This is a genomic window from Nitrospirota bacterium (genome assembly GCA_026387665.1).
Classification (GTDB): Bacteria; Nitrospirota; Nitrospiria; order Nitrospirales; family Nitrospiraceae; genus Palsa-1315.
Genome location: JAPLLG010000004.1, coordinates 1 through 57671, shown reverse-complemented (window position 1 = coordinate 57671; position 57671 = coordinate 1). Strand labels below are relative to the sequence as shown.

The 57671-nt window shown below is 55.9% G+C and carries 54 protein-coding genes (1 of these 54 running past the window's edge); 8 read left to right on the top strand and 46 right to left on the bottom strand.

What is annotated here, in order from left to right:
* The 4 genes from holB to NT179_03060 all read left to right on the top strand — a co-directional run.
* Positions 1 to 132, top strand: the final stretch of a protein-coding gene (gene holB / locus NT179_03075; GenBank protein MCX5720997.1) for a DNA polymerase III subunit delta'. Its footprint begins 897 nt before the window's first position; only the last 132 of its 1029 coding nucleotides appear in the window; its start codon lies beyond the left edge, outside the window; it ends in the stop codon at positions 130 to 132.
* 224 nt (positions 133 to 356) lie between these two features.
* On the top strand, positions 357 to 2360 hold the full coding sequence (gene metG, locus NT179_03070) for a methionine--tRNA ligase (GenBank protein MCX5720996.1): 2004 nt from the start codon (positions 357 to 359) through the stop codon (positions 2358 to 2360).
* Positions 2361 to 2441: 81 nt separating this feature from the next.
* On the top strand, positions 2442 to 3386 hold the full coding sequence (locus NT179_03065) for a cation diffusion facilitator family transporter (protein ID MCX5720995.1): 945 nt from the start codon (positions 2442 to 2444) through the stop codon (positions 3384 to 3386).
* A gap of 57 nt (positions 3387 to 3443) precedes the next feature.
* A complete protein-coding gene (locus NT179_03060; GenBank protein ID MCX5720994.1) occupies positions 3444 to 4400 on the top strand; it encodes a GTP-binding protein in 957 nt (318 codons plus the stop codon).
* Between the two features lie 165 nt (positions 4401 to 4565).
* Here NT179_03060 and NT179_03055 read toward each other — a convergent pair whose 3' ends face one another.
* The 4 genes from NT179_03055 to NT179_03040 all read right to left on the bottom strand — a co-directional run bounded on the left by NT179_03055 (position 4566) and on the right by NT179_03040 (position 8488).
* Positions 4566 to 5096, bottom strand: a complete 531-nt coding sequence (locus NT179_03055) for a phosphatase PAP2 family protein (protein ID MCX5720993.1) — start codon at positions 5094 to 5096, stop codon at positions 4566 to 4568.
* A gap of 11 nt (positions 5097 to 5107) precedes the next feature.
* Positions 5108 to 5536, bottom strand: a complete 429-nt coding sequence (locus NT179_03050) for an energy transducer TonB (protein MCX5720992.1) — start codon at positions 5534 to 5536, stop codon at positions 5108 to 5110.
* 108 nt (positions 5537 to 5644) lie between these two features.
* Complete coding sequence (locus NT179_03045) at positions 5645 to 8005, bottom strand: TonB-dependent receptor (GenBank protein MCX5720991.1); 2361 nt, start codon at positions 8003 to 8005, stop codon at positions 5645 to 5647.
* A 159-nt stretch (positions 8006 to 8164) separates the two neighbouring features.
* Positions 8165 to 8488 (bottom strand): hypothetical protein, encoded by a 324-nt coding sequence (locus tag NT179_03040; GenBank protein ID MCX5720990.1) that lies wholly within the window; start codon positions 8486 to 8488, stop codon positions 8165 to 8167.
* A 265-nt stretch (positions 8489 to 8753) separates the two neighbouring features.
* Between NT179_03040 and NT179_03035 the strand changes: the two genes are divergently transcribed.
* Together NT179_03035 and NT179_03030 are read left to right on the top strand one after the other, a co-directional pair.
* Complete coding sequence (locus tag NT179_03035) at positions 8754 to 9812, top strand: 3-deoxy-7-phosphoheptulonate synthase (GenBank protein MCX5720989.1); 1059 nt, start codon at positions 8754 to 8756, stop codon at positions 9810 to 9812.
* A gap of 245 nt (positions 9813 to 10057) precedes the next feature.
* Positions 10058 to 10837 (top strand): TatD family hydrolase, encoded by a 780-nt coding sequence (locus tag NT179_03030; protein MCX5720988.1) that lies wholly within the window; start codon positions 10058 to 10060, stop codon positions 10835 to 10837.
* Here NT179_03030 and NT179_03025 read toward each other — a convergent pair.
* Positions 10824 to 11357 (bottom strand): NYN domain-containing protein, encoded by a 534-nt coding sequence (locus tag NT179_03025; protein ID MCX5720987.1) that lies wholly within the window; start codon positions 11355 to 11357, stop codon positions 10824 to 10826. The two genes, NT179_03030 and NT179_03025, sit on opposite strands and share 14 nt — an antisense overlap.
* A 335-nt stretch (positions 11358 to 11692) precedes the next feature.
* Here NT179_03025 and NT179_03020 point away from each other — a divergent pair, with 335 nt between their 5' ends.
* Together NT179_03020 and truA are read left to right on the top strand one after the other, a co-directional pair.
* Positions 11693 to 12976 carry an N-acetylmuramoyl-L-alanine amidase gene (locus NT179_03020; GenBank protein MCX5720986.1) on the top strand — a complete coding sequence of 428 codons (1284 nt, stop codon included), beginning with the start codon at positions 11693 to 11695 and terminating at the stop codon, positions 12974 to 12976.
* 28 nt (positions 12977 to 13004) lie between these two features.
* Positions 13005 to 13742 (top strand): tRNA pseudouridine(38-40) synthase TruA, encoded by a 738-nt coding sequence (truA, locus tag NT179_03015; GenBank protein ID MCX5720985.1) that lies wholly within the window; start codon positions 13005 to 13007, stop codon positions 13740 to 13742.
* A gap of 152 nt (positions 13743 to 13894) precedes the next feature.
* Here truA and cysE read toward each other — a convergent pair whose 3' ends face one another.
* The 41 genes from cysE to NT179_02810 all read right to left on the bottom strand — a co-directional run bounded on the left by cysE (position 13895) and on the right by NT179_02810 (position 57292).
* Entirely contained in the window at positions 13895 to 14548 is a 654-nt protein-coding gene (cysE, locus tag NT179_03010) for a serine O-acetyltransferase (protein ID MCX5720984.1), read from the bottom strand.
* Positions 14549 to 14558: 10 nt separating this feature from the next.
* Complete coding sequence (gene ispF / locus NT179_03005) at positions 14559 to 15041, bottom strand: 2-C-methyl-D-erythritol 2,4-cyclodiphosphate synthase (protein MCX5720983.1); 483 nt, start codon at positions 15039 to 15041, stop codon at positions 14559 to 14561.
* A gap of 39 nt (positions 15042 to 15080) precedes the next feature.
* Positions 15081 to 15803: a 2-C-methyl-D-erythritol 4-phosphate cytidylyltransferase gene (ispD, locus tag NT179_03000; GenBank protein ID MCX5720982.1), complete on the bottom strand. Its 723-nt coding sequence runs from the start codon at positions 15801 to 15803 to the stop codon at positions 15081 to 15083.
* 32 nt (positions 15804 to 15835) lie between these two features.
* On the bottom strand, positions 15836 to 17347 hold the full coding sequence (locus NT179_02995; protein MCX5720981.1) for a DegQ family serine endoprotease: 1512 nt from the start codon (positions 17345 to 17347) through the stop codon (positions 15836 to 15838).
* A 66-nt stretch (positions 17348 to 17413) separates the two neighbouring features.
* The gene (locus NT179_02990) at positions 17414 to 18337 is read right to left on the bottom strand and encodes a class I fructose-bisphosphate aldolase (GenBank protein ID MCX5720980.1); all 924 of its coding nucleotides are present in this window, start codon (positions 18335 to 18337) and stop codon (positions 17414 to 17416) included.
* Between the two features lie 28 nt (positions 18338 to 18365).
* Positions 18366 to 19370: a class 1 fructose-bisphosphatase gene (gene fbp, locus NT179_02985; protein MCX5720979.1), complete on the bottom strand. Its 1005-nt coding sequence runs from the start codon at positions 19368 to 19370 to the stop codon at positions 18366 to 18368.
* A gap of 105 nt (positions 19371 to 19475) precedes the next feature.
* Positions 19476 to 20213, bottom strand: a complete 738-nt coding sequence (locus NT179_02980; protein ID MCX5720978.1) for a DUF3108 domain-containing protein — start codon at positions 20211 to 20213, stop codon at positions 19476 to 19478.
* Positions 20214 to 20295: 82 nt separating this feature from the next.
* Positions 20296 to 21696: a phosphomannomutase/phosphoglucomutase gene (locus NT179_02975; protein ID MCX5720977.1), complete on the bottom strand. Its 1401-nt coding sequence runs from the start codon at positions 21694 to 21696 to the stop codon at positions 20296 to 20298.
* Between the two features lie 90 nt (positions 21697 to 21786).
* A complete protein-coding gene (locus NT179_02970) occupies positions 21787 to 23268 on the bottom strand; it encodes a mannose-1-phosphate guanylyltransferase/mannose-6-phosphate isomerase (protein ID MCX5720976.1) in 1482 nt (493 codons plus the stop codon).
* 11 nt (positions 23269 to 23279) lie between these two features.
* A complete protein-coding gene (locus NT179_02965; protein MCX5720975.1) occupies positions 23280 to 23792 on the bottom strand; it encodes an HAD hydrolase family protein in 513 nt (170 codons plus the stop codon).
* Between the two features lie 434 nt (positions 23793 to 24226).
* Positions 24227 to 24964 carry a VTT domain-containing protein gene (locus NT179_02960; GenBank protein ID MCX5720974.1) on the bottom strand — a complete coding sequence of 246 codons (738 nt, stop codon included), beginning with the start codon at positions 24962 to 24964 and terminating at the stop codon, positions 24227 to 24229.
* Between the two features lie 149 nt (positions 24965 to 25113).
* A complete protein-coding gene (locus tag NT179_02955) occupies positions 25114 to 26142 on the bottom strand; it encodes a radical SAM protein (protein MCX5720973.1) in 1029 nt (342 codons plus the stop codon).
* 34 nt (positions 26143 to 26176) lie between these two features.
* On the bottom strand, positions 26177 to 27112 hold the full coding sequence (locus tag NT179_02950) for a glycosyltransferase family 2 protein (protein MCX5720972.1): 936 nt from the start codon (positions 27110 to 27112) through the stop codon (positions 26177 to 26179).
* A 161-nt stretch (positions 27113 to 27273) separates the two neighbouring features.
* Positions 27274 to 28812 (bottom strand): hypothetical protein, encoded by a 1539-nt coding sequence (locus tag NT179_02945; protein ID MCX5720971.1) that lies wholly within the window; start codon positions 28810 to 28812, stop codon positions 27274 to 27276.
* A gap of 540 nt (positions 28813 to 29352) precedes the next feature.
* Positions 29353 to 30189 (bottom strand): dTDP-4-dehydrorhamnose reductase, encoded by an 837-nt coding sequence (rfbD, locus tag NT179_02940; protein MCX5720970.1) that lies wholly within the window; start codon positions 30187 to 30189, stop codon positions 29353 to 29355.
* Between the two features lie 93 nt (positions 30190 to 30282).
* Complete coding sequence (gene rfbB, locus NT179_02935) at positions 30283 to 31317, bottom strand: dTDP-glucose 4,6-dehydratase (protein MCX5720969.1); 1035 nt, start codon at positions 31315 to 31317, stop codon at positions 30283 to 30285.
* Between the two features lie 51 nt (positions 31318 to 31368).
* Positions 31369 to 32097: a sugar phosphate nucleotidyltransferase gene (locus NT179_02930; protein ID MCX5720968.1), complete on the bottom strand. Its 729-nt coding sequence runs from the start codon at positions 32095 to 32097 to the stop codon at positions 31369 to 31371.
* A gap of 136 nt (positions 32098 to 32233) precedes the next feature.
* Positions 32234 to 34141 carry a nucleoside-diphosphate sugar epimerase/dehydratase gene (locus NT179_02925; GenBank protein MCX5720967.1) on the bottom strand — a complete coding sequence of 636 codons (1908 nt, stop codon included), beginning with the start codon at positions 34139 to 34141 and terminating at the stop codon, positions 32234 to 32236.
* Between the two features lie 35 nt (positions 34142 to 34176).
* Positions 34177 to 35469, bottom strand: a complete 1293-nt coding sequence (locus NT179_02920; protein ID MCX5720966.1) for an O-antigen ligase family protein — start codon at positions 35467 to 35469, stop codon at positions 34177 to 34179.
* 10 nt (positions 35470 to 35479) lie between these two features.
* Positions 35480 to 36544, bottom strand: coding sequence for a glycosyltransferase family 4 protein (locus NT179_02915; protein ID MCX5720965.1), 1065 nt, complete (start codon positions 36542 to 36544; stop codon positions 35480 to 35482).
* Entirely contained in the window at positions 36541 to 37530 is a 990-nt protein-coding gene (locus NT179_02910) for an NAD-dependent epimerase/dehydratase family protein (GenBank protein MCX5720964.1), read from the bottom strand. Before NT179_02910 ends, NT179_02915 begins: the two co-directional genes overlap by 4 nt.
* Positions 37527 to 38696, bottom strand: a complete 1170-nt coding sequence (locus NT179_02905) for a glycosyltransferase family 4 protein (GenBank protein ID MCX5720963.1) — start codon at positions 38694 to 38696, stop codon at positions 37527 to 37529. The genes NT179_02910 and NT179_02905 overlap by 4 nt, the downstream gene beginning before the upstream one ends.
* A complete protein-coding gene (asnB, locus tag NT179_02900; protein ID MCX5720962.1) occupies positions 38693 to 40666 on the bottom strand; it encodes an asparagine synthase (glutamine-hydrolyzing) in 1974 nt (657 codons plus the stop codon). Before asnB ends, NT179_02905 begins: the two co-directional genes overlap by 4 nt.
* Before the next feature lie 33 nt (positions 40667 to 40699).
* Positions 40700 to 41602, bottom strand: a complete 903-nt coding sequence (locus NT179_02895) for a glycosyltransferase (GenBank protein MCX5720961.1) — start codon at positions 41600 to 41602, stop codon at positions 40700 to 40702.
* A gap of 2 nt (positions 41603 to 41604) precedes the next feature.
* Complete coding sequence (locus NT179_02890; protein ID MCX5720960.1) at positions 41605 to 42810, bottom strand: glycosyltransferase; 1206 nt, start codon at positions 42808 to 42810, stop codon at positions 41605 to 41607.
* Positions 42807 to 43562, bottom strand: coding sequence for a class I SAM-dependent methyltransferase (locus NT179_02885; GenBank protein ID MCX5720959.1), 756 nt, complete (start codon positions 43560 to 43562; stop codon positions 42807 to 42809). The genes NT179_02890 and NT179_02885 overlap by 4 nt, the downstream gene beginning before the upstream one ends.
* The gene (locus NT179_02880) at positions 43555 to 44292 is read right to left on the bottom strand and encodes a DUF268 domain-containing protein (protein MCX5720958.1); all 738 of its coding nucleotides are present in this window, start codon (positions 44290 to 44292) and stop codon (positions 43555 to 43557) included. Before NT179_02880 ends, NT179_02885 begins: the two co-directional genes overlap by 8 nt.
* Positions 44293 to 44395: 103 nt before the next feature.
* Positions 44396 to 45334 (bottom strand): SDR family oxidoreductase, encoded by a 939-nt coding sequence (locus tag NT179_02875; GenBank protein ID MCX5720957.1) that lies wholly within the window; start codon positions 45332 to 45334, stop codon positions 44396 to 44398.
* Between the two features lie 179 nt (positions 45335 to 45513).
* Positions 45514 to 46224 carry a sugar phosphate nucleotidyltransferase gene (locus NT179_02870; GenBank protein MCX5720956.1) on the bottom strand — a complete coding sequence of 237 codons (711 nt, stop codon included), beginning with the start codon at positions 46222 to 46224 and terminating at the stop codon, positions 45514 to 45516.
* Between the two features lies 1 nt (position 46225).
* Entirely contained in the window at positions 46226 to 47395 is a 1170-nt protein-coding gene (locus NT179_02865) for a DegT/DnrJ/EryC1/StrS aminotransferase family protein (protein MCX5720955.1), read from the bottom strand.
* Positions 47396 to 47502: 107 nt separating this feature from the next.
* Positions 47503 to 48039, bottom strand: a complete 537-nt coding sequence (locus NT179_02860) for a hypothetical protein (protein MCX5720954.1) — start codon at positions 48037 to 48039, stop codon at positions 47503 to 47505.
* Positions 48040 to 48049: 10 nt separating this feature from the next.
* Entirely contained in the window at positions 48050 to 48649 is a 600-nt protein-coding gene (locus NT179_02855) for a thiamine pyrophosphate-dependent enzyme (GenBank protein MCX5720953.1), read from the bottom strand.
* Between the two features lie 48 nt (positions 48650 to 48697).
* Positions 48698 to 49636, bottom strand: a complete 939-nt coding sequence (locus NT179_02850; GenBank protein ID MCX5720952.1) for a GDP-L-fucose synthase — start codon at positions 49634 to 49636, stop codon at positions 48698 to 48700.
* A gap of 8 nt (positions 49637 to 49644) precedes the next feature.
* On the bottom strand, positions 49645 to 50646 hold the full coding sequence (locus NT179_02845; GenBank protein MCX5720951.1) for a kinase: 1002 nt from the start codon (positions 50644 to 50646) through the stop codon (positions 49645 to 49647).
* Between the two features lie 47 nt (positions 50647 to 50693).
* The gene (locus NT179_02840) at positions 50694 to 52235 is read right to left on the bottom strand and encodes a radical SAM protein (protein ID MCX5720950.1); all 1542 of its coding nucleotides are present in this window, start codon (positions 52233 to 52235) and stop codon (positions 50694 to 50696) included.
* A 142-nt stretch (positions 52236 to 52377) separates the two neighbouring features.
* Positions 52378 to 53325: a glycosyltransferase gene (locus NT179_02835; protein ID MCX5720949.1), complete on the bottom strand. Its 948-nt coding sequence runs from the start codon at positions 53323 to 53325 to the stop codon at positions 52378 to 52380.
* 75 nt (positions 53326 to 53400) lie between these two features.
* Entirely contained in the window at positions 53401 to 54420 is a 1020-nt protein-coding gene (locus NT179_02830; GenBank protein MCX5720948.1) for a glycosyltransferase family 2 protein, read from the bottom strand.
* The gene (locus NT179_02825; GenBank protein ID MCX5720947.1) at positions 54417 to 55883 is read right to left on the bottom strand and encodes an oligosaccharide flippase family protein; all 1467 of its coding nucleotides are present in this window, start codon (positions 55881 to 55883) and stop codon (positions 54417 to 54419) included. The genes NT179_02830 and NT179_02825 overlap by 4 nt, the downstream gene beginning before the upstream one ends.
* 12 nt (positions 55884 to 55895) lie before the next feature.
* Positions 55896 to 56372, bottom strand: coding sequence for an NUDIX domain-containing protein (locus NT179_02820; GenBank protein ID MCX5720946.1), 477 nt, complete (start codon positions 56370 to 56372; stop codon positions 55896 to 55898).
* 102 nt (positions 56373 to 56474) lie between these two features.
* Positions 56475 to 56987, bottom strand: coding sequence for a UpxY family transcription antiterminator (locus NT179_02815; GenBank protein MCX5720945.1), 513 nt, complete (start codon positions 56985 to 56987; stop codon positions 56475 to 56477).
* Positions 56984 to 57292 carry a four helix bundle protein gene (locus NT179_02810; GenBank protein ID MCX5720944.1) on the bottom strand — a complete coding sequence of 103 codons (309 nt, stop codon included), beginning with the start codon at positions 57290 to 57292 and terminating at the stop codon, positions 56984 to 56986. The genes NT179_02815 and NT179_02810 overlap by 4 nt, the downstream gene beginning before the upstream one ends.
* Between the last annotated feature and the right edge of the window lie 379 nt (positions 57293 to 57671).

Genomic DNA, 57671 nt, shown 5'->3' with positions numbered 1-57671 from the left:
GGCCTGCTCCGCGAAATCGAACTGACCGAGCAGCGAGCCACGCGCCATCTCAATCTCCAGATGGCCCTGGAAATGATCCTGCTCCGCCTGCGCGACGCGCTCACCCTGTCGTCCGCCCCTCTGCCAGCCTAGGAACCTATCCGGCATTGGCCGTTCTACTGCGTCGGATAATGCACGGGCATCTGCCTTGTTCTCGGCCCCGAAAAACCCTCAACGTATTCCTCGAATACGCCTCCGGTTTTTCGGAACCTGCGGTCGCGCATCTACCCGCGCCTTCTCCGCCTCGTAACGAACAGCAATGCCGGACAGGCTCCTAGCTTTCGCCGTTTATTACCTGCTATCTTTTGTCACGCCCCATGAGTAATCCCAACAGCTTCTACATCACGACGCCGATCTATTACGTGAACGACGTGCCCCATATCGGGCATGCCTATACCACCGTGGCGGCCGACGTCCTGGCCCGCTACTGGCGCTTGCGGGGGCGCGACGTCTTTTTCCTCACAGGGCTCGACGAGCATGGGCAAAAGGTTCAGCAGGCCGCCGCCAAAGCCGGCATCGACCCGCAAGCCCATTGCGACAAGCTCGCGCCCCAGTTTCAGGAACTCTGGAAACGACTGAACATCTCGCACGACGCCTTCATCAGGACGACCGATGCCCCGCACAAGTCAGTCGTCCAGCGATATCTTCAAGAGCTCTTCGATGCGGGCTTGATTTACAAAGCCGATTACACTGGCTGGTACTGCACCTTCGACGAACGGTTCTGGACCGAGAAGGATGTCACAGGCGGCCTCTGCCCCGACTGCAAACGCCCGGTAGAGCAGCTCAGCGAACACAACTACTTTTTCAAGATGGGGCAGTATCAGGAACGCCTGATCGACCACATCAAACAACATCCTGACTTCATCCGCCCAGAATCCCGGCGCAATGAAGTCCTTGGATTTCTGACGACGCAAACCCTCGGCGACCTCTCGATCTCCCGGCCTAAATCAAGACTCTCCTGGGGCATTGAACTCCCCTTCGACAAAGACTGCGTGACCTACGTCTGGTTCGACGCGCTGGTGAACTATGTCTCAGCCTTGGAATATCTCCCGAAGAAGCCCTCCTTCGATCAGTTCTGGCCTGCCTCGGTCCATCTGGTCGGGAAAGATATTCTGACGACCCACGCAGTCTACTGGTCCACGATGCTCATGGCCCTGAACCTGCCGCTGCCGAAAACGATCTTCGCTCACGGCTGGTGGACCGTCGACGGGGAAAAGATGTCGAAGAGCCGCGGCAATGTCGTGGACCCGCACAAGATGATCGAGACCATCGGCGCCGATGCGTTCCGGCATTTCTTGTTTCGGGAAGTCCCGTTCGGACAGGACGGAGACTTTTCGCAATCCACCATGGTCACCATCATCAACAGCGACTTGGCCAACGGGGTCGGCAATCTGTTGAGCCGCACATTGACCATGATCGAGCGGTTCGCCATCGGCACGATTCCCGCGCCTGGCACTCCGGCCCTTCCGGAGCTGGAAGACAGGATCGCCGCAACCGCGACCAGCCTGCCGGAAAAAATCGAGCATGGATTCCGTGCGCTCGCCTTCCGGGAAAATCTCCAGGCCATTTGGGAACTGATCGGCCTCTGCGACGAATACATCGACAAGGCTGCGCCCTGGCAACTGGCCAAGAATCCGGAGAACCACCCGCGCCTCAATACAGTCCTGCATACAGCCTCAAGGGCGCTGCGCTTAATCTCTGTCCTCCTCTATCCCTACATGCCCCAGACGGCCGGGCAGCTAGCCCAGCAACTCGGCCTCTCGTTCGACTTTTCAAAACCGCTACCGCAGACAGCCTACGAATGGGACGCGCCGTTTCCCGAGACAAAGATTTGCAAAGGCCCCGGCCTGTTCCCCCGCATCGAAACAAAACCACAAGGAGCGAAGACCGTGAGCGACGCAACCATTCCCCCGCAACCGACAGCAGCGATCCCCACGCCGGCCATTCCCGCCCCGCAACCAGCAGCCGCTGCTGCTGCGCCAGCCGCGCCGGCCCAGATCACTATCGACGACTTCATGAAGATTCAGCTCAAGACCGCGAAGGTCATCAGCGCGGAGCGGGTGCCGAAGTCGGAAAAGCTCCTCAAACTGCAAGTCAGTCTTGGCGAGGGAGGGGAACAACGGCAGATCGTCGCAGGCATCGGCAAGAAATACGAGCCGGAGGCCCTGATCGGCAAGATGATCATCATTGTCGCGAACCTGAAGCCGGCGAAACTCATGGGCGTCGAATCGCAAGGCATGGTCCTGGCCGCAGGGGACAGCGAAGTGCGCGGTCTTGCCACCATCCTCGAAGAAGTGGACCCAGGCACCAAGGTAAAGTAACCCTGGCGGTGGCCACAGCCAGGCGGCTGCCCCTCCCCTGAAGGCTTGCTGAGACGCAACGGCCGTGCGAAACTATCATCAATGTCTACTCCGGCCTCCTACGAACATCTCCGCTCCCGGCTGACGCTCGCCCTGGCGCTGAACGCCGCGATCATCGTCGCTGAGTTCATCGGCGGATGGATCCTCAACAGCATCGGACTCATGAGCGACGCGGGCCATAACCTCGTCGACCAGGGTTCGCTCTTTCTGGCCCTCTATGCCCATCTCCTCACGGCCAGGCCTGCCACAGAAGCCAGAACGTTCGGCTATCACAGGGCCGGCATCATTGCGGCATTTCTGAATTCGTTTATCCTGTTGCTCACGGCCATTGGCATCACAGTCGTGGGAATCAATCGGCTGCTGCAACCAGTCCCGGTGGACGGAGCCTGGGTCATGGCGATCGCGGCGCTCAGCTTCGCAGCCAATCTCAGCATTGCATTGCTCTTGCAGCATGGAGCCAAGGACGATCTCAATATCCGCAGCGCCTTCTGGCACATGCTGGGCGACGCCTGGGTGTCGCTGGGAGTCGTGATCAGCGGCGCCGCCATCCTCTTCGCCGGATGGACCATTTTCGATCCGCTCATCAGCTTGCTGGTCGTCGTGGCCATTGCCAAAGGAGCCTGGCCGCTATTCAGAGAATCACTGGAGGTCTTGCTGGAATCGACGCCGTCCCATATCAGCGCCACGCATGTGGCAACCACGATCGAAGCTATTCCCGGCGTCAAGAACGTCCACGACCTCCATATCTGGGCCGTGGAACCACGGTTGATCATGCTGACCTGCCATATCCTCGTCGATGGAGACGATTCGGCCATGACCAATGGCCTGCTCCAGACCATCCGAACCAAGGTCAGCGCCGAGTTCGGCATCAAGCACCTGACGATTCAGATGGGCACTGCCTGCTGCCAGCCGAACGAGATCCACTGCGATCTCACCACGCTGGCCAAGCACCACCGGGATGAAGGGCTCGTACACGTGCACCACTGATCGATCTCTTATCGTGCAGCAGCCTATTCGTCTCGTTCACAATTCATACGTGAGACCATGACCACAAGCCCGATTCCTTTTTACATTCTCTGCGGCTCCCTCGGCGCAGGCAAAACCACCCTCCTCATGAGGCTCCTTGAACATTGGAAGAGCCAGGGCAAGCGAGCCGGCGTCTTGATGAACGAAGCAGGCGAGGTCAGCATCGACGGTCCCCGCGCCGGCACCATCGCAGAACAGGTCATGAACCTCGCGGGCGGCTGCGTCTGCTGCGATACGAAAGAAGACCTGTCCTGGGGCATCGCCCAACTGGTGCGGGACTATGAGTCGGATGTCATCATCCTCGAATGTTCCGGCATGGCAGACCCAGCCGAAGTCATCGATGCCGTCACCGATCTCTACACCGCACAGCTCGCACGGCTGGATAAAGTCATCGCCTTGCTGCATCCGATCCCGACCGACCGGGAGAGCATGGCTGGCTTCGTGACGACACAGGCGATTCGCTGCGCTGACGAGTTGATCCTCAATAAAAAAGATCTCTACGTCGCAGGCCATTGGGAGGGATTCAAGGACTCGATCACCAAGCAGAATCCCTATGCCAGGGTCTGGGAAACCAGCCAGGCCAGGGTCGATCCCTTCTCACTGCTCGAACCGATCACCCGCATTGCCCCGCCCCCAGCGATCAATGTGGAATTCGGCGTGCCTCGCTCGCCCGCAACGAACAAGCGAGCCTCCTACCACCCGATTGCCACAACGGTGTTGCTGCCAGGCCCCTTGAACTTTGAGCGATTCCTGCGCTGGATGAAGACCCTGCCCCCTGAGCTTGAACGGGCAAAGGGCTTCTTCCGCTTCGCCAAGGGACCGGAGCTGCAAGAATTTCAATATGCCCCGCCAGGCAATGCGACCATCACGCCGATCACCCTGCTCGACGAACCGAGGCACGCGATCGTCTTGATTGGACGAGGCTACGACCAGGAACGGTGCCAAGCAGAATTATTGAACTGTCTGGAGAAGTAGCAGGCTGAGTGGAAACTCTCTGCGCATGGCAGAGTTTCTTCAGGATGCTCAAAAAGTCCGTCCAGCAAGGCCGCAGGCGAGTCGAAACCGGAGGCGTACCCTCAGGGGTACGTTGAGGATTTCGATGAGCCGAGAACGAAGCTGGCGGGCTTTTTCAGCATCCTGCTAGGAGCGGAAACGGGAGTAGCGCAACAATAACCAAGCCGATCCAGCTCCGAGCAATCCACCGATCATCCAGCCCCCCAGCACATCCGTGACATAGTGAGCCCCGATATAGACACGCGATAGCCCGATCAGTCCGACCAACGGCCAACTCACCCATCCAGATCGCGGATAGAGCACATGAAGAAACGCCGCAGCGGTCGCAGTATTGATCGCGTGGTTCGATGGAAATCCAAACGTCTTGCCGCAGCCTTCAATCTGGTGGATATCAGGAAGTGCCATGCAAGGCCGCGGCCGAGCCACAAGATCCTTGATCCTCGCCCCGAGAAAATCCAACAAGCCGATGGAAGCAGCCAACACTGGAGCTGCCATCACCGCTTCCCGCCAAGACAACCAGATCCAATAACCGGTCATGAGTATGCAAGGAGCCCACAAGAGGCCCGGGTCTGAGAAATTGAGCGCCCATTGGTCCAGCCATGCCGACTGTCCGGCAAAACCGTTGATAGCGCGAAAGAGCGATTCGTCGATGTTCATATCAGCGTTTCTTAGCGAGTGCGAAAATGGATCCGTACGGTGAGCTCCCCATCAATCGGCTCATCACCTTTCAACTGAGGATCGAAGGTCCATTTACTCAGAGCGGCCATGCCTGCGATGGTCAGTTCACGGTGCCTCGCCGGCTCCAAGACCACGACGGTCACAGCCGCACCCTTGGAAACCAACATACGCACCTTCATCCAATCGTCGAGCTCTCGTCCATCCAGCGACGAGGGAATGGCAGGCCAGGGCGTCGCTTTAGGGACAGGACCTACTTGCTGGTCTTTGTTGAGCGGCAGGCCATGGACATGGACCTCGGGCAACTCCAGCACATCTTCATGGTGATCGTCCGCATGAGTAGCCTCGTCACCAGCCACCGCATAGGCAAAGGCAGGCCAGGCCAACACCACTGCAATAGATATCGCGAAAAATAATCTCATCACCGCGCATCCTACCCTATTGATTGCGGATGCTCAAACGGGCCAGCAACAAGGCCGCAAGGAGCCCGGCGACTGAGAACGATGCTGGCGACCTTGTTCGGCATCCGATCAGAAAAACCACTGGCCCCGGAAGAAGAACGACCTCGGCATCCCGGCATGCGACACTCCCAGGCCGATACTGCCCTCACCTTGATTGATGAGATACTTTTGATCCAGCAGATTGATGACGTCAAAGCCCAAGAGAAACTTCTGATTGTCCCAGGGCAAGGGGATGACGTGAGTGAGGGAGAGGTTATAAATCGTATAGGAGGGGCTGTGGGTCGAATTGGTCTTGGCCCCCTCTTCTGCCGCACGCAGCCCGGACGCGTAGAGCATCTGTCCAGAAAGAGTCGTCCGCTCCTTGAACCGATAGGCCACTAGGCTGGAACTCGTGAGCGTCTGCGAGTGATCGCAGAACACTCCGCCGGTGGAGTTGATATCGTTGATCGTCTTTTGATCCAGAAGAACGTGACCCGATTGAAGACCATAGCCCTTACATTGCCCCCAAGCCATGCTCCCCCTCGCAGTCAGATCCTCCCGCAACTGCAGCTTTAGCGCTGCATCGATACCGCGCTGCCAGCCCCGCTCAAAAGCAAAGTAGTTCAAGAGGGGGGTCGTGCCGAACTGGCCCGCGTCAGACAAAAAATGCGAGAGCTTGTAGTAGCCGGTCAATTGCAGGGTCGCCCAGCGTGAAAGAGCATGGTCGCTCCCAGCCTCGAAATAATGAGCCCGCTCGGCCCTGACGATATTGTTCATCGTATTTTCCGGCGCCGCCTTCGTGCCGGCCGTATTGAGCTTCGCAAAGGAAATCGCTTCGAGATTCGGCGGCGTAAACTGCCGTCCGTAGAAGACGTGAAACACATTGGACTGATCGGCCTTGTACGCCACCCCAACCCGTGGGCTGAGCTGCCCCTCATGGCGCTGATACTGCACTGCGTCGCCCCTCACGCCGAGGTTGAACGTCCAACGATCGTTCGGACTCCACTGATCCTGCACCCAGAATTCTTGACGCCAGCCGATCAGACGGTTGTCGGCGTTCCGCTCCAACATCGTTCCCGTCGGATTGCCCACCCCGTCGTCTGCAAAAGTGAACAGTCGCGTCTTGTTCACCGTCTGAGTCCGATCGACCTGAAATCCGGCCTTGACCACATGCTCCTTGGATGGAACATAGGTGTGGTCGAACCGGGCTCCGCTCGAATTGGCGCTCCGATCCTGGCTCCCGGCGGAAAATTGCGCGGTCGGATCTGCCGTATAGGCAAGCAGGTTGAATGGGTCCGTCTTGAACGTGGCCCTCGTCTGGCGAACATAGCCGGAGAGGTTGAAGAAATTACTGCTGTTCACATCGTGCCGCCAGACCATGTGGCCATACTGGTTATTCTCTTGTTGGTTCTCGTCGATGGCCTGGGACGCCACCGGCGTGAATCCCGGCCTGCTCGCCCGGAGCAGCGGCAGCATCTGCCCGCTGGGATCGAGCGCCCGGCCTGGCATGGTCGGAATCTGATACTTCGCGACGGAATTCAAGAACACCCAGGAAAAGTTGTTCGCATTGTCGTGCTGATAGTCGCCGCGCATGAACGTCTGGTTCCGCTCGCTTTGCCCGTGAAAGATCGAATGGCCCAGCGTCGGAGGCTCGATGCCGCGATTCGTCGAGGTATAACTATTCAAGACGTAGAACCGGAACTTCTCGCCGACCGTGCCGCCATATTCGAACGAGGGACTGGCCGTCTGATTCGACCCGCCGAACATTTGCGCCGACCCGAAGCCAGGCTTGGTACCGCTCTTGGTCGTAATGTCCAGCACCGCAGCCGTCTTATTTCCATACTGGGCTTCCATACCGCCCAGAATAATATCCGCCCGTTCCCAGGCCCGCGGCGAGATCACATCGGAGAAGGTAGACGACACGGTATCGGGAATCGGCACCCCGTCGATCCGCAACTGGAGATTGGCATGGTCCTGCCGGATATGGACTTGTTTGAGCGAGCCATAGGAAGCGCTTGGAATCGTGAGCAACACGTCCTGCAACTCCACATTGTTGCCGCGCGGCAATTCTTCGATGTCTTTGCGGCTGACCGCATAGGTCTCACTCGACAGCTTGTCGTGAATCGGAGCCAGGGACGACCGTACTTCGAGGGCGATCTCTCTGGTCTTGGAGAGGGTCAAAACAACGGGACCGGGCGGCTCGGTCCCGATCTTCATCACGACGTATTCGCTTCGATAGCTATCCTGTCTGGCGCTGACGGAATAGGTTCCATCGGCAGGAACGGAAATCCTGAACTCCCCCGCCTCATTCGAGAGGCCGGTCGCGACCAAAGCTCCCTCTTGATCCTTCACCTCGACAAGCACCTGCCCCACTCGGCGGAGGTCCTGACTCTGGACCGATCCGGCAATGAGGGTAGACTCGGCTGCAAGAACCTGCGCATGAGCGAGCAAGCTCCAGCACAGGCAAAAATAGATAGAACGAAATAGGAAACGACAGCAACTAGGTCCCATGAAACCCTCTACCGATCACGCAGTAAAAAAACGCCAGCACCCATCGAGGATGGCCACACGGCAACAATCCCACGTATGGAGCAAGCCGAAGTGACGTGATTAGCCGAGGGGAGGAGCGCGGGAAGGGCCGGGAGTGGAGAGTTCGAAGGAGAGCAGGACTGAGTCAGCCGGAAGCTCTAATAGATTGACGAGTTCGCAGGCGGTCAGGAGAGGAGCCCCGACATCGAGAGAGCCAGCCGTATGGTGTTGCACCCACTGGCAGAGGTCAGTGTCGGAATGTTCGTGCCCATCATGGTCAGCCGCGGCTAACTCATGATGCACATCCTGCGCGGCCGCAAAGGGAGCGATCGTCAGCAGTAAGAGAATCAGGCCCAGGGAGGCCAAGACTCGAAGACTGACAGAGTGAGTAAACCATCGCTTCATACCCAATTGAACTACCATACCCTTGAGAAACCCGTCAAACGGAAGGGCTCCTTCCACCAACGATTTCAGCCACAAAAGGCAGGAGACGCCAGGCAGACAGAGCCCCTCATTCCCGCACATTATTGATGTCCTGCGGCCGCCAGGCCCCCTTCCGAATTACTCAAATCCCTTAGCTATTGAAGGTCTTACGAGCTCCGTCCATAGATTTCGACTGAGAGCTCTGGTATACTTTGCACTCATTATTTCTTTGCAAAAAGGCTGCGCGATGAATCAACCGCTCGATAACCAACATATCCTTGAAATCAAACCGCTGCCCTCGCCGCGGACGATCAAGTCAAAACTGCCGATTACCGACCAAGCCGCCACCCTGGTCATCGAAACCAGAGAGGCCATTCGCCGCATCCTGCACGGGCAAGACCGTGAGCGCCTGCTCGTCATCGTCGGGCCCTGTTCAATCCATGATCCTGAGGCCGCCTATGAGTATGCCGACCGATTGAAACCGGTGACCGATGCGTTGCGCGACCGATTACTGATCGTCATGCGAACCTACTTTGAAAAGCCCCGCACCACGGTTGGCTGGAAGGGCCTCATCAACGATCCACACCTAGACGGCACCTGCGATATTGGAACAGGCCTGGAACTGGCCCGGACGATCCTGCTCAACATCAATAAACGCGGGATCCCCTGCGCAGCGGAAGCCTTGGACCCGGTGTCGCCTCAATATATAGCCGATCTCTGGAGCTGGGTCGCCATCGGCGCCCGCACCACCGAGAGCCAGCCGCACCGGGAAATGGCTAGCGGCCTGTCGATGCCGGTCGGATTCAAGAACGGCACAGGGGGCGATCTTCTCGTAGCCTGGAACGCGATGGTGGCCGCGAAGCAGCCGCATCATTTTCTGGGCATCAATGCCGACGGGCTCACCTCGATCATCAAGACCACGGGCAACCCGGACCGCCATATCGTGCTTCGAGGCGGCGGAGGCAAAACCAATTACGAAGCCGAACATGTGGCCCGCGCGGAAGCGGTCGTGGCAGGCGACGGCATCGCCCGTCCCATCATGATCGACTGTTCGCACGACAATTCGAGCAAGGACCACCGGCGCCAAAGCCTCGTCGCCAGAGATGTCCTCAAACAGTTCCGCGAAGGCCGCCAGTCCATCATGGGCCTGATGCTCGAAAGCAACCTCAATCCCGGCAAACAAACCTGGCAGCAGGGCAAAACACTGGCCCACGGCGTTTCCATCACCGATGCCTGCCTCGGCTGGGAGGAGACCGAATCGCTCCTCAACGAACTGGCCGACACGATCGTGACCAAGCCCGCGTAGCACCACTTCGGTCTTCAGCCGATCCCCCACTAGCAGGTTGCGGAAAAACTCGGTGTGCACGAAACATATGCGAGAATATTTCGTACAGTATTAAAGCCGCAATAACCACAGGATGCTCAAAAAGGCTGTCCAGCAAGGCCGCAGGCGAATCGAAACCGGAGGCGTACCCTCAGGGGTACGTTGAGGATTTCGATGAGCCGAGAACGAAGCTGGCGGCCTTTTTCAGCATCCTGATAAAGACCCGCATGCTCATCGACACCCATACCCATCTGGACGATGCCCGCTACAATGAGGACCGTGAGGCCATGATTGCCCGCGCCAGGGAAGCAGGCGTCGAGGCCTTCGTGACCATCGGCTGCGATCTGGCCACCAGCCAAGCAGCGGCGGCGCTAGCGGCACAACATCCCTTCGTCTATGCCTCCATCGGCGTCCACCCCCATGAAGTGAAACATATCCTCGATGGCTGGTACGACGAGCTCCGCCGTCTGGCGCAGAACAAAAAAGTCGTCGCCTATGGAGAGATCGGCCTCGACTACCACTACAACCACTCATCGCCCCAAGAACAGCGCGAGCGATTCCGCGAGCAGATCCAGCTCGCACGCGAGCTGTGCCTTCCCGTGATCATTCACACGCGAGAGGCCCAAGAGGATACGATTGCGATTCTAAAAGAGGAGCGCGCGACGGAAATCGGCGGGGTATTTCACTGTTTCTCAGGGGATGCCTGGCTGGCGAAAGAAGCGCTGGACCTGGGATTCTATCTCTCCTTCTCCGGCATTCTCACCTTTCAGAGCGCGGCGACGCTCCGGGACATCGCCAAGACCGCTCCGCTGGACCGGCTCCTGATCGAAACCGACTGCCCCTACCTCACGCCCATCCCTCACAGAGGCAAACGAAACGAACCGGCCTACGTGGCCCTCGTCGCGCAGAAGCTGGCGGAGCTTCACGCCGAGACGCCAGGCATGTCGATCGAAACCATCGGCCGCATCACGACCGAGAACGCGAAACGCCTGTTCAAAATCGTTTGAGCTGCCGGCTGCGCTGACGCTGCGCCTTGGGCAGTTTCCGAGGATTTCCACGCTTCTCTGGCCCCCGTTTCGGTCGAAGATCCTCTCCCGTATCCAGTTCTTTATGTAGCAATACGCCGGTCTGGGCCGACGCCCCCTGTAGCTTTCCGGAAAACTCCTGCGCCTTCATCACGAAGGCGCCCTGCGCCCTAGCAAAGTCGACGATCTCCCGATCGGAACTCACCACCGCGCAGTCGGACCCATATTCGGCAGCCAGACGCTGGATCACCTGATCGGCCTTTTCTCCCCGCCGGGAAAAGATCACCTCAAGACCGAGCCGATGTTCACGCCGCTCCGTGCCCCAGCCCTGCTGCCATCCATCGAAGACCACGGTGATGGCATGGGACTTTCTCTGACGGTAGGCAGCCAGATCGCGTAGCAGGGCTTCGCGCGCCTGCTCGGAATGCAGGCTCACCCCGCCGCCGATCCGACTCGTCTGAGCCAGGAGATTGTACCCATCAACGATCAAATGGAGTGCCATGGCCGAAGACCTGTCGAAGAAAGATTCTGGCAAACAAGGATTTGGAAAGTCCGCACAGGTGCCACCACATAAGCATCGTCCCGCAGGATGCTCAAACAGTTCGTCCAGCAAGGCCGCAGCGAGTGAATGCCCGAGGCGTACCCCTGGGGTACGTTGAGGGTCTGAACGATGCGAGAACGAAGCTGGCGGACTGTTTCAGCATCCTGCAAGAGACCCTACTGCTCGTATCGCCCTCTGTCAATCGGCCCCGCAGAGGTTCGTACCTCCAATCCCCTTGACAATGGGGCATACATCTGAGAAAAAACTCTATATCCCATTACAGGCAGTCAACACCCATGCGATCAGCTTTGTGGCGCATCTTCACCATCGCCTTCCTGGTCGGACTCTTCGGCCTCCCAGGTCTTGCCCTCGATCCGTTCCACCTGATCCACGCCGCTGCCGCCACGAATGAGGCGCGGCAGAAATCTCCAGCCAAGCCCAAGAAACCTCATACCTCCCAAATACGGCTCACGCCCCAGGCCCCAGGCCTGGTGACGGTTCAAGATGTCCGAACCGCCAGCTCACCGGGATTGACGAGGCTCGTCCTCGACCTCGACTCGAAAGCCCGTCCAAGCAAACAGCCCATTCTTCAGGCCGAGGGAGTGACGATCACCATTCCCAACACCACATTGAGTCCATCCGCCAAAGCGAAACTTGCATCAGGCGAACGATCCAAGCCCTTCATCATCACCCAGACGTCGGAGCGATCGGTCGACATCTCTCTCCCGACCGGTTCATTTCAGAGTTACAAAATACTCACCTTGGCCAACCCTCCCAGGCTGGTCATCGATGCCGTGCCCCCCAGAGAGTCCCTGGCGACGCTGGTTGCAGAACCCTTGCCTGACCGGACGCCATCACTCACCGCTCCGCCACAGCCGACTCAGCCCCAAACCAAGCCAGTGAAGACCGTCGTGATCGATCCAGGGCATGGAGGGAAAGACCCTGGCGCCTTGGGGCAACGGGGAACGGAAGAGAAAGACATTACGCTGAAGGTAGCGCTGAAGCTGCGCGATCTCCTAAGCAAGCAACCGGGAATCCGCGTCCTCATGACCCGTGAACGGGACGAATTCATCGAGCTGGAGAACCGCGCAAAATTCGCCAATGCACAGGATGCGGATCTCTTCGTCTCGATCCATGTCAATTCCCACACCAAACGCTCCGTCAAGGGCATTGAAATCTACCATTTCGGCGCAGCCAAGGATCAACGGGCGCTCGAAGTCGCGGCCCGCGAAAACGGCACTCCGCTCAGCAACACCGGCGTGGGATGGGAATACCTCGTGGCTGATCTCCTCACGTCGAAGAAAATCGAAGAATCCCTCGAACTGGCCTGGACCGCCAAGGAAGCCATGGTGACGACCCTGAACAGCCACTATACGCTGGTGGACCATGGCGTCAAGACCGCGCCGTTCTATGTGCTCCGCTTCACCAGCATGCCCAGCATCCTGGCTGAAATCGCCTATATCTCGAATGCGTCCGAAGAAGAGATGCTCCGAACCGGGCTCTTCACGACGCGCGTCGCGGAAGCGTTGGAGGAAAGCGTCAAAACGTTCCTCGGCTCAGCCAAGCTGGCCACGCGATGATCGCCGCGCCGTTCCTCCTACGACAGCCATGCCAACCGTAAAGTTAGTCGTCGAGTATGACGGAACCGGCTATGCAGGCTGGCAACGTCAGCCTGACCAACCCACGGTCCAAGCGGCCATCGAACAAGCCATCCACCAGGTCAGCCACGCCACGGTCGCTATCATCGGCGCAGGCCGCACGGACTCCGACGTGCATGCGCTCGGACAAGTCGCCAGCTTTCGCACCGGCTGCGATTGGCCCGCGACCAGCTGGATGCGATCGCTCAATGCCGTGTTGCCGAACGATATTGCCGTGCGCGCCGCTTCCCTCATGGACGACCGCTTTCATGCCCAGCACGACGCGCGAGGCAAGCTCTACACCTATCGAATCCTCCATCGCCAGCCCAAGCCCACCCTCGATCGTGCGTTCGTCTGGCACATCTACCGGCCACTGGACGAAGCGGCCATGCAAGAGGCGGCGGCTTCGCTCATCGGAACGCAGGACTTTTCCTCCTTCGAGGGAAGTCTCACGGACAACACCAATCCCATCTGCCAGCTACAGCGATTTGCCATTCTGCGTCAGGGCGAGGAAATCCGTATTGAAGCCTATGCCGATCGGTTTCTGAAACATATGGTTCGCGCGATGGTGGGAACGGTCGTCGAAGTCGGGTTGGGTAAACGGACGCCCCACAGCCTGACAGAGGTCCTGAAGGCCAAGGACCGGCGAGCAGCAGGAGTAACCGCTCCGCCTCATGGACTCTGTCTCACGCGGGTGGATTATGACTAGCGGGGGATCGTGGTGGCAGGCAGACTCGCAGGATGCTCAAAAAGGCTGTCAGCAAGGCCGCAGGCGAGTCGAAACCGGAGGCGTACCCTCAGGGGTACGGTGAGGATTTCGATGAGCTGAGAACGAAGCTGGCAGCCTTTTTCAGCATCCTGCTAGAACAGGCGGGGGGAATCCTGACTCTCCAGCTTCTTGCGAAGTTCGATCAACTCCTGTTCGAGCGACAAGAGTCTGTCACTAATGGGGTCTGGCAGGTTGATATGGTCCATGGTGGCATCTGGTAGCCGCTCGCCCTGCGTTTTAATCACGCGGGCCGGCACGCCAATCACGGTGGAGTTAGCCGCGACATTCTTCAGCACCACCGAATTGGCGCCGATCTTCACATTATCGCCGATCGTGATTCCGCCCAGAATCTTGGCTCCGGCTCCGACCACGACATGGTTCCCCACCGTCGGATGCCGCTTGCCCCGCTCTTTGCCCGTTCCGCCGAGCGTCACGCCTTGAAAGAGCGTCACAAAGTCCCCGATCTCCGCCGTCTCGCCGATCACGACACCCATGCCATGGTCGATAAAGAATCCCCGGCCGATCTTCGCCGACGGATGGATCTCGATCCCCGTCAGCCAACGGGCGAGCTGAGAAATGAAACGAGGGAGAAACGGAACGCGATGGGCCTTGAGCCAATGGGACACGCGATAGGCCAACATGGCATGGAAGCCGGCATAGGTCAGCACGACTTCAAACCAGCTGGTCGCCGAGGGGTCCCGGTCGAATATTGCACGAAGATCTTCTTGAATGGTTTTGAGAAGCATAAAGGCTACCTTACGCTGCAGAAGCCCGTTCGATCAAACAGACCGCCTGGGCGGCGATCCCTTCCTCCCGACCGATCATGCCAATGCCCTCGCCGCTCTTGACCTTCACATTGACCAGATCCGGATCAACCCCGAGCACTAGCGCCATCTGCTTCTGCATCGCCGTCAAGTAGGAACTGAGCCTGGGGGCTTGCGCGATCACGATGGTGTCCACGTTCACAATGCGATACCCCTTGGCCCGCAGCTTCCCGACCACATCCTCCAGCAGCTTGAGGCTTGAAATATCTTTGAACCGTTGATCGGAGCTGGGATAGTGCCGCCCCAAATCTCCCTCCCCCATCGCACCGAGCAAGGCATCGCAGAGGGCATGGACCAAAGCGTCGGAATCGGAATGGCCCAACAGTCCCTTGCTGTGCGGCACCTCGACCCCGCCAAGAATCAGCTTGCGCCCTGCTCCCAAGGGATGGATATCGTACCCGCAACCAACCCGCATCGTCATAGGCTCTCCTCGTAATTCGCCATGCGCCGTTCGTCAGTGAGAGATGCCAGTTCCACGTGCCTTCACCCTCGATGCCAGAATGGCCTCGCCGATCACCAGATCTTCAGGCCTCGTCACTTTGATATTCTCCCCGCTCCCCTCGACCACCGCCACAGCATGCCCGAGCCATTCCACCAGGAAGGCGTCATCCGTAGCCCGCACCCCTTCGGCATGCGCTTTCCGATGAGCTTCCTCGATCCAATCCCGTCGAAAGGCCTGCGGAGTCTGCGCGAGCCACAAGGGCGTCCGATCGACCGTTCGTTCGATCATCCCATCAGGCCGGACCTGTTTCACCGTATCCCTCATGGGAAGGGCGACGATCGCCGCGCCATGCTTCCTCGCCACTGCCACCACCTCGTCGATCATCCCTTGGGTCAGAAAGGGTCTGACCGCGTCATGGACGAGCACGATCTCTGTGCCTGAGGGAACTTCCGCCAGCGCATGCCGCACCGAATCCTGACGTTCAGCGCCGCCGGCCACCACCTTCGTCACTTTTGTGAATCGATGCTTCGCGACGATCTCACGCTGGCAATAGTCGATGTCCGCGGACGGAACGGCGAGAATGATCTGGTCAACCACCGCTGCGGCTTGCAAGGCCAACAAAGACTGGATGATGAGCGGCTCGCCGCCCAGCGCCAAAAACTGTTTAGGGGTCGAACCGCCCATCCTGAGCCCGCGCCCGGCAGCGGGCACGAGAGCGATCACCTGATTGGCCACTGGCTCCTCTCGCGCGGGATCTTCCACGGTCCTCAGGGCCTGAGCGTGAGATAGAGGGATCGGCCCTGCCGCTTGACCAACAAGAGGACCGCTTGATCTTTGGACAGACCGGACCGCAGCCGTTCATAGGTCTTGAGCGAGGTCACAGCCTTTCGATTCACTTCCAGAATAATGTCGCCTTCCCTCACGCCGATTTCCTCAGCCGTGCTGCCTGGCTTGACCCGCGTCACGACCACACCTCGCTCGGACGACTTGATCCCGTACCGGCTAGCCAACTCCTCCGTGAGCTCATGCACCTCAAGATCGGAGAGGACCCCGGTCGGCGCGATCGACTCCTCGCTCTCCTCTGATCCGGACTGCGTCATCGACTTGGGCTGCTCGACGATCGTCACGTCCAACGTCTTGTGTTTCTTGTCTCTGATCAGTTTGATCGAGACCTTTTTCCCGAGCGGAGTTTGCGCGACGGCGTTGCGCAGATGCGTAGGGGAATCCATCGGCTTGCCGTCGAATTCCACGATCACATCCGCCCGTTCGAATCCCGCCTTCTTTGCCGGGCTGTCATCCATCACATCGCTGACGAGCACGCCCTTCGTTTCTGTAATGCCGAATTGCGCCGCCAACTCAGGCGACAGCTCTTGAATCGATACGCCTAGCCAGCCGCGCACGACTTTTCCTGTTCGAACCAGCTGATCCATAATCGAATGCGCCAGGTTGCTGGGGACGGCAAACCCGATTCCCATATTCCCGCCACTCTGGCTGAAGATGGCCGTATTGATGCCGACCAGCTCCCCGCGAACATTCACCAGGGCTCCGCCTGAATTACCCGGATTGATCGCCGCATCGGTCTGGATGAAGTCTTCATATTCGGCGATCCCCATACTGGCTCGCCCGACCGCGCTGACAATACCCATCGTTACAGTCTGGGTCAGACCAAATGGACTGCCCACCGCCAGCACGAACTCGCCGACTTCCAATTGATCGGAATCGGCCCAGGCGATGGGCGACAGGCCCGTCGCCTCGATCTTGATCACGGCAATATCTGTTTTCGAGTCCGTGCCGATCAGCTTGGCCTTAAACTCGCGCTTATCGGACAGCACGACGCGAATATCGTCTGCCTTGTTCACCACATGATTATTGGTAATGATCAATCCGCTGGGATCCACAATGACCCCGGACCCCTGGCCCTTTTCCTTGCGTTCTTTCGGCATATCGCGCTTGAGTTCGTCTCCGAAAAAGCGCCGAAAGAAGGGATCATCGAAGGGTGAGCCTTGAGGGCCCTCTCCCGCTTTGCCGGTGCGTGTCGCGGCAATGTTGACGACAGCCGGCTTAACCGACTTCGCAATCTCGACGAAGTTCTTCCCGCTTCCTCCGGACATCGGCAACTGTGGCACCGTGGCCACGGGACGAGCGAGGGGGGCAAGAACCGGCTCTGGCCCGGCTGTGCCGTTCGGCAGCCAGCCCATATCGGACGCCACCACAATCCCGATGACGATGCCCACGGCAATCAGCGTGAACGGAACAACCCAAGGCCGACGTGACTTCATAGGTATCAACGATCCTTCATGCTTCATACGACCGATCCACCATTCGTGGCGCGAAACGCCGACGCCTTACTTACTCTCGCCGGAATAGATCCCCATGATGGTGTGGAGAAATTTAATCGCCTCCGGCTTGGGACGCTGGAACGAGTTCCGCCCGATGATGGAACCGAACCCGCCGCCGTCGCGAATCGCGCGCGCTTCCTCGAACACGTTCTGATCTTCGCTCTTGGCGCCGCCGGAGAAAATCACAATGCGCCGTCCGTCGAACGCGCTCTGCACCACGTGCTTGACCCGCTCTGTCAACGTCTTGATCGGCAATTGCGTCGCTTCATAGACCTTCTTCGCCGCGGCCTGCTCCAGATGCGCCGAAGGCAGCTTGACCTTAATGATATGGGCGCCGAGCTGGGCGGCAATCTGAGCCGCATAAGCCACCACATCGATCGCCGTTTCCCCTTCCTTGCTCAAGGCAGAACCACGGGGGTAGGACCAGACAACGACCGCCAATCCGCAGGCCTTGGCGTCTTCTGCAATTTCGCGAAGCTGTTCATACATCGCATTGCAATGGGCGGAGCCTGGATAGATCGTGAACCCCACGGCGACACAGCCCAGACGCAAAGCATCCGAGACGCTCCCCGTGACTGACGGCATGGGATCCTTGTCGTCATGCAAAGAATCGTGGCTGTTGAGCTTCAGGATGAGCGGGATTTGCCCGGCATGCTGCGCGGCTCCTGCTTCCAGAAATCCCAGCGGCGCCGCATAGCCATTACAGCCAGCGTCGATGGCCAACTGAAAATGATAGAGAGGATTATAGCCGCCTGGGTTGACGGCGAAACTCCTGGCCGGGCCATGCTCGAATCCCTGGTCCACCGGGAGAATCACCAGCTTGCCGGTCCCAGCCAACTTGCCATGCCGCAATAGCCTGGCAATATTTGTTTTCGTTCCGGCGTTGTCGTTGCTGTACCAGCTGAGAATGTCCTGTACGCGATCTGCCATGTGTCCCCTCCTCAAACGGCTCTTGTCGTTACGCTTGACCTTGAATATGACGTTCCGCTTCCAGCACGTCGTCCATGCTGCCGATGATCAACGGCACCCGCTGATGAAGCTGCTTGGCCTCCACGTCGAGGATGCGCATCGTGCCGGTACTGGCCCGCCCGCCTGCCTGCTCCACAATCCAGGCCAAGGGATTCGCTTCATACAGCAACCGAAGCTTTCCCTCCGGTTTGTCCAGCTCACCGGGATAGAGATAGATCCCTCCCCCGAGAAGGATCCGATGCACATCCGCGACTAAACAACCGGAGTAGCGCCCACTGTAGGGTCGCCCGGTCGCCTTATCTTTGACTTTCAGATAGTCGAAATACTTCTGCGTTCCGCCAGGCCACTTGTGGTAATTCCCCTCGTTGGCCGCATAGACCTTCCCCCGAGCCGGCATGGTGATCGCTTTGTGGGAGAGGAGATAGTCTCCACTCTCCGGGTCCAGCGTAAACCCATGCACCCCCTGGCCCGTGGTAAAGACCAGCATCGTGCTGGCGCCAAAGAGGAGATAGCCTGCTACGACTTGCTCTGTCCCCTTCCGCACAAGATCACTCTCGCTCAGCACGTCATCAGGCCTCTGTTTTATGACGATGGAAAAGATCGAGCCAAGTGGCATGTTCACATCCGTATTGGACGAGCCGTCCAAGGGATCGAACAGGACCATATAGGATCCCTGCGCCCCGCTACGCGGCAGGATGATCGGCTGCTCCATCTCTTCAGAGGCCAAGGCACAAACCTGCCCATTCTGTTGCAACAGCCTGACAAAGGTCTCATTGGCAATCTCGTCGAGCTTCTTAACCGTTTCGCCCTGAACATTGGTCGTACCGGTCGTGCCGAGCATATCCAGGAGCGCGGCGCGGCGAAGATCATGAGCCAGGTATTTCCCGACAAGGCCGATCTGAGACAGCAACCCCGTGAGGACACTAGCCCCCCCTGGAAATGCTGGCTGGTTAAGGCTGATAAACCGTTCGAGGGTAAGAGCCTGCTGTGCCATGAATCAGTACGGTGATCCTTACTCGTTACAAGACCGCGAAAAATGACCTAACCTGGCGCAAGTATAGCTGTTTTATGTGAGGTGGGCAATGGAACTTCCAGTCCTTCACTTCACAGGAGCCGCCGAGGGCAACCCGCTCACAAGATCCGCCACAATCGACCCGATGATCACCTTCGCCTTCATCCTGACAGGAATGCGTCGGTCATCGTTGGTAAACCATACCCGGATGTTGCCCTGGTTGAGGAAGACACCTTGGAACGGCATGACGACCAACACGCGGGCCGTTTCGACCTTACCCCATAGACTGCTGATGGTCTCGATCTCCTCAACACGTACGTCCAGCTTGTGGTTCTTCTTATCGTGATGCACGTTCATCGTCAGAGAAGAGCCTGGCTGTAACGACAATGCGCTGCGCGCATAATAGAGACAGGAGATGACGTCTTGGGTGCCAGGTGGGATCTGAAACATTTCCGTCGTCCCACCTTTGACCGCCGTGACCGACCCCTCTTTCTGATGGAATGTGTACTCGATGTCTTCTTTCTTCTTCCCTTCTCGCCGCTTGAAGGTCAAGTGCTCCGGAAGCAGCGTAGCGGGATCCAGTATTGACTCTACCCGATTATCTACGGGAAAGAATTTGGTGACCGTGGGACTCGAGTGTGCCGTGGTGACCAGTTTCACCAGCGGCTGATCTCCGTCCGTGCCAGCAGCAGTTACTTCCAGCACCGCTGTGGCGGCTGTGATATTCAGCCAAGAGATCTCGTAGGTGAAACGTTCTCCGACTTGGAAGGGTCTCACTGATGGAGGATCGCCGCTAGGCCCAGTCCATGAGACCGCGTCGCTCATGGCACCCAAGATCAGGCATGCCAGGACGAGCCAGGCAGGAGCCAACACATATCGAAAAAGAAAACTCGCTGGCTGGTGCCGACTAGGAGCCAAGGGTTTGCTTGGCTGCAGTTAATTCGCCTTCGATCACTGCGCGGATCGTGGCCAATCGCTCCGGCGAGGTGGCTTCAAACCGCAACACGAGGGCCGGCTGGGTATTCGAGGCTCGAATTAGGCCCCAGCCCTCGTCGAAAATAGCGCGGACCCCATCAATCGTGACGACATCGCGTAGCACCAACTTGGCAGGACCGAGCGCTTCGCGGGTCTTCAGACAGATTGCCAACCGATCCTGCACATATTTGACCAGCTTGAACTTGATGGAGTCCGACACGTCAACCCTGATCTCAGGAGTAACAGAGGTCTTCGGAAGGTCCGCGACCAAGGCAGAGAGCGGCTGAGTGGTCTTGGCCAAAATCTCCACTAACCGGCATGAGGCGTAAATCGCGTCGTCGTACCCGAAGTACCGATCGGCAAAAAACATATGCCCGGACATTTCGCCGGCCAAGACCGCCTGCTCGCTCTTCATCTTCGCTTTGATCAAGGAATGGCCGGTCTTCCACATGATCGGACGGCCCCCCTGCTTCGCAATATCGTCATAGAGGCTCTGTGACGATTTGACCTCAGAGATGATGGTGCTCCCTGGCATTGCCGCCAGAATATCGCGTGCGTAGACCACCATCAGACGGTCACCCCACAACACATCCCCCTGCTCGTCGATGGTCCCGATGCGATCGGCATCTCCGTCATAGCCGATCCCGACATCGGCCTTGTGCTGTTTGACGGCCTGAATCAGATCGTCGAGATTCTCTAAGACCGTGGGGTCTGGATGATGGTTGGGGAATCGCCCGTCGAGATCGCAATAGAGCCCTGTGACATGACAGCCCAAAAATTCCAAGGCCTCTTTCGCCACCAAGGCCGCCACACCGTTCCCACAGTCGATGACAACATGCAGGCGCTTCGCATTAACGTGGGCAAAGCTTTTCTTGATATAGGCCAGATAGTCGGGAATGATGGGATGTTCCGAGAGCTGCCCGGCGCCAGACACAAAGGAGCCAGCCTCCATCACCACTCGAAGGGCCTGGATCTCCTCTCCATGAATCGTGTCTTTTCCGATGCAGATCTTGAATCCGTTGTACTCTGCCGCATTGTGGCTCCCGGTGATCATGATGCCGCCGTCAACCGGCAGCTGAAACAACGAGAAATACACCAGCGGCGAGGGACAGACTCCAATGTCTATGACGTTCATTCCACCGGCGAGGAGCCCCCGCACGAGAGCCTTGTGAAGCCCAGGCGAACTTAGCCTGCCATCCCGCCCGACTGAAATCGTCTTCACCCCCCGGTCTTTGACATAGGTGCAGTAGGCCAGCCCCACCTGCTCCGCAATCGCATCGGTCAGTTCCTGGCCCACGATACCGCGTAAATCGTATTCGCGAAAAAGTCCCATTCCTAACCCCTGTGATGAGTGATGAGTGAAGCGTGATCAGTCATGCGGTACAGAGAATGTCCCAACCCATCACCCATCACTGATCACTCCTCACGGTTTGATGTTTCGCCCGTAATCATCCTGAAACCGGACAATATCATCTTCCCCAAGATAAGGCCCGTTTTGCACTTCAATGATGTGCAGGGTCTCTTGGCCAGGATTTTCCAACCGGTGCCTGGTTTCGAGAGGAATTTCGGTACTATGCCCCGTCTTGAGATCAAAGACCTCGTCGCCTCTGGTCACCCGCGCCGTCCCAGTGATCACCACCCAATGTTCGCTCCGTCGATGGTGGAGCTGGAGCGAGAGCCGCCCTCCAGGCTTGACCGTCACCCGCTTCACTTTGTAGCCCAGTCCCTCTTCCAGAATCGTATAGGAGCCCCAGGGACGATGCACGGTCAGATGCTCCAGATGCTCCGGCGCTTTCTGCCGTTTAAGAATATCGACCAACTGTTTCACATCTTGCGCGCGGGATTTTGGGCAGACCAATGTGGCATCCGGCGTATCGACCACCACCATATCGGTGAGTCCGATCGTTGCCACGAGCCGACGATCCCCGTAGACAATGGACCGGCGGCTGCCGACATCGACCACCCGACCGACCACGACATTACCTGCCTTATCCTTCGGCGCGACTTCATCCAAACTGCCCCAGCTCCCGACGTCGGACCATTGAAAGGAGACTGGCACGATCGCAGCCTTCTTCGATTGCTCCATCACTCCCGTGTCGATCGAAACCGGCGTGAGCGCCCGATAGGCCTCATCGATGGACTGTCTGGTCGCGCCAGACCCCATCAAGTGGCCGATCCGTTCGATCCCGAGAGAGAGAGCCGGTTGGTGGCGTTTAATCTCATCGAGAATCGCCGCAGCCCGCCACACAAACATGCCGCTATTCCAGTAATAGTCCCCGGCTTTGAGATACTGCGCAGCCTTGGTGGCATTGGGCTTTTCCACGAATCGGCTGACGGGATGGCCCTTGAGCGTGCCCTGTTTCCCCAGCGTCACTTTCCGATTGGGCCTAATGTAGCCATAGCCAGTTTCCGGACGGATCGGCTGGATGCCGAAGGTCACCAGATAATCCTGCTTCGCCAATGTCGCAGCCATTGAGACAGCCGCATCAAAGGCTCGCTGGCCTTTAATAATATGATCGGCCGGCACCACCAGCATAATTGCGGCAGGATCACGACGGACCAGTTCCAAGGCCACCAAGGCAATAGCTGGAGCGGTATTACGCCCTTCAGGCTCCAGCACGAAATTGTCTGACAGCGCGTCTTTCCACTCACCCAGCTGGGCGCGAATGGACTCTGCTTGGGCTGGATTCGTGGAGATCATCACCCGATCGGGCGCTGACGCGCAGACCACGCGGCGCATGGTCTGCTGAATCAACGTTTCATCTCCCATGATCCGCAGCAGCTGCTTGGGGAACAACTGCCGACTCAATGGCCAAAACCTGGTGCCGCTGCCACCGGCCATAATCACGGGGTAGATATGGTTCTCGCGTTTGAGGTTCGGGGTTGGTCGTTTAGAAAAAGCCATAAACTGATCTCTTATTTCTTGCGAGCGCTTTCCTGAACGTGCACCTTAGAATTTCGGACTTTCGACTTTCGACTTTGTACTCCCAGAATCATCTCGCAAATTTCTCGAACCGCCCCCTCCCCGCCCTTCTTCTGACAGACATAGTCGACCACTGCCGCGATCTGGGGCATTCCATCGGCCGGGGCAGCGGAAAACCCCACTTCTTTCAGCGTCTCCAAATCGTTGACATCGTCCCCGATATAGGCGACCTGGCTCAGGGTCAGCCCATGACGTGCCGCCATTTCACAGACGAGGGACAACTTGTCCAGCACCCCTTGGTGCAGCTCAGGAATCGCGAGCTTCTCCGCGCGCCGCGCCACCAGCTTGGTCCGTTCCTGCGTCACGATGGCGGTGATAATGCCAGCCTTCTGCAACAATTTGAGCCCCATGCCATCCCGCGTATTAAACTTCTTCCACTCATCGCCGGACTCGGCATAGTACATCCCGGCATCCGTCAAGACGCCGTCGACATCAGTGGCAAACAAACGAATTCGCTTAAGAGCTTGCTCTAGCGATACTCGCCTCGCGCCTCGCTTGCCTGTGTTACATCGTAAATTTCCCATAACCGGTGTACCAAAATGATTCAGTGAACGTTCAATACCTCCACTTGCACGAACGCACTCACCGAGTGCGTACCCTCTCCAGAAACTGCAGGTCCACCCCCAGCAACAACTCCATTTCAAATGGACGGATCAACTAAGAATCAAACCCCCTGTGATTGCGGCAACCGAGAATCCTCCATAGGGGAACGTGCAACCTCAAAATTCAAAAACCATGCGTTGCTCACCAGTAGCAATCACGCCATTGACCGACTCGCCCCACGGAAGCAGCATCCACCTGGCATCGACATACTTCCACACATAGCCCCAGCCGCACCACACTTCAAGATTACCAGACCAAGTTTTTGGACATGTAGACGTCACGATAATTTCGTCATCCGTCTAAACGCTATTCTCAGAAACGCTAGAGTGGTCGCAGCGAGCGACACTACCAGAATGTCGGTGAACAAAGCGCCTGCATGGCCTTCCAGAACGATGCTACCAAGAGAGTGCCCAACGGCCGCAAAGGCGACACTCAACGGGACGATAGAAAGCATCGTGGTCAGGAAATAATGTCTGAATTTTATAGAGGTTAATCCAAATAAATAGCTTGCAGGGCCAAAGGGGAAAATAGGATTAATGCGTACAAACACGACCATTTTCCAGCCCTTCTTGAGAACCTCACCTCTCAACCAGCTCCAAATCCGATTACTAAACCAGGCATTCAAATAATCAGCCGCAAGGTACCGCGCGGCGAGGAAGGCACCTACTGCACCGGCAGTCGCCCCTAAAACGGTCAGTAGACCTCCCCAATATGGTCCCCAGATCAGCCCTGCACCGAGGTTTAGCGGCAGTGTGGGTATAAAACACATGACTGACAACACATAGATAGCAAGAAACACGATCGGCGCCAAAAAGGGATGCGCCCGAAGAAGCGACATAATGTTTTCCGGAGTCACATAACCATGATGCTGAAGCACATACACCGCTGCAGTGCCCATTACCAGCGCAATACCAAGCGTTACCCGCCAATACTTAATCTCCAGTCCGAACACTTTAGGCCATGACCGAACAATATCGGCCAGAGATTTTCGCTGGTCAAGAGTTGAGTCTATCATTGTGCTATTCGATGCATCGAAACCGATCGTCCCGTTGATTATTTCAGTCAGATGGAGTTCTAAGCGTAGGCGGAATTAGCGCAGGCTGGTGTCAACCAAATCGGCAGCAGCAACCCATTCTATTCGATTAACGTTGGGACACTACTGACTTAGTATTTAAATTCGACACCAACCCGATTGCATTTGGAGCAGATTGGAATAGGTTTACGGCCCTGCTCACGATGAGTTTTCCGCATCTGCACAACGCGAGAACCATTCCAAACGCCGAGCACATCCGTCTCATGCTCCTTGAATGAACCATAACCGTCAGCATTTCCGTAAACCACATAGTCGCAACAGGGCAACAAATCCCCATTCCAATTTACAGTTAGAACCTTCCATAGCCAATCACATGGAATATTCTGCGCAGACGGAAACTGGACAGGCTGTGCATCCTCCTGCCCTTCCATACCGAGAGGATTCCCTGGCCGCACACTAAATAAAAATCCCAAATCGTGCGCAAACGCCTTGAATTGATCAACTTGGTGGGCATTGTGCTTATAGAGAATATAGTCAATGAGTACCAAAAGACGTGCGTTGCGCTCCCTGATCGATTTCAACAGCAACCGCAAGTTTTGCTTTATCTCCTCCACATCTCCAACTCGATGTTGGATTCTGTGAACATCAGTAGTAAAACCGGACACATGCACTTTCAAGAAATCCAAATCATGATCGAGAATCTTGTCAATGTTTTCCTGGTTAAGCAACACTCCATTGCTTGAAATCATAGTTGCCACGTTGCACTCCCTGGCAACTCTCAAGACTTCATCCAACCGTTGGTAAATGAAGGGCTCACCATTCACATAAGGCACAGCCATCAACAGCGTATCCTTGGTTTGCCGCAAGATGGACTCGACTATCTCAAACTTCATCGTCCCCTTAGGAATAATCTGACCTGCATTTCCGGGGTTAAGATCAGGAATCTCCCCTTTTTCCGACCGGCAAAATACACAATTCTCATTGCAGTGATTAGAAAGTTCGAAATTAATCACAATCGGGGTTCGACCGGACCGATCCAATTTAAAACGATACGCCGCATAGCATCTCGCCGTATTAAAAATTTTCCTTATGGTCAGCTTGCCTTTCCGCAGCATCAAAAAAAGCAAGCGGACCTTCAGAAATGAATATTTCGTGAGCATAGGGATACCGTCCCTCGAACCAGCTTAAGGTTAACTAAAACCCTATTTGCTTCTTGATAATATACTTTGGCCTGCTCCGAACTTGATCGTAGATCCTGCCGACATAGATTCCAAGTAGGCCGATCGTGCCCAAAATGACCCCGGAAAGAAACAGGATGGCCGACATGATAGCAGTCCACCCAGGCAAGTTCATGCCCGCAATTTTCATAACAATGATATAGCAAAGCAGAACAAATGAGATCATCGAGACTGTGAGGCCAAAGAACAACGCAAAATACAGAGGCACCGTGGAGAACGACGTAATGCCTCGCAAAAACTCTTTGTATGGATTCAGACTCGTGAACAATCCAAATTTCGACTGGCCGGCGGACCTAGCATCTCTTTCGTATTTGACAACAGCTTGATTAAAACCGACCCACACCGAGAGGCCTCGCAGGTAAGGATCCATCTCACCTAGTTGCAGGATCTCCTCGACGACCCGCCTACTGAGAAGCTTAAAATCACCCGCGTTTTCGAGAAGAGAAATATCCGAGAAAGCGTTGATGGCCTTGTACGCCATCTTCGTGATCCACATTTTCGCGGCGCTTTCTCCATGCCTGTGAGTCCGCACCGTATGCACAATGTCTGCACCATTCTTCCATTCGCGCACCATCTGGGGAATGATTTCAGGAGGATCCTGCAAATCAGAATCCATGTAAATGGCAGCATCTCCTCTGCTGGCAGCAAGACCGGCAATCACGCAAGGAGAGACCCCAAAGCGTCTCGACATATTAATAATCTTGATTCGGCTATTTTCCGCTCGGAGACTTTGCAGAACATCTAGAGAGCGATCCGTAGAATCATCATTCACAAATATGAGTTCGTAGTCCCCGATTGTCTCCACAACGGCCACAACACGGTGCACAAGCTCAGGAAGAACCTCCTCCTCATTTCTGAATGAAAACACTATCGAAATGACAGGCGTATCCATACTTCTCCTCAATTCACAGCGCGCAAAAATATTTGAGTGGTGTCACACGCCAAGTGCACCGGGCAAATGATGCCACAATGACACAGCCAGGTTGAGACGCTTCCTCGGTCAGATGATGAGCCAATGGGGGATGGTGTTCAACTCACGCCAGTCGCAGCCCTTCACTCTATTAAGACCGTAGAAATTGAGCTTAGATAGTCCGAAGACAAATCTTCCTCCAAAACGAAGGGATGATCGACTCGCCTTAATGTTCCATCAAAGTAATTCCACAGCAACAGTTCATTTTGGCTCTCAAGACCCGAATAAACATGGCCGCTTAATCGGCCAACTTGCGTAACCTGACCACCATCATAAACTGTTCTGGTGGCGCTGAAAGTGCCAAACTTATGAGTTATATATTCGACCTTCACCTCATTCAGAACCGAATAGTGGGCACGAAGTGCCGGGCCGAGCGCCCAAGACTCTTCAAAGACCAGAACGGAATTCACTCGGTTAGGCACGATTGCCAGCAAGATTTTCTCACGACCTTCCCGTGCAATCACTTCGGCGGGAAAAGCATGGATCACTTTCTGTTGAAGCGACCAACTGTCTGCCCAATCTTTGGTCTGCTGGATGAAAATAGGAGCAAAAGACAATATTACTATTACCAAAACTAGACGGGCCCTCCTGGGAAATCTCTGCGCCAGAACAAACACAATGAAAATAAAAAGTGCGGAAATTGCGATGGTGGTTTTCGAAGCTATTCCGAACGGACGGATCGAGTAACCAACGGACATATACATGAGCAAGTTCACTAGTGCGCAAAAACCTAGCAACAACAAGGCCGCATGGTGTGGCTCGATACTGCGATTTCGTATCTTCCTCACATTCCGAATCAATAGAGCCACAAAGAAGGCTCCAATCAAGAAAGGGATCAGTGCTTCAATCCAATACATTGGATTCCGCAGGACTCCGAGGACTCTCGTGAAAATGAAATCGGGATTGAAGCTCTTTCTTGTTCCATTCTGAATCAAGCGATTATAAAGAATAAAGGACAACTGAAGGAAAGAAAAGACCACGAGATGGTAGACGAGCCTAGTGCGCTTCAAGGAAAACCTATGCTGATAGATCCAGGACAATCCAAGGAAAAGAATAAACTGAAAGTAGTAGGCCTCAAGAGTCAGACAACTGATCGAATAAAAAATAAACGAAGCTAGAAACCGTTCCTGGAAATACGCAATAAACGCCAGCAGAAACGCCACCACGCACAAGCCTGTAACCATGTGGGCAGGCCAAGCAGTAAATCCAAACGAAAACGGGTTGATGATCCACAGACATGCGATTAGGGCAATAATCTTGCGATCCAGCCTTGCCGTCTGCAGCGCGTTCAGCGTTTGCAGCGCCTTAAAAAACAGGAGGCTCTCGGCAAGGACGACAATAGCGCCATAGAGCTGCCACAGGAATGGATTCACCTTAAACGCACCCAGAAGGACATAGCTGAACACACCAGCGAGAATGCGGTTTGAATAAAGATTAGTGTAATAATCCAGCCACTCAGAAGCTGGATGAAATTTTAGGGGCTCAAACAAGACAGTATAGTCATCACTATAAAAGCCAAAATACAATGGGCGCCATATGTAGCAAAGGCTCCAAAACAAGACGATCAAACTATATGGATGGGAAAACACCATCCTGAATCGCAACCAATTACGTTCTGCCATTAAATAACTCTCGACATCTTGGAACTAAACAGATTTAGCGGAAACACTGCACCCATCGATCTAGAACTAGCAGAAAGCATCACCATATTTTTCCCACCGGAATCACAACCGACCAAGAAATCAGAATTTGCGGAGTGCGCCCGGTCGTCAATAGTGGCAGTCATAAGCAGCCTCATGGCTACCGGCTGCTGAGAGTCGTACTGTTGGGCCACCGCTGGCAAGAGATTCGCACGCCTCGATTGCCGCCGCTAGCGGTTGCAGAAGATCCGAGGTACACAGTGACCTCCCTCCGAGCCTGCGCTGAGCCTCAGAGCTTCAATCGTGCACCAGTCCTTCCTTGAGCGCCCCTCAGCTCTCGCAGTAGCTGTTGGTAGTCTCGCGAGAAATTTGGGGCCAGATCACGTTGTGAATGCGCCCCAGGGTTGAGCACTTGGCGCCAAGAGCCTGGACGAGCGCACACTCACCCCTGATCCGTGGTTATCAGGTCGCCCATCCGGCAGAGTGCCCGTTTCAACGCGCAGCGATCTTCTTTCTCCGTAGTTACTGTTCCCGAACCCCGCTGACAAACCGTTGCAGGGCATCCTGCCAGGAGGGCATGCTGAATCCAAAACCATGGAGGCGCTCCTGAGCAAGGACAGAATAGGCGGGTCGCCTCGCGGGACGTCCCATCTGCTCAGTCGTAATAGGCCGAACCGGGGTTGAGAGGCCCATGAGGCTGACGATGGCCTCGGCGAATTCATGCCAGGTACAGTCGCCGCGATTCGTCACGTGACAGATTCCTCGCAGGTCACTCGCAACGAGATCTTTCAAGGCTAGAGCCAGATCGTCTGCATTGGTCGGGCAGCCTCGCTGATCTCCCACCACCTCAAGGAAGGGCTTCTCACGGGCCAGCCTCATGATGGTCTTCACGAAATTACTCCCCGCATGTCCATAGAGCCAGGCGGTTCGAACCACCAACGTGTTGGGACAGCCCTTCAATGCGGCGAGCTCCCCTTCGCGCTTGGATTGCCCATACGCATTGATAGGATGGGGCTGGTCCTCTTCACGATAGGGAGTTGTCTGAATTCCATCGAACACATAGTCCGTCGATACATAGATTAATCTCGCATTGAGCGTCGCAGCGGCACGGGCCACAAAGGCGGTGCCTTGCGCGTTCACCGCCATCGCGCGATCTGGCTCTCGCTCAGCCCCATCAACATTGGTATAGGCGCCAACATGCAGGATGACCGAGGGACGGGCAGCCACAATCTGGAATTCGCAGTCAGCATGCGTGAGGTCAAACTCCGGCAAGTCTTTGAGAATCAGATCTTCTCCCGAGAAGGCCCGCTGGAGCGCCTGACCCAATTGCCCCTGCGCGCCGGTGATCAGAACCCGCATAAGTGTTCGAGGTTCATAGTGCGATGTTCGAGGTTAACAAGATTTGGAGGTTCCTGGTTGGATATTCGAAGTTGGTCGGCCCAGTGACGCTCTTTATCTTTCAACTTCGAACCTCGAACCTTCTTTGAGCCGCTTCCCATACTGCTGTTCATAGTACTGGCGAAACGCGCCTGACTTGATCGAACGCCACCAATCCTCATGCTCCTGGTACCATTGGATAGTCGATTTCAGTCCCTCTTCGAACGGCACGGCTGGGCTCCACCCCAATTGGCACAACTTACTACAATCCACCGCGTAGCGGCGATCATGCCCCGGTCGATCCTGCACCGATCGAATGAGGTCACGGGGTTTACCAAGATGGCCGACAATCTGTTCGGCCACGGTAATGTTTTCCCGTTCATTGCCTCCGCCGACATTGTAGATCTGCCCCGGCTCACCTCGAAGAAACACATGCTCGATCGCCGCACAATGGTCCTGCACTGCCAGCCAATCGCGGCGCTGACGTCCATCTCCATAGAGCGGAAGGAGCTGGCTGTCGATCGCATTGGTGATAAAAAGGGGGACGAATTTCTCCGGGTACTGATTCGGCCCATAGGTATTGCTGCCACGAGTCACCATCACGGGAAACCGATAAGTTGTCCAGTAGCTGAGGGCCAAGAGGTCTCCACCAGCTTTGCTGGCAGAATAGGGACTGCGAGGGGCCAGGCAATCGTTCTCGGTCGACATCCCAGTCTCGACACTGCCGTAGACTTCGTCTGTGCTGACTTGCAAAAACCGCTGCAGGCCTGCACGACGGGCTTCCTCAAGCAACACGCCAGTCCCCACCACATCGGTCCTGGCAAAGGCCCCCGGATCGAGAATCGACCGATCCACGTGGGTCTCCGCCGCGGCATTGATCACCCCTTCGATCCGATGCTCCCGAATAAGACGTTCGACCAAGGACTGATCGCCAATGTCCCCATGCACAAAGGTATGACGGACATGGGCCTCGATCGCCTTGAGGTTTGTGAGATTGCCGGAGTATTTCAGCGCATCCAGATTCACCACCTCATGACCGCCTTGTACAACCAGGCGACGGACGAGATGTGATCCGATGAATCCGGCTCCGCCGGTTACGAGAATTCGCATCTCAAAACCTTGTTCAGGGTTCGAAGTTCGAGATCCATGGTCACGAGAGTCTTACAATTTATTCGCGCCGGTTTTCGCCACCAGCAAATTGGCCTGATGAAGGGATTCGATCGTCCCGGCGTCAGTCCACCAGCCCTCCAAAATATCCCAGGTCAATGTTCCTTCCGCGATGTAGGCATTATTGACGTCGGTAATTTCAAGTTCGCCACGGCCGGACGGCTTGAGGGTCTTGATGATATCGAATACGTGCGCATCATAAAAATACATGCCCGTGACCGCATAGGAAGATCGGGGGTTCGCCGGTTTCTCCTCGATCTTCACAACCCAATTCCCTTCAAGGATCGGCACCCCGAACCGTTGCGGGTCCTTCACGTCCTTCAATAGAATTTTCGCCCCCTGCTGCTGCTTCCGAAACGCGTCGGCGGCGCGGGCGATGTTGCCTTCGATAATATTGTCACCCAAGATCACACAGATCGATTCACCATCCGCAAAATGCTCGGCCAATCTGAGAGCATCGGCAATCCCGCCTTCACCCTCTTGGTAGGTATAGTTCAGCCGCTTCAGACCGAAGTCTTTCCCGTTACCCAGCAATCTCAGAAAATCTCCCGCGCTGTTGCCGCCCGTGACCAGCATGATTTCATCGATCCCGGCATTGGCCAACGCCTGAATGGGATAGTAAATCATGGGCCGATCGTAGACCGGCAGCAAATGTTTATTGGTGACTTTGGTGAGCGGAAGCAACCTGCTCCCTAATCCACCAGCCAGAACGACGCCTCTCATCCTCTACACACTCCTCCCACACCGGGCTTCCGAACCCTGCCTTGTGACTGCTGAAGATTGTACCAGGGCCACACCCGGGCAGACAGGGAAAATAATTCGGGAAACAAGGCACGCAACAGGCCCAGGGCCCCGACAATTAATGGATGTGCTCAATGCTGCAGGACGATGCCGGAGTATAGGTCGGGACAGCCTCCTTGAGCCGGCGAAGCAGCTCATCGTCATCACCCTGGCTCACCGCAACTTCAAGCTGAACGATCGCCCGATTGAGGCGATCCGATTGCATCGCCGGGGGACTGATGGCGCGTCGGATCTTTGCATGTTGCGTGGGCTCAACCCGTTCCGTCTCTTCAAAAAGTTCTTCGTACAATTTTTCGCCTGGACGTAAGCCGCTGTACACAATCTGAATATCCTGATCAGGCACAAGACCGGACAAGACAATCATATTCCTAGCCAAATCGGCTACTTTAACCTGCTCTCCCATATCCAGCACGAACACCTCGCCGCCCCGTCCCAACAGGCTGGCCTGCAGCACCAATTGCACCGCTTCCGGAATCGTCATGAAGAACCGTTTGATCTCGGGGTGAGTCACCGTAACCGGTCCTCCCCTTCGAATCTGGTCCGCAAATAATGGAACGACACTCCCGTTACTGCCCAGCACGTTTCCAAACCGAACCACCGTAAACTTCGTCTGGCCTCGACGACTCAGGCTCTGCAACAGGTCTTCAGCTACCCGTTTCGTGGCACCCATGACACTTGTCGGATTCACCGCCTTGTCGGTGGAAATGAGCACGAAACGATTGACCCCGTAAGCCAATGCCGCCTCGGCCACAACTTTTGTCCCAAAGATGTTATTGCGAACGGCCTCCTTAGGATTGAGCTCCATCAACGGCACATGCTTATGCGCCGCAGCATGAAAGACAAGCTCAGGGTCCGTCTGCTTCAATACCTCAATCACCCGGTCCTGTACTGTGACATCTCCCACCGCCGGAACGATCCTGACTTTCGGAAATTGCATCCGCAGCTCAAGATCTAACGCATAGAGTCCATTCTCATACCGCTCAAAGAGAATCAACGAAGCCGGTTGGTAGCGAGCGATCTGCCTGCAGAGCTCAGACCCGATCGAGCCCCCGGCGCCGGTCACAAGCACTCGTTTCCCTTCGAGCAACGGATGCAACTCCTGCCGATCCATCTGAATCGGTTCACGTTGCAGGAGATCCTCCAGACTCATCGGCCTGACCTGTCTCAGCGCCTCAGGATTCGCCAGCAGTTGTTTCATGCTCGGCAAGATCTTGATGGGAACCTTGCACCCCTCCGAGGCTGCGAGGATTCGTTGCTTTAGTCCGGTCGAAGCAGAGGGAATCGCCACAATAATCTCATGCGCGACCAGCTCGTGCGCCAGAGCGGGAATATCCCCAATCGCCCCCACGACCGGTACCCCGTGAATTTTCATCTTCCGCTTGACCGGATCGTCGTCCACCAATCCAACAGGTCTATAGTGCCCCCCTCCGTCGCTCAACATATCCCTGACCAGCAACTCACCGGCATGGCCAGCTCCAACCACCAACACCCTTCGAGCCGTAGGACTTACGACCTGAAGCCATTCGCGGAACCAGCGAACGGCCAACCGAATACCAGCAAGGAAAAGCCCGCTAAACACACCTGTAAGAATAATAACCGAACGGGGATAGGAGACCCACCCGAGGAGACCATGTACCACACCGTAAAACACCGCAGAACTGGCGACGGAGGCCCAGAGGATACGGCCCAAATCATGAAGGCCGACATAACGCCAAAGCCCACGCTGAATACCAAATGCGGCAAGACCGACACCATAGATGACCAATACGATAGGCAGGCTCCTGAGGAACAGCCTTGCCTGGTCGGGGGGAATGTCCCCTTCGAATCGAAGCGCAAAGGCCGTCACATTCGCCGCAGCAATCAGTCCGAGCTGTATACAGACCACAAAAGCTGACCTATGCTGAAGCACTAACTGCCCATAGTGATGGACGACACGATGAAACAGTGAAATCACAACTTTTTGCATATGCTTATTCTCAGCCTAATCGCGGGGACTAGCAGTTACGCTTCCACCGACACGCCAGATCTTCTGCCGCAGGAATCCTTCCCTCGCCCATCACAGGAAGGGTAGCTCAAGACGGCCAGCGCTAGAAGCACCCAGAAAAATATGGCCAACGACCCAACCAGCATTTGATCGAACTGCAACCGTAGCATCAACCCTGTAACACTGCCAACGGTCCCCAGGAGCATAGCTTTAGGCATCCACTCATGAGCACGGCGGTACTCCTCAGCAGTCTTCAGCATAACCCGCGCGATGAACCACCCGAAGAGCAGTAGCCCTGGAAGCCCGACATGGAGAGCGAGATAAAGAAAAATATTATGTGTCCCTGCACGCGAGACGCCATACTGACCAATGACAACTTCTTGACCCTGGCCATACAATGAAAGATAGCTGAGGTTTCCATATCCGATCCCAACCAACCAGTGCTTGGCAATCTCGGACAAGGTAAACCCCCAAATTTCAAACCGATGAAACACAGATGAAAACCCTCTATTAGCAGGAAGCGCGTTCACAATGTCTGTACTCACTCCCGCGACAGGTATTGCCCCCTCGTTGGAAACCAGCAGGACCGCGGCAATCACACATACCGTCACAAGCGCGGCAACAATCTTGGCGGAGACCGAACGGATGAACCAGGCAATCACCCATAGCTCTCCAACCAGGGCGACCAACCCTGCGCGCGACTGAGTCGCAAGCAGGCAGACCATCATCATTCCTACCGCAATTACACCGGCACTTTTCACTTCTGGAGGCCCCTCCCCTAATGCCAAAACCAACGCAAAAGGAATGACCATGACGAGAAATGTGGTCAGCCACACTTCAGCAGAAAAAAACGAAACCACGGCTTGAGGATTGTGAAGGTTAAACTGTGAGAGTCCATAGGCCGTGACAACGATAGCGACAATCCCGATCAGCCCCAAGAGTACCTGCCGATAGCGTAGCTCGTTGAAGAAGTAGATGACCGAATAGAAAACCACCATATGCTGAAGCAACTTGCCATACTCCTTCAGACTATAGGACGGAACCACCGCAAAGGGGATCGTGAGTCCAACCCAGACGACAAAAGCCAAGAGGAGCATGTCGTATGGTGTCCGGGAATAGAAAAGTCGCCGATTGGTGACACACCACCCAACCAGCAACCCAAGGAGAAGAATAAACCCGTTTCGCTCAACAATGAGTAATGATTTGAAGGGAAGCACTGCGATATACACCGCCAATACCACGCGGATAATGGTATCAAAATAGGCCACCCGCTCGGATGACGGCATGGCGCTGAAGGAAGTCGGTGTCATCGCAATCCTCTCAAGAACCGACTGGCTGCATCCGTTGCTCCCTGTCCCTCACTGCGAGGACAAGGAAAACAAACAGCATCACCCACCCACAGAGGATAGCGACCCGCCATTCCTCCGCTGCATGCTGATACAGCATTGCGACGCCTCCGCAGAAAGCCATGAGAGCATATTCGGCTAACACAGTCTTGCGATGCCCCCAGCCGCTGAGCACCAGCCGCTGATAATAGTGCGTCCGATGGGCGACCCAGACCTTCTCTCCTTGCCAGACCCGACGGATCAGCGTAACAGTCGCATCCAGAATGAATGGCGAAAACAAGATAAACGGCACCCACACGTCGAACACTCCATCCCGACAACCTAAAACAATCAAGGCGCCGCACAAAAATCCACTCACAACGCTCCCCACATCTCCCATGAAAATCTTGGCTGGGGGAAAATTATACGCAAGAAATCCCGCTGAGGCCGCGGACAAGAGAAGTGCCGAGACCAAAATAAATTCGTGTCCCGCCTTCCAGGCAAAGTACGCCATGAACCCACATCCGAGAGTAGTCATCCCTCCAGCAAATCCGTCCATTCCATCCATAAAGTTGTAGAGATTGGTGAACCATACCAAAAACAGAATGGTGATCGTGGACCCCATCCATCCCAGTTCGATTGCTCCAAAGAATGGGAGCTGAATAACCGGAAAGAGGAGGCCCGCTCCGAGGGCGAGGATGCCAGATACAGCAACCTGACACCCAAGTCGAAGCCATACCGGCACTCCTCCACGGTCATCCATGAAAGACACGAAACCTAACAGCATGGTCAGGCCAAGAATCCAGCTTTCCAGATGACCCCACCCCGGCCACGATAGGCCCTCTCTCATAACCAGAAGTCCAAGAACTCGGGCAGCGATCAAACCAAGAAAAAGGCTCCCGATAATCGCCAGACCTCCCGTCCGCGGAATCGGCACATCATGAAGAGAACGCTCATTGGGGTGGTCCAATAAACACAAGAAAGAGTCAAGGCGCGTCAAGCGCCAGGTTAGCCAGCAAGACAAAGCCCCAACGCCAAAAACAAGCCCCGTAAGCATCATCGTCGACTTGCCTGATAGAAGCGGATCATCTCCGGCACAGCGTCATTGAACCTATACGGAGGGCAATACCCTAGATCTCGCGTGATGGCCGCTGCGCTATACCATGCGGACCCGATCAGTTTCTCTAGCGTTGATGAACTGACCGGAACCGATCGCCTCGTCGCAGCCTGAATAATATCCCCACAGGCTGCCCCCATCTTCAGCATCCAGAGGGGCACCCGCCGCTTCGGGATAGTCTTCCCAAGCCCCATCCGCAGCAAATCATAGATCGCAGAAATCTCGTACGGCTTCTCGTCCGTCACCACATACGCTGGCTGCCCGATTCTTGGCTGTTGGAGCGCCAACATCGTCGCATGCACAAAATTGCCGACATGGAGCATACTTCGGACGTTATTCACGTGAGGCAGAGGGGGAAAGCGACCCTGATCGATTGCAGCGATCATCCGAAAGAGATTGCCCTTCTGAGTGGGCCCATAGACCATCGGCAAACGAAGCGACACGGCGATGAATCCAGCTTTTTCCGCATAGTCCATGACTAACTGTTCAGCGGCCCATTTCGACTGCCCATAGAGAGTTTCTGGAAACGGCGGCTGGGACTCATCCACACAGCCTACCGTCGTCTCGCCGAACACCTTCACCGTGCTTGCAAACACCACACGGGATGCCCCACCCGCAACAGCCCCTTCTAAGACATTCCGTGTTCCCGCGACATTAATGCCGTGGAAATCCAGGGCAGCCGACTGCTTCTCGTCCAGGACATGAGCTTTGCCAGCCAAATGCACCACGCCAGCACAACCAGCTGTTACAGCTCGCATGGCTCGGGCATCGAGCAAGTCACCCACCGCGACTTCGACATCTGCCGGGAACGATACTGTAAGGGATCGCTCCCGCACGAGAGCACGAACAACATATCCCGCGCCATGGAGTTCTTTGACCAGATGCTCTCCGAGAAATCCAGCAGCTCCTGTGACGAGTACGCGTGTCATACATTTCGGAGGGAGGATCGGCCCTCCCAGCTCTGACCTAACAATTCCCGGTAGAAATCTAGCATTTGGCTGGCAACCTTGGGTACGGAATATTCCCGGACCACTATTTCTCGTGCCGCAACACCCATTGCGGCACATTGGGCGGGATGGTCAAGCAAGAACCCAATGGCCTCCGCAAGCGCGGCTGGGTTCTTTACTGGAACTAACAACCCGTTGACGTGATGACGAACGACCTCACGGCACCCTGGCACATCCGCTGCCACGATCGGTTTCCCGCATGCTGCTGCCTCCAGCAAAACCTTGGGAAGCCCTTCCCGATAAGACGGCAACGTGACCACTGTCGCCGAAGCCAACACTACGGGCATATCGTCTCGATGTTCCCACCATTCGATAACGCCCTCATGCCCCCACTGCTGCAATTGATGTCGCTCGATTGCCGCAGGGTTATCCTCATCGCATCGCCCGACAAGCACGAAGCGGGCCTGCACTGCCCGCTCCTTCAGCCGACGGGCGGCCTGAACAAATTCGCCCACGCCTTTGTCCCATAACATGCGAGACGCCAGCATAACGACCGGCACTCCCTCTGTCACTTCGCGCGGGCAAAATCGTTCGACGTCGACACCCGATCCAGGAATGATCCGTGAGCGGCTAGACACGACGATCCCCTCTTGGACCAACCGATCGCGATCTTCGCTGTTTTGGAATAATGCGAGCGAACGATGATTGAGGGAAAACGCGGTCTTGAGTCCCCATCGAACACCAAGCTGAAGGCAGACTGACTGGTCAGATCGATCGGTAAACGTATAACCGAGACCGGCAAACGCATTGATAACGGCGGGAACACGCGCGATCCATGCGGCAAAGGAGCCGTACAGAATCGGCTTGAGGGCCACATGGTGGACGATGTCAGGCCGCTCACGCCGATAGAGCCAAACCAGCTGCATAATCGCCCGCAGCTCGCTGAAAGGGTTTCGGCTGCGACGGAGCAAAGTGATGGGCAATAGCCGAAAACCTTCATTCCGAATCTGTTCTCCGTGGCCGGTGACTCGAGTTGCAATTATGACCTCGAACCCCGCATCCCGTGCAGCCCGCGCGAGATCGAGTCGATGGGACCAGAAATACCAATCTTCGGTGATCAGAAAAAGAAGACGAGGACGAGTGCTCATTCACGTTCAACCCAGGCCTGGAACATCAGCACATTCCACAAAAGATATTGCCAGTTCCGCTTGCCGGAAAGATGCTCCGCCCACTTTTCCCGGATCGGGACAGGGTGCAAATAGCCTTCACGGCGGAGTCGCTGCTCATCGAGCAGCTCCTCGGCCCACTCACGCAACGGCCCGCGCAACCAGGAGTCCAATGGCACACCAAACCCCATCTTGGGCCGCTCGATCAACTGCCTGGGCACATACCGGTCGAGGACGCGCCGCAGGAGCCATTTCCCCTCGCCCTCTTGACGGATCTTGAACGAAAGCGGAAGCCGCCAGGCAAACTCCACGACTCGATGATCAAGCAACGGCACGCGCGCTTCCAGACCCACCGCCATGCTAGCCCGATCGACTTTCGTGAGAATATCATCCGGGAGATACGTGATCAGATCGAGATACATCATGCGCATGGTGAAATCCTGAAGAGTCGCCCAATTAGCTCGGTCTGTGACAGGAGTCAACGGCTCCACCCCCTGCACCACAATCTCGGCTGGATCTTTCCAGAGCGAGATCATGCCCAGATACATGGTGTCCGGGTCCGGCAGCGCCAGCAGAGCCGCGAGCTTGTGCAACTTGTCACCGGGCTTCGCCACCACGGGAAGAAACCGTCCAAACTGTTCAAAGAAATTCGCCCAGGCTGCCGGCGACAAGGACGTGATCCCTCCGGCCAAGCCACGCCGGATTGACGGAGGCACCAGGTCCAGGTATCTCCACAATCGCCTTCCCCAGAAATACCGGTTATACCCCGCAAACAATTCGTCGCCGCCATCGCCGGATAAGGCCACCGTCACATGCCTGCGCGCCAGCTCAGAGACTAAAAATGTCGGGATTTGAGATGAGTCGGCAAACGGCTCATCATACATAGCCGGCAACCGTGGAATAACCGCTCGCGCCTGCTCAGGAGACACATACAGTTCCGTATGATCCGTCCCTACATGTTCTGCCACTTTTCTAGCATGAATCGCTTCATTGTATTCCGCCTCATGAAATCCGACCGTAAATGTCCGAATCGGACGATTGCTCTGCGCCTGCATGAGCGCCACGACCAGCGATGAATCGATCCCGCCGGACAGAAACGCACCCAAGGGGACATCCGCGATCATCCGTAACCCCACGGCGTTGCGCAGGAGCCCATCGAGTTGCTCGACCGCCTCCGCGTCTGATCCTTTGAATGGGGAGGCACAGCCTGCCTCAACACGTTCCTTCGCGGACCAATAACGAACCGGCCTCCATGCCGCATGACGGGCATCCGGGTCAGGCGAAAATCCCTCAGCTGCTTCGAGCTCCCTTTCCCCCACGGTCAACACACAACCAGCCGACAACTTGTAAACATGCTTATAGATCGACAGTGGCGCTGGCACATACCCTACTCTCATAAATGAGGCTAGAGCCCCGCGGTCAATCTCTGCGTGGAAGCCCTTGTGCGCTCGGAGCGCCTTCAGCTCTGAACCAAACAAAAACGTCTTTCCGGCCCATCCGAAATACAGCGGTTTGATTCCGATTCTGTCGCGAACAAGCGTCAGAACTCGTTTCTCCCGGTCCCAAAGGGCGAAGGCAAACATCCCCACAAATCGACGCACTGCGCTCTCAATGCCCCACTCCTCGAAGGCGGCGAGCATGACCTCTGTATCCGAATGCCCACGAAACTTCGCACCGGCGATCTCCAGCTCAGACCGCAGCTCAGCAAAATTATAGACCTCGCCATTGTAGGAGAGAACGTAGCGCCCGCTTGAGGACAGCATTGGCTGATGGCCCTCAGGCGACAAATCCAAGATAGAGAGCCGCGCATGACCGAGGCCGACCCCGACTCGTTCATCGCACCAGACGCCGGAGTCGTCAGGGCCTCGATAACGAATCGCTCCGATCATCTCGGACACGAGACGATTCGGCTCTGACTCGCGATAGTTTAAGACCCCGACAACGCCACACATTACGTGAATACCAGAATCACTGATTTCCTATTATTAAGCCCGTAGGGAGGGAGATTCGCCGGCAAGCGTGCCCTCTGAAGTCACACAACTCCACACCCGCTGCCAGTGCATGCGCACCTCGTCGTTCGCAGCCCGAAATGATTGTCGCGACCGCTGGCTCATGCTTCCCGTGACATCCAGAAGGACGTCGCGGCCCAGCGCCAGACTGTGAATCAGGACTCCTCGCACCGCTGTCAGCGCTGACGGAACGTCACTGACCTGCTCCACCAACTGATGGCAATAATTCAAGCGTCCTCGGCCTGATTTCCCAGCAGAAATTCCCTCCATCCGATATCCCAGCAGAATGTCAGGGAGGGCGGCAAAGCAACTGGCACGATAGCTTCGTAGCAGCAGATCCTGATCCTGTCCCTTGGTCAGCTTGTCCCTATAGCGGTGACGAGCAAACCATGATCGCTTGCCCATCCAGGTTGGATGGGCAAGGGGAAAACCCCACCAAGGTCGTCGACAGATATCCTCGTGCTCACTCGCAGTAGGATATACGCCGAGCACCTGGCCATCTTCCTTGAACAGGACGGCCCCATGTCCGAGCAGATCGATGTCTGGGTGCGCCTCAAGGTACCGCACCTGCCGCTCAAGCCGCTCGGGATAGGCCACGTCATCCGCATCCATCCTGGCGATATACTTTCCCCGGGCAAGCTCAATGCACTGATTCAAGCGTGTCGCCAGCCCCTGTTGCCCACCGGCTCCATGCACCACGTGAATTCGAGCGTCGCTGAATCGACTAAGGATCAGGCCTGTCTGATCCGTGGACCCATCATCGACGACGATCAATTCCCAATCTGAAAATGTCTGCCATAGGATGGATCGGAGCGCTGACTCCAGGGTAGAGGCCGCATTGTGGACCGACATCGCGACTGTGACTAGAGGATCGGCCATGATCAACTTTCCCGGTAAAACATCCGCCCAGGCCAGCCAGCAGCAGCATAGGTGTGCGCACCGAAGAGGCGCCAGGACAGCTCAAACACTATTCTGCGTGCGGCACGAGCCCCTCGCTGCTTGCCCCAGAACAAAGACGCACAGACGACAATCAGGGCTCTGAGCAGCTTCAAGGACGGACCGAACCTGTGCCGACGGGCTATTGTTTCAAACTCGGGCCAGTCGATGGCTCGATGAGGCCGCTGAGCGACTTGCTGAGCCAACGCTTCCAGCAGTTCATCGAATCGTCGATCGTAGGTATGGTCCTGGCTGACTCGTTCAAATCCACGACGAGCGATGGTATCCCGACGATCGGAATCAGCCAACAGCGACTTGACGGTACCGACCAATTCGGCGCGGCCTTCGAAGGTAAGAACCTCCTCGCCGAGGCGAAAGTATTTCTCTAGATTTGGTGCCTGCTCGGTCAACAGACATCCTCCATATCCGGGGACTTCAAAAACCCGCGCTTTGATCTGACGATCTTCCGTGCCTCCCGTGCCTTTTCGAGAACCCTCGCTGAAATTCAGACTGACCTGAGAGGCCCGGACAATCTCCGAAATCCGTTGGGCCTCCACCGGCCCAGCAGGCCACCCGTGACCGAAACAAGCCACGTCAATTCCTTCGCGACGCAACACCTCGACCATCGCGGGACGATTCCCATAGGCGGCGCCGACGAAACTCACGGGATACCGGCAGGCAGCAGCGGGGAGCGGCGGAGTTAATGTCTCTACATTCGCCGCCCATTGAGAGAGATAGGGTTTGCCGATGCCATCACGCTGATACCACCCCACCGCGCGAGGATAGGTCGTCACGGTAAAATCCCATTCTGCTCCGATCAACCGTGAGAACATCGGATACTTCCACGAATCATCGGTCGACCAATTAACCAGAAGAGGGCCGCTCTTCCGGATCAGGCGCATCGTCTCGATCCAGACTTCGTACTGCATCAGCACACAGAACACGATATCTGGAGACGTCTCTTCCACCTGCTTCAAGAGGGCGCGGTTCAACCCGGCAAAATCGGCATAGGGCTCACGGGAAAACGACTCAAAAAAACTGACACGATGCCCCAGCCTCCTCAACGCGGGAAGGAAATTCACGTATTCATAGCCCTCACCTCGGGCGGGATCACCATAGGCATGCTCGCCAAATACGCAAAGGATGTTCATGGCGCGGGAGCCGTCGCGGTACGCCGAGCGGTCACATGGTACCCCACCGTAAACCGTCGTTCACGATCGAACCGGTCCAGGAACTTGCAAAGAATTGGGACCGCGAGGCCTAGCAAGGGAAGAAGCGCCATCCATACCGGAAACCAAAACAGTCGTATCGCGAACGGAAGATCCATCTTGAAGGGATTCGTGGTCAGGACAAATCTCAGCGCTTCCTGTCCGAAAAACCGCAATGATCCCTCATTGGGTTCAATGCTGATATCGGTAAACCCCGCTGCCTCCAAAAACCGCTCATACCACCAGGGCGTGTATCCACCATAGTAATGGTAGGGCTCCTGATGAATGCCTGATCCAAGGGGTGCCGTCAGGATGAGCGTCCCACCTGGCTCAAGAATCCGCGCCAGCTCCTTCACGACGGCAATCGGTTCTGGATGGTGCTCCAGCACTTCCGTGCAAAGAACCGCGCCAAAACTCCCATCAGGAACCGGAATTACCGCGAGGTCTGACACATAGTCGAGCTGGCCATATGCACCGTGCCGCAGTTGATCGCCCCGCAACGGAGCCAGATCCTGGGTTCGGTACTCGCAGTGTGCAAACAGATCTCGATAGGGACAGGATCCTGCGCCGACATCAAGCACTTTGGTTCCGACCGGCAGCTGCGCGGCCTGCCCCGCAATCCATCGGTCCCGCCTGACAAGGTTGAATGAAAACAGCTCGCTCTGGACCAGGCGGCTCCTGAGACCGTTACCCACGCGCCCTCACAAACTCGAACAGGCCGCAGCCGTACTCAAGACCGCCCGCGGCCTCAAGGGTAACACCCTCGTTAAACTGTCCAGAATCATCGACGAGAGAAAACGATTGGAGCTGCAGCTCATGAAAGAATGATCTGACCGTACTGGGAGAAAATACCCGGTGCGCATTGAAACAGACCCGCTCCCGTCCGACCGGCACTGAGAGGAACAGCCTCCCGCCTGGCTGCAACACGCGCTGCAGTTCCGCTGCAGCGTGCTGGCTCCCGGCCGGATTCAGTGGGTCACCGTATCGACCAAGCCCTACGTGCTCCATGACATGCAAGCAGGATATCGACGCAATACTGGCGTCACGAAAGGGCAGCCGCACAATGTCTCCGGCAAGAGAATTCAAATTCGACAAGCGCACGCGGAGGGGACGATAGTCGACGAAGACCGTTTTCACACTTGAGCTCAGCACGTTGATCATCATCGCACTGGACCCGACATCGACGTGCAGCGGGGGCATGAGATCCCGCAGCAGGCGCGCAAGCCATGCCGCCTGAAAGAAATAGTGAGGATCGAAAGGGGTCGCCCTTACACGATCAGTCAAACAGGGATACGAATCGCCGAAAGAGATCTTCTGACCTGGCGCAGCATCCTGATAGGCAAACCAGTCGGCGAAGTAGCGAGGTAACGCCCTCACATTCGCAACAATATGCGGGCCGAGAAACGCCCCACCCCACCGAGCCATAACACTTTTACGAAAAAGCCATTTCAACATACCACTGCTGCAATGCGCCCACACTCAATCAACCAGAGCCTCCAGACAAGAGTGGCACCCACCACTCACTCGATCAAACATTGCCGTAGCAGGTGTTCTTGATCATGGTGTACCCCTTGATAAGATCGCTGATGCCCATATCGAGTGAATGGATCGGCTGAAAACCCGTCGCTTCAATCTTGGCATTGGACACAATGTAATTGCGCTGATCCGGATCCTTCCCAACCGGCGCATCGAGGAAGACAAAATCAGGAACCTGCTTTTGGATGCGCTCACACAGCTCCTTCTTCGACACGTTGGCATCGGATAGGCCAACGTTATAGATCTGTCCTTTCATCTTGTCGAAATTCGCGATGGCATGCTGGAAGACTCGCGAAACATCGCGCACATGCACATAGTTGCGCTTGAACGAGCTTTCGAACAGGACGACGAAGCGATCGTAGACGGCACGGTAGGTGAAATCGTTCACGAGCAGATCGATCCGCATGCGCGGCGACATCCCGAACACGGTGGCGAGCCGGAAACTGATGGCGTTCTCGCGCTGCATGAGTTCCTTCTCGATCTCCACTTTTTCCTTCGCATAGAGCGAAATCGGGTTCAAGGGAGACTCTTCCGTACAAAAGTTATTCTTGTCGCCGGTCCCGTAGGCGCTATTGGTGGTTGGCATCAGCACCAGTTGCTGCTTTGACAGCAACTTCAACATGAGGGCAATCGCGTCGTGATTGACTGTCTGGGCGCCCACCGGGTCCTGACTGCACATCGGCGCCCCCACCAGGGCGGCCAACGGAATCACGATATCAGCCTTCTTGATCAAAGGGGCCATCACGCCTTCAATACGGATATCGCCTTTGACGACTGAAAAATTTGGATGATGGCACACATGGTTCAAACTGGACTGCTTGTACATGAAGCTATCCAATACCGTCACCTTATGGCCCAACTGAAGGAGATCCGGAACCATGGTGGAGCCAAGATAGCCGGCACCGCCGGTGACAAGAATGTTGCAACTCATAGAGGTTTCCTTTCCTGCTGATCGAACCGTTATGCAGCGAACATCGCTACTTCAACTCATCCACAAGAGCTAGAGGCCGGAGATAGGTACTCCCCGTTCGCCATCAACTGGTGCCGGGCTTCAATGAATCTTGGGCGGGTATTCGTTAGATGTACAATTGAGGCCACAACCCCTCCGCATTAGACCGCCAACAGGATCGCGGCTCGATGATAATCTTCCGGTACCCCGATATCGATGAACGTACCAGTAAACTCGACACCGAACAGACGCTGGCCGGACGCAAGCGCGACAGGAAAAATGTCATCTTCGAGGGAGGCCTTTTCGCCTGGAGCGAATCGACCTCCACGCAAGGCTCGCGGATGGACCCAGTACACGCCGCCATTGGCCAGGCGAGAACCCTGCGCGTTCCCTGACTTCAACGACGTGATCCGCCCGTCAGGCGACACCTCGATGCCCATATAGCGCCCTCCTTCACTGGTCCGGAAAAGAGAGAGGCACCAGTCTGCGTCATGCGCCAGCGCATAGGCACTCAACACCTTCCAGTCTGCCGCAAAATAGGTATCCCCGTTCAGGAGCAAAAACGGTCTCTCGTGGCCGACTTTCTCAGCGGCGAGCAGGAGCCCTCCGCCAGTCCCTAACGTCCGCTCCTCAATGACATACTCAAGGTCAACGCCTTTGTAACGAGGCCCAAAATATGCTGTGATGGCTTCGTACCTATAGCCGACAGACAGCACAAACCGGCCGATCCCTTGGGCGATCCAATAATCCAGCTGGTATTCAAGGAACGGGCGGCCACCAATCGGCGCCATCGGCTTGGGCAGGTCAGGCACGAGACTGCGAAGTCTTGTACCCAAACCACCAGCGAGAATAATGGCTGTCGTGACTGCCACGTTATGCCGAGTTTAGAATCGCGCAGAGTTGATCGACTTCCACATCTTTCAGATCCGGAAAGTTGCCAATGTAGAAGCCGTAGAAGTGGACATGTTCCGTTTCGGGAAATTTCAGATGGTGCCCGTCCGGCACAATACCTTTCAGATAGGGTTGGCGAATCTGATTACCACCACCGGCGCTGCCTCTCCGGAACTCGACGCCCGACTCCCGCATCTTCTGCATGAGGCGCTGAACCAGATCATCATCCGGATGCTTCAAAATGAGGTTGAAGGCATAGTTGCTGGATCCTTCCAGCTTGAAGTCGGTGCGGTACTTTGACGAATCGATGTGCGTCAGGAAACGAAGCAGGTTTTCCGTCCGGCGCTTGACGATGTGATCCAGGCGCTTGAGCTGGCTGCGCCCCATGATGCCGCCAATTTCGGTATTTCTGGTGTTGTAAGCTGCGTAGGCAAAGATGAAGTCCTGGTTCAGCTCAGGGTTTTCAGTCTGATACGCGGTGCGGAGATCGTTGTCGTTCGACTCTCGTACCATGCCATGGGACCGCAGCATGCGAACCTGCTGGTAGACCTCCGGGTCATTGGTGCAGACCATGCCGCCCTCAATGGTGCTCATGTGGTGGGCATAGTAATACGAAAAATTCGATATCCAGCCCAGGCTACCCAAACGCTTACCCTTGTGGGTCGCGCCATGGGATTCACAGACGTCTTCGATCAGCGGGACATTGCGGCGCGTGAGCTCGGCGATCAGTTCGTCCGTCAGCCCGTTGAACCCTTGCACATGGGTGAGGAATACGGCTCGGGTCTTATCCGTGATCGCCGCAAGAATGTTTGCGGGATCCATCCCCAACGTCCTGGGATCAATATCCGCAAAGACCGGCGTGAATCCATTCTGCAGCACCGATGCGATATCAGAGACCCATGCCAACGGCGGCACGATGACCTCTCCTCCCTCAGGATGACGGATCTTGAGGATGGCCATGGTCAAGAGATTTGCCGATGCACCGGAATTGACGAAGACGCTGTGCTTTACCCCCAACCACGCAGACCATTCGGCTTCAAAGGCCCGCACATTGGCGCCATGTGTCAGGATCGGATCCTCCTGCTTGAGATGCTCGATCACAGCGTCGAGATCCTCGCGAAGAATATTGTTGCGCATCAACGGATATTTCATACATTCCTACCCAGTCAGTGACGTATTGGTCTTATGATACTCGTATTCGCGAATGATGCCGAAGCGATCAGCCCCAAGGGCTCACCATCGCCAGGTACAGTCGGTGCTTATTTCTCGCCGTAATAATCACCGTACTCGACCAGGATCGTGCTGCACCCGTCGTCACGGAGCAGCGCGCGTTCATAGGCCGGAAAAATATCCGAGGGTTCTTCAAGGCGAATCACCTCAATGGTGCTGCACATGGCGCGTAATGCCTCGGTATAGTCCCCCACATGCTGATGCTGCGGGTGCAACGGGCGCTGAGAGCCAATACCCGTGCGAATGATCGCCTTGGTCTTATACCCGTTATTGGACATCACTTGCACTTTGTCCAAATGGTTCACCAGCTGGCTGATGGCGCATAAGAGGAAATTCCATCGCGGGAAGATGCTGACGGGAACGAGCCCGGTCAGAGCCATACCCGTCGTCATCCCCATCTGCATTTCTTCGGCGACAGGAAGTTCGATGAGGCGATCACGAGGCACATCCTTCAGCGTATTGGTCATGGCGGTCCCGGCCGCCGCCACCGCTTGTCCGATAAAGATCGTGCGCGGATCTTGCGCCAGGAATGTCATCGACCGCTTGAGTTCGTCAAAGTATGTCATCACCCTCACCTTAGAACTGGACCCGCACGCCGGCACCGGCATGGGGATATTTGGTTTCATAGCGGTAGTAGCTGACATACTCATCGGCCACTCCTTCAAAACTCAGACGGGGCTGATTCCAGGCTTCCCTCGTGTCGGTGCAGACCGATTTCGCATTGTCTTCGACGATGAAGTGGATGGGCAGACGATGGTTTCGGCTGTATTTGATCGCCTCATGAGCAATCCCTGTCTCAGCCGTCATCTCACCCAAAAAACAATACACTTTGGAGTCCTCGCCTCGTCGCTGAATCGACATGGCCGCCCCGACCGCAATCGGCAACACACCGCCGACAATGGCCGAGGAATAGATACGATGCTCCGGGAAACACAATGAGATCGATCGCCCCGCCACAATCTCCTCGCGAACCAATTCCTTGGGTACGCCCTTTAGCAGACATTGATAGTGCGATCGCCACGAACAAAATACCCAATCCTGAGAACGAATGGTTCGAAAAACGCCGATCATCTGTTCTTCATTGCCGAAATAGAGATGGACAGGTGCGCGAATGTTCCCTGTGTTGAACAAGGCTGCGATCTCTTCCTCAAACGCGATGAGTTCTTCCTTCGTCATCTCACCATCCTTCGCATGCTGCGCTCTATTGCGCAGACGGTTGTCCTGTTAGATTTGATGGGCCACATACCACTGGTAGGTACTCTCTAGACCGGCTGCAAGCCCGACTTTGGGCTTCCACCCGAGAGACTGAATCCGTGCACTATCGAGGAGCTTCCGTGGCGCACCATCGGGCTTCGTCAGGTCCCACTCCAGACGCCCCTGGTATCCCACAACTCCGGCAATCAACTCAGCCAGTTCCTTAATCGACACATCAGCACCAACGCCAATATTGAGGGGGAGCTCGATCGCTGCGTTGCCCTGCGCCAAAAGATGCACGCACGCATCCGCGATATCGTCCGCATGAATGAACTCCCGTCTCGGCGAGCCGCTCCCCCACAGCGTGACGGATTCGGCGCCGCTCACCTTGGCCTGATGAAACCGTGCCATGAGTGCAGACAGGACATGGCCGGATTTCGGATCGAAGTTGTCGTGCGGACCATAGGCACTATTCGGAATGACAGGGATGAATCTGGCGTCATGATCCTGTTTGTTATAGGCCAAACACATATACGTCCCTGCAAGCTTGGAAATGGCATAGGGAAGACTCGTCGGCTCTGGCTTGCCGGACAAGAGGGCATCCTCAGCCATCGGCTGGGGACATTCCCTTGGATACATACAGGAGGAGCCGAAGAGAATCAGCTTTCGCACACCAGCCTTGCGTGCAGCCCTCAGCACATTGAGCTGAATGGCGATATTCTCATCCATGAAATCGGCGGGAAATGTCTGGTTTTCTATGATCCCGCCCACTCGGCCGGCAGCGAGGACCACATATTCCGGATGGACCTCGTCGAAGAATTCAGCAACCCGCCCGCCATCCTGCAGATCCAGCTGATTTCGGCTTCGCGTGACAAGGCCTCGATAGCTGTCACGCTCCAACCGTCGGACAACCGCCGAACCGATGAGACCGGCATGGCCCGCAACATAAATTACCGAGTCGCTCTTCATCGGCATAATCAGGAAAGCCCGTCAGGCTGGTACAAGACCACTCGGCTGCCCGAGTTTTCAAACTCAAACGGCACATGGATGAGATGTTTCAATCGCTCCCGTACTTTCGATTGCAATTCCGGCTTCACGAACAACAACAGGAACCCCCCGCCGCCGGCCCCAAGAATCTTTCCTCCAACAGCACCAGCCCGCATGGCTTCCTCGTACAGGTGATCGATCTCGGGCGTCGAGACCTTGTCGGAAAGATTTCGCTTGCACAGCCAGCTCTGATGAAGCAATCGGCCGACCTCCTCGATAGGCGCTTTCGTATTCTGAAGGATCTGAATCGCCTCATCGACCATCTCTGCCATACGATTCAGCTCATTTCCCCGGTTCTTGAAGTTCTCAATCTTCGATTTGGCTATCTCTGATGCAATTCTCGAGAAGCCCGTAAAGCACAACATCAAATGCGACTGGAACTCATGCAACCGGTCTTTCGTCAAGATGATGGGCGAGACCTGGAATGTATCATTGGTCTTGAAGTCGATTCGATTGAACCCGCCAAAAGCGGCAGTGATCTGATCTTGCGATCCGACATTCTCCTTGATGATGTGCTGCTCCATGTGGATCGCTTGCGCGGCAAGATCGTCTTTCGTGATGTACTTCCCCCGCAAGGCCGACAGCGCATGAATCAGTCCGACCGTAAACGACGAACTGGAACCAAGCCCAGACCGCGCAGGCAAATCGCCATCGTGATGGACTTCGAGCCCCTGATCGTCGCACCCGGCCCAACCGAGAATGGCGCGAACGGCAGGATGCTTGATCTCTTCAACCCGTTGCACATTCTCAATAATCGAATACACGATGCGGTGCTTATGCTCAAAGAAAGGCGGGAGGTATCGGCAGCTAATATGGCAATACTTGTCGATCGAGGTCGCCAGCACGACCCCGCCATGCTCCTGATACCACGCGGGATAGTCTGTGCCGCCGCCGAAAAACGAAATGCGGAACGGGGTCCTGGTGATGATCATCTCAACACCACATCGCCATATTGCCTGTTCATGAAACTGCTCCCTCTCTAATCGCCGAGTAGTTTTCGGCGCAACCGCACTTTAGCCATATCTTCGACATTCGCTCGTTCTTTGTCCCCGAACTTGGTCGCAACTAACTTCAAGTATGCGGGGTTAGAAAAATACTGTTGCCACGCCTCATCTCGAAACTTCAGCACCTCCGCCGCCGTGACATACTTCGTGGGAAGCGGCTCGCTGTCGTAGGATAGAAACGCATAACCACTATAGGTCTCGGGCAACTTCCAGCCCTTCTGCCTGGCCATCTGATACATCGGACTTCCCGGAAGCGCCTGGCAGGGGTACATATTGGCCATTTCCGTATTCAGCTCCAAGGCCAGGTCTAACGTTTCCTGCATCGTCTCTCGCGTATCGTCCGGGAACCCAAAGATGTAGTTACTGATGATGTTCATGCCGCCGGCCCGCACCTTTTCGCACACCGCGCGAATATTGACCTCTTGAAAGGAGCCTTTCGACACCTCCTGCCGCACAGCTTGATTGCCGGCTTCGATCCCGAGCGCCAACCAATTGATGCCGGCCTTCTTGAACAATTCAATATATTCATGACGCACGGTATCGACTCGCGCATAGGCCCACATCCGCAACCGGAGATCCCGTTCGATGATGTCCTGCAAGAGGGGCTCATAATATTTGCGATTCAAGAAAAACATTTCGTCGCTAATGCGAATGGTTTCCACCCCCATCTTCGCAAGTGCCTCCAGCTCGCCCGCAATCAACTTGGAACTCCAGAACCGCATCCCGCGGGACTGCGAGGCATCGACCCCGCTCGCGTTGTCTGCGCGATTCACGATGTTGATCATGCAGAAATCGCACGCGAAGGTGCACCCCAGCGACGTATAGATCGATGCGAAGGGAGTACGCTTGTCATGATCGAACTCAGCATGCCAAAAATGCGCCCGATACAAATCGAGCGGACGAGACCGGTAGGGGAGGAGATCCCAGGCATAGCCTGGCATATCGATATCCATACGGTCTTGCGGCACCACTGACTGCGGCTCGTTCAAGATCGGATGCCGCTCCCCTGATTGGCTGACTGACTTATACCCGACCCCTCGCACAGCCCCTAACCCGGAGCGCAGATCGGTTCGCAGAAGATTCTGGAGAGCGTACACGCCTTCATTCAATAAGACAAAATCCACGAAAGGAAGTTGCAGGACCTCGAGCGGCAAGGCACTGGTATGCGAGCCTGTGAAACAGACAGGGAACTCCGGATGCTGCTGCTTGAGCTCATTCGCAAGGGCACTCGCCCCGATCATTCCCGTCGTCCCGGAGTTCGGATTTTGCCCGTACACCACAAAAACGACCAGCCGAGGATTGGCGCTGTGAATTCGGCTCACCGCATCAGGCAGCGATAACTTCTCCGCATCACAATCCAGAATCGCCACGCCGAAATCCTTCGCGCGACAGGACTGTGCCAGCAACAAGGCCCATGTGGGCGGCTCAATGGCTGAATAGGTCTTCGCCAACCCTTGATAGGCCTGCAAGGATGAATCGGCATTGACAAAGAGAACATCCAGCCTTCGGGAAGGCATGCGCGGTGTGGGCTTCAATATCCTTACCTCTCCTCTGATTTTCTCAGGAAAACTTGCATGCGAATTCTCCACGCATCATGCCGGGCAGCCGATCCAAGACAACGACAGAACAGCGCACTCACAGGAAGCAACCCGGCCCCTCTCAGCTGAATACTCGCTCCTTGATCTTCAACGCGAGCGTATACGGATCGACTCGGAGCAGACGGGAACGGAGCAACCGATGCCGCCATATATCCCTCCTCAGTGAAGAGAGCTCGTGCGGCGCAATGTGCCCTATCACCTGCGAACGGCCATTGCGGAACTGATGAACCGCACTTCCGTTGAGAATATTCTTCCCGTACTCTTTCACAGCCTTGAAGTAGGCGGCCTGTCCAGGCTTCTCAACATTACTTAAACGTTGACTGCGCTGATCATGATGCGTACGGCCGAAATTGGCGACCACTGGAATAAAATATGGGTTATATCCCTGTGTAAAGAACTTATACATGAACCCAAGATGAGGACAGACCCTGAACCAATCACTCGATTGTCCATCGGGGAACCACGGCTTAATCACTTCGCTCCTCACACAATAGTTCCCCTCGGGCAAGGGGAACCCGCTCGCGAGCCAGAACGCGAGAAAGTCCCGTTTTTGCGGAGGAGGATCAGCGAAAAAATCCTGGAAGGAGACATTCAACAGATCCCCCTCTTCGGACATCGTTTGGGCGAATCCCCATACCAACGACACCTCATCATCCTTCTCAAGAATATCGACGCACTTCTTGAACCAATTCAGATCAAGAAACCCATCCGAGACACAGCATTGAATAATGTACCGTCCCCTTGCCATGGCCAAGGCCTTTTGATAGGCCTCCACGACATGATCGTCCCGCTCAGATACCCACCGGAGATGAGGGAACTCCTTGAGGATCTCCACCGTACCATCCGTCGACCCCCCGTCAACGACAATGTGCTCGAAGCTTCGGAACGTCTGCGCCGCCACACTCTCAATCGTTTGCCTCAGAAAACGGCCATGATTGAGCGACGGCGTCACAACCGAGATCATCGGCTGCGCGACTTCCCGCAGATCCTCACCAACCTTACCGTGCATCACAACGGGGAATACAGGGGATGATCACAGCAAGCACTTGCTCACCTCTATCCATCGATAAAACGGCTCTTCGCACTATGGCTGCTCCTTGCCGGCATCGTTTTTTCCGACCGGATCATACCCCGCCGCACGGAGTGCGGTGGATCGTTTCTCAAAATGAATATCTTTCTCACGTGGAGGCCCCTCTCTCAGCTGAAGCAGGACCAGGACCCGGCCAATCAATGCTCGCAAACGAAGCACGGTGATCGTGACCAAAAACGTATAGTAGGCCCGCACCTGCAAGGCGCATTTCACGGGCCAGCTCAGTTGAGACGCATGCACAACCTGAACAATCTTTTGAACGAAGCGCCATTGATGCTGGACGAAAAACCACCACGCGTGAAAAACCGATTTCCCCTTGGGACTGCCACTCGTCAACGAAGGGTCATACCCTCGATACTTGTTGCGGTAGAAGAAAAGAATCTCATCAATCGCGTGGACCTTGATCTGCACCATCAATTTGACAAGGAACAAATTGTCCACATCGGCGATCGTTTCATCGAAGGTGTCGAACGGCAAGGCTACCAGGTACGCTTCGCTCCGGTACAGACCAAAGATCGTCGGGACAACCCGCCGCTGCCCGAGGTAGCGCCACACATTCGCCAAGGGTGAATCGGCGCGCGCATAGAGATGCCGCCTGGACAGCAACCGTTGAGTTCCTCGATTCCCTTCTACATCCACATAACAGGCATTAGGAAATGCCAGCCCCACGTCGGGATATCGCTGGAGATACTTCACTAGAGTACTGAGAAAATTCGGCGCCCAGAGATCATCATCACACGCAATCATGCAGAACTCACCGGCGATGAATGTGGCGAGATGGTTTGCGGCATCGTGCGAAATGCGATTGACAGTATCCATCACGTACCTCACACGCCCATCGCGGCATGCGTACGCCCGGCAAATCTCCGCAGTTCGATCCGTCGACTGATTGTCAAGAATCACAATCTCGAAATTCTGATAGTCCTGCGCCAGCAAGGAATCCAGCGCCAACGGCAGGAAAAGCTCACCGTTGAGAACCGGCACCATAATGGTGACAAGCCCCGGCGTCTTCATAGGCTTCCCCTTGCCGCAGGGCGCACCTCGAGAAGCCATTCTTTCGCCATGACATACTGGAGCAGTGCCATCACCAGGCCTGATATCACCAACGCGACCACGGCCTTGCTCTCGGATAACATGCCGAACCCCACACCCATCACCCGTCCCAGGAGACAGAGCGGAATACCTAAGGCTACCGCATACAGAATCCGTCCGACAGGCCACGCAACCGGCAAGGCACGACGACTGATGGGAACGACTACGGCAAACACGGCCACCCCAGCCGTCAGAAGCGCCAACGCCGTCCCCAACAACGGCTCATAGGGGGCCAGAACGTACACCAGTGTAGGCGCGACGAGCGCGCCAACCACGACCGGCAAGACGCTCACGGTCATATCGACCTTCGCCAAACCTAGCTGGTGCAGTGTGGACGAGATGGCCCGAAAGGTCTCCGTCAAAGCAGGCCATATGAGAATCGGCGTGATCGCCTGGAACTGTTCACCTAAGAGGAGCTTCACCATGAAAGCTGCGTTCCCGACCAAGAACGCGCCAAAGAGAATGACGGCAGGGATATAGGCCGCAGCGTAGGCATTCCATGCCCGCGCCATCCCCGCCCTGTCTTGCCCCTTGAGCGCCCGATACAACGTCGGGCTGTAAAACTCGTTGAATAAGGTTTCAAACGTCTGCATGGGAACGGAGCAAATCATATACCCAGCCGCAAACAACCCAACCGTTGCAATGTCGGCGACCCAGGTGAGAACGAACCGATAACTTTGCGACTGGATCCACCAAAAGATGAATACCATTGCTTGCGGCCACACAAACATGAACACCGTCCACCCATCGAAGGGGAGCACACCTGGCCCATCAGATGAACGCGCAGGAACACTCACTCTGGCATACCGGTCCAAGAGCGCGTAGGAGAGGGAGGAGAGAAGAAATCCGCAAAAGATTCCAAGCAGCCACGTTTCCGGGCTTGCTTCGCCCTTCGAATACCCCACCGCCAAGGCCAGCCCCCCCCATGCCGCAACGTTCCCGAATAGAATGTACAGAAACCGGTGGCCCATCAGATTCAGCCCTGAGGTCCCCAATGAATGGAGTGAAAATCCCAGCGTATAGAGCGCCACCAACCCTCCAACCCAAGCCGCCCCAACACCCGCAACGACCATCAACTGGCTCTGGATCGCCCAGGCAACGAAACCAAGAATCGGCGCGACAGCCAGAACGACGAGAAGGTAAGAGCCAAGCCTTCGACTCAAAGTTCCACCCTCCATCCAATCAAGACAGCCTCGACCGATATACGCCGCTACGGGTGTCAGGATGGCTGAGGTCCCTAAAACCGCAAGACTCATCAGTTGGTTCATGCTACCGACATCGCTCGGAGACAACAGAGTCGTCGCAGTCTTGATCGTGACAAGGCCCGCGAGAACTTGGAGTCCTCGTCCAAGACTGAGAATAAGGAGATCCTGAAATGATGTCATTACGAGTCCATCCTAGCGCAGGACTCCACGCTGGCCTGCAAATGCGTCGGTAATCGGTTGCCGCGCCGGAGGCACAATCTCTTCAGGCAATTGAGCCAGAGTGAAAAACCGTACCTCTTCACTCTCCTGACTACACAGAAGACTCCCGGACAGTACTCGCGCTCCGACGATGACGTCGATCAATTGAACAACATCGCCATTGTCCGGATAGGTCACGATGCGTCCACTAGGGTCTGAATACACGCCGATAAGATGCGTAACCTCCACCGCCAGCCCCGTCTCCTCACGCACCTCCCGTACGGCCGCATCAACGAGCGACTCCCCCGGCTCGACTTTCCCACCGGGCAATCCCCACCACCCGCAATCACGCCGCTTCTCTAACAGAATCGTATCTCCAGAACCACGGATGACCACTCCCACCCCTACTCGCACACCCACTCCATTCACGACGACACTTCCGTACATGGTGAGCACTTCATCCTGAGTCATGAGAAACCTAGCAGAGCGTTAAAACGGAGCGGCCAGGAGCAAAGCCGCAGCAAGCGAGGAGGCGACGCGAAAACGTTGCGGGCTGACGGTCCCAACAACCTGCTAGACCGGAGCAACATCCGCAATATCGATCTCCACTGCAGCCGCCTGCTGAATCAGGCGCACACCCAGCACTAGTCGGTGGCGTTTTTCTTTGCGCAACAGAATTCCACGGACGCCTTGGAGTGGCCCCCGAATCACCTCGACCGTCATACCTTCATGGAGATAGGGATGCGAGTCATAAGGAAGCACGCTGGCCATCAAGGTCCTGAGCGCCACAATCTCCTCGTCCGCGATCGGCTCAGGGTGGTGGCCGACACTGACAATATCAACCACGCCTATGGTCTTGAGCACCGTCAGCTTATGATCCGACGCAAAGCGAACGAAGCAGTATCCGGGAAAAAGCGGAACCTCAATTTCCTTCTTGCGATCTTTCCACTGGCTCAAACGTTTGACCGTTGGCAGTAAGGGCTCGATGCCCTGACTCAGGAGTTGGTCCCGCACGACCTTCTCATACCGAGACCGCGTCCGAAGGGCGTACCAACGAAGATTGTTGGTCTGGTTTGTCTGATTCATTTCGTTGGTTTGAGTTGTTTGGTGCGAAGATATTTGATGAGCCCGGAGATGATTCGCCCCGTTTTGTCGGCCTGCTCGTAGATCAACTCGAATGCGTCTTTGGACAGGTACCCTTGATCTACCGCGATATACAGATGGCTTTGAACTTCCGCAGATGACGACATAGCAATGAACAGAAATTGCACGAACTCCTTGTTTGAGCGGCGCACAAACCCTTCCGCAATATTGGCCATCACCGAACCCGCAGCGCTCTGAATCTGACCACAGAGACGCACATCTCTTTTCCATGCGGAGCTCTGCTCGATGCCTGCGTAGACTTGCCGCGTCAGCCGCCTGGCTTCTTTTCAGCAGTCTAACTCTTCAAAGCGAGTAAGCTTCATGTCAGAATCGACTTCTCTGGTTGACCTTGCTCATTTGGTCTTTCTGGTTTGTTTCGTTTATCTGGTTCATCTAACTGGGGCGGGTTTGAAGATTAACTGCACCGATTCTTCAAACCAGACAAACTAAACAAACCTCCTCCACCAAACAAACCAACTGCGGACACAGCTCCGCCCTTTCACTTACAGATCCACATCGCACGCACCACACAAAATGTCGACCACGCAGAGAAGCGCTCCGCCTTATACGCGCAGCCCGAGACTCAGCACCTTTTCCCGCGGCACGCCCGCCTGTACCAGCTGTTCT

Excerpts from the sequence above, each read along its gene's own strand:
- NT179_03025 (MCX5720987.1), bottom strand. The coding sequence starts at position 11,357 with ATGGCACTCCATTTGATCGTTGATGGGTACAATCTCCTGGCTCAGACG.
- NT179_03040 (MCX5720990.1), bottom strand. The coding sequence starts at position 8,488 with ATGAAGCGATGGTTTACTCACTCTGTCAGTCTTCGAGTCTTGGCCTCC.
- NT179_03030 (MCX5720988.1), top strand. The coding sequence starts at position 10,058 with ATGCTCATCGACACCCATACCCATCTGGACGATGCCCGCTACAATGAG.
- cysE (MCX5720984.1), bottom strand. The coding sequence starts at position 14,548 with ATGCTTCTCAAAACCATTCAAGAAGATCTTCGTGCAATATTCGACCGG.
- NT179_03055 (MCX5720993.1), bottom strand. The coding sequence starts at position 5,096 with ATGAACATCGACGAATCGCTCTTTCGCGCTATCAACGGTTTTGCCGGA.
- NT179_02980 (MCX5720978.1), bottom strand. The coding sequence starts at position 20,213 with ATGAGCGACGCGGTCTCATGGACTGGGCCTAGCGGCGATCCTCCATCA.
- NT179_02930 (MCX5720968.1), bottom strand. The coding sequence starts at position 32,097 with ATGAGAGGCGTCGTTCTGGCTGGTGGATTAGGGAGCAGGTTGCTTCCG.
- rfbD (MCX5720970.1), bottom strand. The coding sequence starts at position 30,189 with ATGCGGGTTCTGATCACCGGCGCGCAGGGGCAATTGGGTCAGGCGCTC.
- NT179_02880 (MCX5720958.1), bottom strand. The coding sequence starts at position 44,292 with ATGGCTCGGTGGGGTGGGGCGTTTCTCGGCCCGCATATTGTTGCGAAT.
- NT179_02995 (MCX5720981.1), bottom strand. The coding sequence starts at position 17,347 with ATGAAGTCACGTCGGCCTTGGGTTGTTCCGTTCACGCTGATTGCCGTG.
- NT179_02895 (MCX5720961.1), bottom strand. The coding sequence starts at position 41,602 with ATGGCCGATCCTCTAGTCACAGTCGCGATGTCGGTCCACAATGCGGCC.
- NT179_02890 (MCX5720960.1), bottom strand. The coding sequence starts at position 42,810 with ATGAACATCCTTTGCGTATTTGGCGAGCATGCCTATGGTGATCCCGCC.
- NT179_02825 (MCX5720947.1), bottom strand. The coding sequence starts at position 55,883 with ATGACATCATTTCAGGATCTCCTTATTCTCAGTCTTGGACGAGGACTC.
- NT179_02955 (MCX5720973.1), bottom strand. The coding sequence starts at position 26,142 with ATGCTCACGAAATATTCATTTCTGAAGGTCCGCTTGCTTTTTTTGATG.
- NT179_02950 (MCX5720972.1), bottom strand. The coding sequence starts at position 27,112 with ATGGATACGCCTGTCATTTCGATAGTGTTTTCATTCAGAAATGAGGAG.
- NT179_02860 (MCX5720954.1), bottom strand. The coding sequence starts at position 48,039 with ATGACATACTTTGACGAACTCAAGCGGTCGATGACATTCCTGGCGCAA.
- NT179_03050 (MCX5720992.1), bottom strand. The coding sequence starts at position 5,536 with ATGAGATTATTTTTCGCGATATCTATTGCAGTGGTGTTGGCCTGGCCT.
- NT179_02835 (MCX5720949.1), bottom strand. The coding sequence starts at position 53,325 with ATGCACGGTAAGGTTGGTGAGGATCTGCGGGAAGTCGCGCAGCCGATG.
- NT179_02970 (MCX5720976.1), bottom strand. The coding sequence starts at position 23,268 with ATGGCTTTTTCTAAACGACCAACCCCGAACCTCAAACGCGAGAACCAT.
- NT179_02830 (MCX5720948.1), bottom strand. The coding sequence starts at position 54,420 with ATGAAGACGCCGGGGCTTGTCACCATTATGGTGCCGGTTCTCAACGGT.
- NT179_02925 (MCX5720967.1), bottom strand. The coding sequence starts at position 34,141 with ATGCAAAAAGTTGTGATTTCACTGTTTCATCGTGTCGTCCATCACTAT.
- NT179_02905 (MCX5720963.1), bottom strand. The coding sequence starts at position 38,696 with ATGAGCACTCGTCCTCGTCTTCTTTTTCTGATCACCGAAGATTGGTAT.
- NT179_02820 (MCX5720946.1), bottom strand. The coding sequence starts at position 56,372 with ATGACTCAGGATGAAGTGCTCACCATGTACGGAAGTGTCGTCGTGAAT.
- NT179_02865 (MCX5720955.1), bottom strand. The coding sequence starts at position 47,395 with ATGAAATATCCGTTGATGCGCAACAATATTCTTCGCGAGGATCTCGAC.
- NT179_02990 (MCX5720980.1), bottom strand. The coding sequence starts at position 18,337 with ATGGCAGATCGCGTACAGGACATTCTCAGCTGGTACAGCAACGACAAC.
- NT179_03020 (MCX5720986.1), top strand. The coding sequence starts at position 11,693 with ATGCGATCAGCTTTGTGGCGCATCTTCACCATCGCCTTCCTGGTCGGA.
- NT179_02875 (MCX5720957.1), bottom strand. The coding sequence starts at position 45,334 with ATGAGTTGCAACATTCTTGTCACCGGCGGTGCCGGCTATCTTGGCTCC.
- NT179_02910 (MCX5720964.1), bottom strand. The coding sequence starts at position 37,530 with ATGACACGCGTACTCGTCACAGGAGCTGCTGGATTTCTCGGAGAGCAT.
- NT179_03060 (MCX5720994.1), top strand. The coding sequence starts at position 3,444 with ATGACCACAAGCCCGATTCCTTTTTACATTCTCTGCGGCTCCCTCGGC.
- rfbB (MCX5720969.1), bottom strand. The coding sequence starts at position 31,317 with ATGCGAATTCTCGTAACCGGCGGAGCCGGATTCATCGGATCACATCTC.
- NT179_02855 (MCX5720953.1), bottom strand. The coding sequence starts at position 48,649 with ATGACGAAGGAAGAACTCATCGCGTTTGAGGAAGAGATCGCAGCCTTG.
- NT179_03065 (MCX5720995.1), top strand. The coding sequence starts at position 2,442 with ATGTCTACTCCGGCCTCCTACGAACATCTCCGCTCCCGGCTGACGCTC.
- NT179_02845 (MCX5720951.1), bottom strand. The coding sequence starts at position 50,646 with ATGATCATCACCAGGACCCCGTTCCGCATTTCGTTTTTCGGCGGCGGC.
- NT179_02840 (MCX5720950.1), bottom strand. The coding sequence starts at position 52,235 with ATGCCTTCCCGAAGGCTGGATGTTCTCTTTGTCAATGCCGATTCATCC.
- ispF (MCX5720983.1), bottom strand. The coding sequence starts at position 15,041 with ATGCGGGTTGGTTGCGGGTACGATATCCATCCCTTGGGAGCAGGGCGC.
- metG (MCX5720996.1), top strand. The coding sequence starts at position 357 with ATGAGTAATCCCAACAGCTTCTACATCACGACGCCGATCTATTACGTG.
- NT179_02915 (MCX5720965.1), bottom strand. The coding sequence starts at position 36,544 with ATGATGCTTACGGGGCTTGTTTTTGGCGTTGGGGCTTTGTCTTGCTGG.
- NT179_03035 (MCX5720989.1), top strand. The coding sequence starts at position 8,754 with ATGAATCAACCGCTCGATAACCAACATATCCTTGAAATCAAACCGCTG.
- NT179_02815 (MCX5720945.1), bottom strand. The coding sequence starts at position 56,987 with ATGAATCAGACAAACCAGACCAACAATCTTCGTTGGTACGCCCTTCGG.
- asnB (MCX5720962.1), bottom strand. The coding sequence starts at position 40,666 with ATGTGTGGCGTTGTCGGGGTCTTAAACTATCGCGAGTCAGAGCCGAAT.
- NT179_02945 (MCX5720971.1), bottom strand. The coding sequence starts at position 28,812 with ATGGCAGAACGTAATTGGTTGCGATTCAGGATGGTGTTTTCCCATCCA.
- NT179_02960 (MCX5720974.1), bottom strand. The coding sequence starts at position 24,964 with ATGATAGACTCAACTCTTGACCAGCGAAAATCTCTGGCCGATATTGTT.
- fbp (MCX5720979.1), bottom strand. The coding sequence starts at position 19,370 with ATGGCACAGCAGGCTCTTACCCTCGAACGGTTTATCAGCCTTAACCAG.
- truA (MCX5720985.1), top strand. The coding sequence starts at position 13,005 with ATGCCAACCGTAAAGTTAGTCGTCGAGTATGACGGAACCGGCTATGCA.
- NT179_02920 (MCX5720966.1), bottom strand. The coding sequence starts at position 35,469 with ATGACACCGACTTCCTTCAGCGCCATGCCGTCATCCGAGCGGGTGGCC.
- NT179_02850 (MCX5720952.1), bottom strand. The coding sequence starts at position 49,636 with ATGAAGAGCGACTCGGTAATTTATGTTGCGGGCCATGCCGGTCTCATC.
- NT179_02975 (MCX5720977.1), bottom strand. The coding sequence starts at position 21,696 with ATGGGACTTTTTCGCGAATACGATTTACGCGGTATCGTGGGCCAGGAA.